This is a genomic window from Pseudomonas sp. NFACC13-1, from assembly GCF_900104425.1.
Classification (GTDB): domain Bacteria; phylum Pseudomonadota; class Gammaproteobacteria; order Pseudomonadales; family Pseudomonadaceae; genus Aquipseudomonas; species Aquipseudomonas fluorescens_AA.
Genome location: NZ_FMXV01000003.1, coordinates 1 through 57,671, shown reverse-complemented (window position 1 = coordinate 57,671; position 57,671 = coordinate 1). Strand labels below are relative to the sequence as shown.

Here is a 57,671-nt window from a genome sequence, read left to right as displayed (position 1 = left end):
TCGGCCTGGCGGTGGCCGGCCTCCATGGTTTGCACGGCATTGTTGGCGGTTTGCTGGAGCTTGGCGATCAGGGCATGGATCTGCCCGGTGGATTCGCTGGTGCGTTGCGCCAGTTGGCGTACTTCGTCGGCCACCACGGCAAAGCCGCGCCCCATCTCACCGGCACGGGCCGCTTCAATGGCGGCGTTGAGGGCCAGCAGGTTGGTCTGGTCGGCGATGCCTTTGATCACGTCGACCACGCCACCGATCTCGTCGCTGTCCTTGGCCAGCTGAGTCACGGTGTTGCCGGTCTCGCCGACCACCACCGACAGCCGCTCGATGGCTTCGCGGGTTTCCCCGGCGATGTCGCGGCCGCGGCTGGTCAGGCGATTGGCTTCCTGGGTGGCATCGGCGGTGCGCTGCACGTGACTGGCGACTTCCTGGGTCGTTGCCGCCATCTGGTTGACGGCCGTGGCGACCTGTTCGGTTTCCACCCGCTGGCGCTCAAGGCCGCTGGAGCTGTCATGGGCCAACGTGTTGGACTGGCGGGCCTGGTCGTTAAGGTGCTCGGCGGTGTCCTGCAGGCGCGTCAGGCAGGTTTTCAGGCGCGCTTGCTGGCTGAGGATCGACATTTCCAGGCGAGCCTGGACGCCGCGGCTGTCGGTGTACATCCGGGCGATCAGCGGGTCGGAGGTGGTTTGCTCGGCCAGGCGCAGCAGGCGCTTGATCCCGCGTTGTTGCCATTGCAGGCCCATCAGCCCCAAGGGCACCGACAGCAGGGCGGCCAGGGCAAAGCCCCAGTGGGAATTCAGGAAGGCGCCGACGACGAAACTGAGTTGGCTGACCAGGATAAACGGCAGCCAGTCCTGCAGCATCGGCAACCATTTGTCGCTGGCCGGAATCGCGGACTTGCCCTGGTTGATGCGCTGATACAGGGCTTCGGCGCGGGCGATCTGCTCGGCGGAGGGTTTGACCCGCACCGACTCGTAGCCGACCACCTGGTTGCCCTCGAACACGGGCGTGACATAGGCGTTGACCCAGTAATGGTCACCGCTCTTGCAGCGATTCTTGACGATGCCCATCCATGGCAAGCCTTGTTTCAGCGTGCCCCACATGTGCGCGAACACGGCGGATGGCACATCGGGATGGCGCACGAGATTGTGCGGCGAACGAATCAGTTCTTCCTTTGAAAACCCACTGATTTCAACGAACGCGTCGTTGCAATAGGTGATCACGCCCTTGGCGTCGGTGGTAGAAATCAATCGTTGCTGGGCCGGGAAGGTCCTTTCGCGTTGTGTGACGGGTTGGTTGTTACGCATGGTGGTGTAGATCCGCAAGGCTTTGAAAGGTTGTCGGCGCCGTCAGGTTTTAGTTGAAGTTATTTTTGCCTGTCGCTATCACGCCAGCATCGGGTAGGTAAAGAGGGCGAAATGAAGCAGGTTGAGCAGGAAATGCGTGGCAATCGCCGCGCCCAGGCCGCCAAATCGATAAGCGAGACCGTAGCCAACCCCCGCCAGGCCGGACAGCAGCACCCATTGCCAACCCGCGCCCGCATGCACAAGGCCGAACAGCAGCGAAGCCAGGAGCAACGCCAGGTTGTCGCCCTGGCGCAGGTGTTTGAAGCGTCGGCTCAAGCCACCCTGAATGTAGCCACGAAACAGCGCTTCCTCCACCAGCGTGACCAATAAAAGATTATTAAGTACCCACATCCAGGCATGGTCCGGCCATTTCGGCGCCCAGTGGATCATGCCCAGCAGCATGGCCCCGCCGAGGGCCAGCACCGCGCTCAGCGCCAGGCCCAGCGCCGTGGCCTGGACCGACAGGTGCAATGAGCGCCGACCGACGATCCAGGGGCAGGCCAGCAACAGCCAGAAGCCGATCAATGGCTTGTCCTGGTTCAGGTACATGGCGAAGCGTGCCGCATCATCGGTGAGGCGCTGCGCCGGGATGGCCCGGCCGTTGAAGAAACCTGGCATCCAGTGCATCGCCAGGGCCAAGGCCATCACCAGGAACAGGACGTGCCCGAGAAACCGGCCCAATGGCATTTCCCGCTGGCGCACCGCGTAACCGGCAAATAGCAGCAGCGCGACGGAAATACCGGCCGTCCAGGCCAGTTGGCCGTAAGCCAGGGCCAGGCCATAGCCGATGGAAAGAAGGGCCAGGTAAGGCCAGGGCAGAGCGGGCATATAACATCCTTTTAGGCAGTGAAGCTTTGGGCGAACATAGCCGCCGCGTCTACGACGCCGCTATGTCGCGTAAAGAGCACATTTGCGTCCATTCAGATTCATGCGCAGGAGGGACAAGCAGTTGGCTGACGCGGTTGCGTGAGTGCCGGAGGGATTATAGGCGGGCTCATACAAAAACAGCGCCTGTTAAGTGATCGTGGGAGCGAGCTTGCTCGCGATAGGGGCAGATCAGCCAACACTGATGCTGGCTGATCCATCGCTATCGCGAGCAAGCTCGCTCCCACAGGGGATCGGAGTCGAACGCTGCGTCTGTGAACAGACAGAATCTACTGTAGGAGCGAGCTTGCTCGCGATGACGGCGGAACATTCAGCCCAGATGCAGGCTGACCCACCGCTATCGCGAGCAAGCTCGGCTCCCACAGGGGGCGTGCTTAACTTGCAATCAATTGCCGCAACACATAGTGCAGGATCCCACCCGCCTTGAAATACTCCACTTCATTCAAGGTATCGATCCGACACAACACTTCGATTCGCTCTTGGCTGCCATCCTCCCGGGTGATGACCAGGGGCAGGTTCATGCGCGGCGTCAGTTCGACGTCATTGAGCCCCAGGATGTCCAGGGTTTCCTTGCCCGTGAGGTTCAGGCTCTTGCGGTTCTGGTCGAGCTTGAACTGCAACGGCAGCACGCCCATCCCCACCAGGTTGGAGCGATGGATGCGCTCGAAGCTTTCGGCGATCACTGCCTTGACCCCCAGCAGGTTGGTGCCCTTGGCCGCCCAGTCCCGGCTCGAGCCAGTGCCATATTCCTGGCCGGCGATCACCACCAGGGGCGTGCCCGTAGCCTGGTAGAGCATGGCGGCATCGTAGATCGGCATTCGTTCGCCACTGGGGATGTAGATCGTGTTGCCGCCTTCTTCGCCGTCGAGCATTTCGTTGCGGATGCGGATATTGGCGAAGGTGCCGCGCATCATGACTTGATGGTTGCCGCGTCGGGAGCCGTAGGAGTTGAAATCCCGTGGCTCCACGCCCTGTTCGCGCAGGTAGCGACCGGCCGGGCTGTCGGCCTTGATGTTGCCGGCCGGGGATATGTGGTCGGTGGTCACCGAGTCTCCCAGCAGGGCCAGGACCCGGGCGCCCTCGACGTTCCTGACGGCCGGTGGCGGCCCGCCGATGTCGTCGAAGAACGGTGGATGCTGGATGTAGGTCGAGTCATCCTGCCAGACGTAAGTCGCCGCTTGCGGCACTTCGATGGCCTGCCATTGCTCGTCACCGGCAAACACGGCGGCGTATTCCTTATGGAACATGCTGGTGTTGACCTGGGCCACGGCGTCGGCCACTTCCTGGCTGCTGGGCCAGATGTCCCGCAGGTACACCGGCTTGCCATCCCGGTCGTTGCCCAGCGGCTCGCTGCTGATGTCGATGCGCACCGTGCCGGCCAGGGCATAGGCGACCACCAGCGGCGGAGAGGCCAGCCAGTTGGTTTTCACCAGTGGATGCACCCGGCCTTCGAAGTTGCGGTTGCCCGACAACACCGAGGCCACGGTCAGGTCGGCTTTCTGGATGGCTTTTTCGATGGGCTCGGGCAACGGCCCGGAGTTGCCGATACAGGTCGTGCAACCATAGCCCACCAAGTCGAAGCCGAGTTTATCCAGGTACTCGGTCAGGCCGGCGGCCTTATAGTAGTCGGTGACCACCTTGGACCCCGGGGCCAGGGAACTCTTGACCCAAGGCTTGCGGACCAGGCCTTTTTCCACGGCTTTTTTCGCCAGCAGCCCGGCGGCCATCATGACGCTGGGGTTGGAGGTGTTGGTGCACGAGGTGATGGCGGCAATCACCACCGCGCCGTTTTTCAGGCGATGGGTGTGCCCTTCGAATTCGTACTCGGCTTCGCCCACCTGGTCGGCATTGCCCACCGCGACGCCACCGCCGCCTTCACTTTCCAGGCGGCCTTCTTCTTTGCTGGTGGGTTTGACCTGCAACCCCAGGAAGTCGCTGAAAGCCTGGCCGACATTCGGCAGCGAAACCCGGTCCTGAGGGCGCTTGGGCCCGGCGAGACTGGCCTCGACGCTGCCCATGTCCAGCTCCAGGGTGTCGGTGAACACCGGCTCCTGGCCGGGCAGGCGCCACAGGCCCTGGGCCTTGCAATAGGCCTCCACCAGCTTCACGGTTTCGGCCGGACGCCCGGACAGGCGCAGGTAGTCCAGGGTCACCTCGTCCACCGGGAAGAAACCGCAGGTGGCGCCGTATTCCGGGGCCATGTTGGCGATGGTGGCGCGGTCGGCCAGGGGCAGGTCGGCCAGGCCGTCGCCATAGAACTCGACGAATTTGCCCACCACGCCTTTCTTGCGCAGCATCTGCGTGACGGTCAGCACCAGGTCGGTGGCGGTGATGCCTTCGCGCAGCTTGCCGATGAGTTTGAAACCGATGACCTCGGGAATCAGCATCGACACCGGTTGGCCGAGCATGGCCGCTTCCGCCTCGATCCCGCCGACGCCCCAGCCCAGTACGCCGAGGCCGTTGATCATGGTGGTGTGGGAGTCGGTGCCCACCAGGGTATCGGGGAAGGCGTAGGTGCGGCCGTCTTCTTCTTTGGTCCACACGGTGCGGCCCAGGTATTCCAGATTGACCTGGTGGCAGATGCCGGTGCCCGGTGGCACCACGCTGAAGTTGTCGAAGGCGCTCTGGCCCCAGCGCAGGAAGGCGTAGCGTTCGCCGTTGCGCTGCATTTCGATGTCGACGTTCTGCTCGAACGCCTGGCTGCTGGCGAACTTGTCCACCATCACCGAGTGGTCGATCACCAGGTCCACCGGTGACAACGGGTTGATCCGCTGGGGATCGCCGCCGGCCTTTTCCACGGCGGCGCGCATGGCGGCCAGATCGACCACGGCGGGGACGCCGGTGAAATCCTGCATCAGCACCCGTGCCGGGCGGTATTGAATCTCGCGGTCGGAGCGGCGCTCCTTGAGCCACCCGGCCAGGGCCTTGAGGTCGGCGCCGGTGACGGTTTTTTCATCTTCCCAGCGCAACAGGTTTTCCAGCAGCACCTTCAAGGACATGGGCAGCTTGTCCAGGTCACCCAGGCTTCGGGCGGCATCCGGCAGGCTGAAGTAGTGGTAGGTCCTGGCGTCGACTTGCAGTGTTTTAAGGGTTTTCAGGCTATCGAGGGACGGCATTGAAATCACTCCTTTGAGTCCGCACGGCTACGGACGGAGGGGGACGGACAGAGCCTTTAACCTAGCCCTGTTTTGAGCGTATGACTAATAACTGGACTCTATAGCAAGGTTCGCGGTTCCGAACTCCGCTATCATGCGGCGGTTTTCGTGACAGGCTTTGCTACGGAGTTTCAATGAACACGCTTTTTATGCACTGCCGGCCAGGCTTCGAAGGCGAAGTCTGTTCCGAGATCGCCGAACACGCGGCCCGGCTCAACGTGGCCGGCTACGCCAAGGCCAAACCGGCCAGTGCCTGTGCCGAATTTGTCTGTACCGAAGAGGACGGTGCCGAGCGGCTGATGCGCGGGCAGCGTTTTGCCGAGCTGATTTTTCCGCGCCAGTGGGCACGGGGCACGTTCATTGAATTGCCGGAAACCGACCGTATCAGCGTGATCCTGGCCCACATGTCGGCGTTCCCGACCTGCGGCAGCCTGTGGCTGGAGGTGGTCGACACCAACGACGGCAAGGAGCTGTCGAACTTCTGCAAGAAATTCGAAGGCCCGTTGCGCAAAGCGCTGAGCGGGGCCGGCAAGCTGGTGGACGACCCGCACAAGCCGCGCCTGCTGCTGACGTTCAAGAGTGGCCGCGAAGTGTTCCTGGGCCTGGCGGACGCGGATAATTCGGCGATGTGGCCCATGGGCATCCCACGCCTGAAGTTCCCCCGGGAAGCGCCGAGTCGCTCCACACTCAAGCTCGAAGAGGCCTGGCACCATTTCATCCCTCGGGACCAATGGGACGAGCGCTTGCACAGTGACATGACCGGCGTGGACCTCGGTGCCGCGCCAGGCGGCTGGACCTGGCAACTGGTCAACCGTGGGATGCTGGTGACGGCCATCGACAACGGCCCGATGGCCGAAAGCCTGATGGACACCGGCCTGGTGCAGCACCTGATGGCGGACGGTTTCACGTTCAAGCCCAAGCAGCCGGTGGACTGGATGGTCTGCGACATCGTCGAAAAGCCCGCGCGCAACGCGGCGATGCTGGAAGAGTGGATTGGTGAGGGCCATTGCCGCGAGGCCGTGGTCAACCTCAAGCTGCCGATGAAACAGCGTTATGCCGAGGTGAAGCGCCTGCTCGAACGCATCGCCGAAGGTTTCAAGGCCCGGGGCATCAAGGTCGAGATCGGTTGCAAGCAGCTGTACCACGACCGTGAGGAAGTGACGTGTCATCTGCGGCGGTTGGACACGAAAAAGCCGAAGTCCCGCTAGCCCTCGGAATTGATGGAGTTCCCTGTGGGAGCGAGCTTGCTCGCGATGACGTCGCTACATTCAACATGGATGCAAGCTGACCCACCGCTATCGCGAGCAAGCTCGCTCCCACAGGAAGCAGTGTGAAGCCAGGGGTGACCGAGCGCTGACATTGCGCGACAATGCCGGCCAGTTTCAGGAGTAGAACATGAGTGAAATGAACGACACGCCGGTCGATGGCACGCTGGATGCCACCGGCCTCAATTGCCCGGAACCGGTGATGATGCTGCACCAGCACATTCGCGACCTGGCCCCCGGTGGCCTGCTGAAAGTCATCGCCACCGACCCCTCGACCCGCCGCGACATCCCCAAGTTCTGCGTGTTCCTGGACCACGAACTGGTGGCCCAGCAGGAAGAGGCCGGTACCTACCTCTACTGGATCCGCAAGAAACTCGCTTAACCCGTCGAGTGGCTGAGGCGAATCTGCTTGCGCGCGCTACGTGCCAGACGGATCGACAGCATCAGTGCCGCGCAGCTCAAGCCCACGATCAGTCCTTGCCACAATCCGCTCGGGCCGCTGGCCGCGCCGAGCCAGTCGGTCAGGCCCAGGGCGTAACCCACCGGTAGGCCGATGCCCCAATAGGCGAACAGGGTCAGGATCATCGTCACCCGGGTGTCCTGATAGCCGCGCAATGCGCCTGCCGCCGTGACCTGGATCGCATCGGAAAACTGAAACAGCGCCGCGTAGACGATCAGCATCGACGCCACCTCGATCACCACCGGATCGGCGGTATAGATCGCCGCGATAGGCCCGCGCAGGGCGAACATCAGGCTCGCCGACAGGCAAGCGTAGGCCAGGGCCGTGCCCATGCCCACCCCGGCGGCGAAGCGCGCTTCGCGAGGCTGCCGTCGCCCCAGGGCCTGGCCGACCCGCACGGTGACGGCCATGCCCAGGGAGTAGGGGATCATGAACACCAGGGAGCTGAAGTTCAGTGCGATCTGGTGCCCAGCCACCACGGTGGCGCCGAGGCTGCCGATCAGCAGGGCGATCACCGCGAAAATACTCGACTCGGCGAACACCGCGATGCCAATCGGCAAGCCGATGCCCAGCAGGCGCTTGATGACCGCCCATTGCGGCCAGTCGAAACGGCTGAACAACCGGCTCGACTGATAGGCCGGTGCCCACCGTGCCCAACCGGCCATGCCCAGGGCCATGACCCACATCACGATGGCCGTGGCCCAGCCGCAACCGACGCCGCCCATGGCGGGCACGCCCAGGTGCCCATAGATGAAGATGTAATTGAGCGGAATGTTCAGCGCCAGCCCGCACAGCCCCAGCACCATCGCCGGTCGCGTGCGTCCCAGGCCGTCGCTGAAGCAGCGCAGTACGTGATACAGCGCCACGGCCGGCAGGCCCGTGCCGATGCCCCGCAGGTACTCCATGCACGGGCCGATCAATTCGGGATCGACTTTCATGATGTGCAGGATCGGCTCGGCGCTGAACAGCGCCAGCGTGGCGATCAACCCTACCACCAGGGCCAGCCACAGCGCCTGGCGTACCAGCGGCCCGATCTCGTCGAACGTGCCGGCACCGAAGCGCTGGGCCACTTTCGGGGTGGTCGCCAGCAGGGTGCCAGTCATCAACAGGAACACCGGCACCCAGATCGAGTTGCCCAGGGCCACGGCCGCCAGGTCTCGTGGACCGACCCGACCGGCCATCACCGCATCGACGAAGCCCATGGCGGTGGTCGCCAGTTGCGCCACCATGATCGGCAGCGCAAGGGCCAGCAACGTCTTGAATTCCAGGCGTACCCGGGCCGGGCGGGAGAGGGGAGCGGGGGTGTCGATGACAGGATTCACAGGGCAAGCGTCCGAAAGGGTTAAGCGCGAGGCGGCGAATTCTACGCTTTGACGCGGTGGTCAGGAAAAAACCTGTGTTGTGGATTTGTAAGCGTGCACTTAGCGCGTGAGTTTTTGTGGCGAGGGGATTTATCCCCGTTGGGTGCGTAGCACCCCTTGCATTGCGACTGCTTTGCAGTCGAGCGGGGATAAATCCCCTCGCCACAACATCATTCGCTCCTGGTAATGCGTCGGCCTGCTGGAACGCCTACACTGCCCATCCCGCCAAAGGAGCTCTGCCATGCTGATCGTCGCCGACGAAAACATCCCCCTGCTCGATGCGTTTTTCCAAGGATTCGGCGAAATCCGCCGGGTACCGGGCCGGGGGATCGACCGGACGATGGTCGAGCACGCCGATGTATTGCTGGTGCGTTCGGTCAGCCAGGTCAATCGGGCCCTGCTGGAAGGCAGCAAGGTACGCTTCGTCGGCACTTGCACCATCGGCACCGACCACCTGGACCTGGATTATCTTGCCGAGGCGGGGATCCGCTGGGCCAGCGCACCCGGCTGCAATGCCCGTGGCGTGGTGGACTACGTGCTGGGCAGCCTGATGACTCTGGCAGAAATCGAAGGTACGGTGCTGGAACAGCGGACCTTCGGCGTGGTCGGCGCGGGCCAGGTGGGCGGGCGGTTGATTGAGGTGCTCAAGGGGCTGGGCTGGGGCGTGAAAGTCTGCGATCCACCGCGTCAGGCCGCCGAGGGCGGCGACTATGTGAGCCTGGAGCAGATCATCGAGCAGTGCGATGTGATCAGCCTGCACACTCCGTTGACCCGCGACGGCGAGCAACCGACCTGGCACCTGTTCGACGAAGCGCGTTTGAACCAACTCAAGCCCGGGACCTGGCTGATCAATGCGGCTCGAGGGCCGGTGATCGATAACGCCGCGCTGCGCGAGGTGTTGCTGGAGCGCGAAGACCTGCAAGCGGTGCTGGATGTCTGGGAGCAGGAGCCCACCGTGGATGTGGACCTGGCCGATTTGTGCGTGATCGCCACCCCGCACATTGCCGGTTACAGCCTCGATGGTCGCCAGCGTGGCACGGCCCAGATCTACCAGGCCTTGTGCGCGTTCCTGGAACGACCGGTTGAAGTCAGCCTCAGCGACCTGTTGCCCCGGCCCTGGCTGGGTGGCATCACCCTGGATGCCGAAACCGACCCGGCCTGGGCCTTGGCGGCGCTGTGCCGGAGTGTGTACGACCCCCGTCGCGACGACGCGGATTTTCGCCGCAGCCTGGTGGGCACCGTCGATGAGCAACGCCGCGCGTTCGATGCCTTGCGCAAGCATTATCCGCCACGCCGGGAGATCGACAGCTTGAAGGTTCGCATCGAAGGGTCGCCGACGGCTTTGCAACAGATCGTGACGGCGCTGGGTGCCGCGCTGGTTTAGCCACGGCTGTTGTGGCGAGGGAGCTTGCTCCCGCTCGGCTTCTGTAGGAGCTGGCGAAGCCTGCGATCTTTTGATCTTTCGCTTGAGACTCAAGTGTCAGGGGAAAGATCGCAGCCTCGCTTCGCTCGACAGCTCCTACAGCGCAACCCAGCGGGAGCAAGCTCCCTCGCCACAGGTTTGCGTCTGGCAGGCATAAAAAACCCGACATCAAGGTCGGGTCCAATTGAAGACGGGCTGTATCACTTTTGTTCGGCAGGCTTGACCAGTCGTTTTTCCAGCTCGCTGCAGGCTTTCTGGATCATGTCTTCGGTGATCGGTACTTCGCGCCCTTGGGCATCGATGAACGAGCAGCCCAGAGACTGGTCCGGTTGCGTGCGGATTACTTGAATCTTGTCGTCGCTGCTGTGTTGCAAGGACATGGCCTGTCTCCTCATCAGGTTGTGTGCCTATATTAATGTCGCCAGGTGACCGAGCCATGACACTCCGTGTAGGTTCATGGCGACGCCTCCACTCAATCAGAAACACAGTTGCGTTTCCACCCAGACTTTAGACCGATAACATCTAGCCGCTAGCCGTAGTGGTCATATTTAACCTGACTCATTGCGATTCAACTTGGTTCCGCTACGTTTCGGCGTCGCGAGCTGGCCTTTTTCCCGCTGCATTATCGGACGCCTTTGATGCTTTCTTCCCGACATCGCCGTGCCATACGCCTGGCCAGCGGCTTCATCGCCCCTTATCGCAAACAGGTCGTCGGCGCTTTGCTGGCTTTGATTGTCACCGCCGGCATCACCTTGTCCATGGGCCAAGGCATCCGCTTGCTGGTGGACCAGGGCTTCATGACCCGCTCGCCGCACCTGCTCAACCAATCCATCGGCTTGTTCATGGTGTTGGTGGTGGGGTTGGCGATCGGTACGTTTTCGCGTTTTTACCTGGTGTCCTGGATCGGTGAGCGGGTGGTGGCGGATATCCGGCGGCAGGTGTTCAACCATCTGGTGTACTTGCACCCGGGTTTCTACGAAAACAACCGCAGTTCGGAAATCCAGTCACGGTTGACCACTGATACGACCTTGCTGCAATCGGTGATCGGTTCGTCGCTGTCGTTGTTTTTGCGCAATGTCTTGATGGTGGTGGGCGGTATCGTGCTGCTGTTCATCACCAATCCCAAGCTGACCAGTATCGTGGTGATTGCCCTGCCGCTGGTCTTGGTGCCGATCCTGCTCTTCGGGCGTCGAGTGCGCAGCTTGTCGCGCCAGAGCCAGGACCGCGTTGCCGACGTCGGCAGCTATGTCTCCGAAACCCTCGGCCAGATCAAGACCGTGCAGGCCTACAACCATCAGGTCCAGGACGAACAACGTTTTTCCGTGACGGTGGAGCAGGCCTTCGACACCGCTCGCAAGCGCATTGTCCAGCGGGCCTGGTTGATCACCCTGGTGATCGTGCTGGTGCTGGGGGCGGTGGGGGTGATGCTCTGGGTCGGTGGCATGGATGTGATCGCCGGGCGGATTTCCGGTGGCGAGCTGGCGGCGTTCGTGTTCTACAGCCTGATCGTCGGCAGTGCCTTCGGGACCCTGAGCGAAGTGATTGGCGAGCTGCAGCGGGCGGCCGGTGCGGCAGAGCGCATTGCCGAGCTGCTGCGTTCGGAAAACATCATCCAGCCGCCGGCTTCGGGCCTCGTGACCTTGCCGGCGCGAGTTCGCGGCGATTTGCGTCTCGAAGGCGTGCGTTTTTCCTATCCGTCCCGGCCAGACAGTTATGCGGTCGACGGCCTCGACCTGAGTATCAAGGCCGGTGAGACCCTGGCCCTGGTCGGGCCTTCCGGCGCAGGCAAGTCGACGGTCTACGACTTGCTGCTGCGTTTCTATGATCCCGTGCAAGGGCAGATCCTGATCGACGATGTGCCGTTGACTCAACTCGATCCGCTGGACCTGCGCCGGCATTTCGCCCTGGTTTCACAAAGCCCGGCGCTGTTTTTCGGCACAGTTGAAGAGAATATCCGCTATGGCAACCCGGAGGCGACGTCGGAGCAGGTGCGCGAGGCCGCGCAGATCGCCCACGCCCACGACTTCATCGAAAAAATGCCCGACGGCTACCAGACTCACCTGGGCGATGGCGGCCTCGGGTTATCCGGCGGCCAGCGCCAACGCCTGGCCATCGCCCGAGCGTTGCTCGTGGATGCCCCGATCCTGCTGCTGGACGAAGCCACCAGCGCCCTCGATGCGCAAAGCGAACACCTGATCCAGCAAGCCCTGCCCAGCCTGATGAAAAACCGCACGACGTTGGTGATCGCCCATCGCCTGGCCACCGTGAAAAACGCCGATCGGATCGCGGTGATGGACCAGGGCAAGGTGGTTGCCGTGGGCACGCACCAGGAGCTTGTCGCCAGCAATGCGCTGTATGCGCGATTGGCGGCGTTGCAGTTCAATGTGGGGGCGGAGGCGGCAACCGACTGATATCGCGTCCACAGGGGATGTAGTGTTTGATGCAGGCCCTGTGGGAGCGAGCTTGCTCGCGATAGCGGCGAGTCAGCTTGCATTCATGTTGCAGGTGCCGGCGCCATCGCGAGCAAGCTCGCTCCCACAAGAAGAGGGCTTTGTGGGAGTGTTAATCACTGATCATCGAAATACCGCTCATGCCAGTCCACCAGCGGTTGCGGCGAGTTGAGCTTCTGCCCGTAGATCACCGAATAAGACAACACGTTCTGCACGTATTGGCGGGTTTCGTCGAACGGGATGCTCTCGACCCAGACGTCGAAGCTCAAGTGATCGGCCCCACGCAGCCACTGGCGCACGCGACCGGGGCCGGCGTTGTAGGCCGCCGAGGCCAGGACGCGGTTGCCGTTGAACTGGCTATGGACCTGGCTCAGGTAGGCCGCGCCTAACTGGATGTTCTTGTCCGGGTTCAGCACTTGCTGTGGCGAGGCCAGGGGAATGCTGAACTTGCGCGCGGTTTCCTTGGCGGTGCCAGGCATCAGTTGCATCAGGCCGGCGGCGCCGACGCTGGAGCGGGCATCATCCATGAACGCACTTTCCTGGCGGGTAATGGCGAACGCCCAACTTGGATGCAAGCCGCGGATCTTGGCTTCGCGCACCAGGGTCTCGCGGTGGGCCATCGGGAAACGGATGTCCAGGTCGTCCCAGTACTTGGCCTGGCTGATGGTGCGGATGGCCGGGAAATACCATTTCAGGTCGTAAGCCAGTTTCGCCTGGGCGACCATTTCGTCCCGGTTGAAATGACGGCTGACGTGATACCACTCGCGGCGTCCGTCGACAATGTCCCCACGGGCATGAAATTCCAGCGCCCGGCGCACGCCAGGCGTATTGCGCACCTTGTTGATCAGCGCCTGGCTCATCACCAGTGGCTTGTTGACGAGCGAATAGGGCGACTGGGATCGGTCGGCGGCCAGGAAGCCATAGAAGTCCCGCTCACGGGCCAGGTGCTTGTAGAGCGTCAGGGCTTCCGGGTTCTGCGGCTGCGCCAGTTCCAGCGTGCGGGCTTGCCAGTACCGCCAGCGGTTGGTGCTGGCCAGCGACTCGGGCAGGCGGCGGGTCAACTGATAGGCATCGTCCCAGCGAGCGAGGCGCAACAGCAGGCGCAAGCGCCATTCCGAAACCGTGTCGTCGCGCAACTCCGGGTCGTATTTCGTCATCACGTCCAGGGCGCGGCTGTCGAAGCGCTTGGCCAGGGTCAGGCCGATCTCTCGGGCGATCGCGACTTTTTCATCCCGGGAAAAATGCATGGTGCTGGCGTAGCCATCCAGCAGCGCCATGGCTTTTTCCGGGTCCTGGCGGGCCAGGCGACGCAAGCCGAGGCTGACGATATCGGACATCGGCTCATCGGCTGGAACGAAGCGCGAGGGCTGGTTGAGCAACTCTGGCTTTTGCGCCACGTCCACCAGCAAGCTGCCACGGGGAGCGAGGGTGGTCAGGCCGCTGACCAGGCTGTTGGCCAACGGGTAGTTGCGCGCCTGGGCGGCCAGCTTGGCGCGCTCCCAGCGCTTCTGCTCGGTCAACTGGCCCTGGGAGGCCCACAGGCCGAACAACGCATCGCACGCCTGGGGCTGGGACTTGCCGGTGAGCCACAGCTTTTCGGTGTTGGCATAGCCCTCGGCCTTCAGGCCATGGTTGAGTTGGTATTGAGCGTTGAGGCAATCCAGCTCGGTGAAATTGAGCTTGGGGTCGTAATACTTGACGAAGGTCTCCCAGTCGCCGCGCTCGGTCAGCCAACGCAGCCAGCGCAGCTTCATCCAGTTGGCCTGGGGCAGGTCACCGTGCTCGGCGAGGAATTTCTCGATTTCGGCGTTGCTGGCGCTCTTGAGGCGAGCGGTCAATTCGTCGTAGGCCAGGTACGGCTCCAGCGGGTAATCGCGCAGGGCCTGGCTGTAGCGAAAGTAAGGGCCGGAATCACCCTTGGCCAAGGCACGCTTGGCTTCGTCGTAGTATTGGCGCTGAGTGGAGATATCCACCGCCTGAGCGGATTGAACGGCAGTGGCACATACAAAAAGACACGATAAAACACTGAAAAGGCGACTGCGCATGAGACGTCCGGGCAGAAAAAACATGACAAGCCCAAGGGTTAACCCAGGGTAACTGTCTGTAGCTTAGCCTTTTGCCAGCAGCCGGCGAAAGCTTTGCGGGGCCGTCGGTGCAAGTTCGCAACATTTGTTATGCAGAGTGCTTCAGTGGCGAAATTGGCGGACCCTTGAGGCCTCATCTCAGGTAGAATGCGCGCCCGGTTTTTGGAGAAGCTCATGACCCTGCTCAAATTCAGCGATGTGTCCCTTGCGTTCGGCGCTATGCCGTTGTTGGACAAGGTGTCCTGGCAGATCGCCCGTGGTGAGCGGGTGTGCATCATCGGCCGAAACGGCACTGGCAAGTCCAGCATGATGAAGCTGGTCAAGGGCGATCAAAAGCCCGACGACGGCTCGGTCTGGCGTGCGCCAGGCCTGAAAATCGGAGAATTGCCCCAGGAACTGCCGGTGGCCGACGAGCGGACCGTATTCGATGTGGTCGCCGAAGGCCTGGACGGTGTCGGCGCGCTGCTGGCCGAGTATCACCACCTGAGCCAGAACATCGTCACCGATGCCGACCTGGACAAGTTGATGCACGTGCAGCACGACCTCGAAGCCCGTGATGGCTGGCGGTTGCAGCAATTGGTCGACAGCACCCTGAGCCGCCTGCAATTGCCGGCCGACAAGACCCTCGCCGAGTTGTCCGGCGGTTGGCGTCGCCGCGTCCTGCTGGCCCAGGCCCTGGTCTCCGAGCCGGACCTGCTGCTGCTCGACGAACCGACCAACCACTTGGACATCGGCGCCATCGCCTGGCTTGAAGAAGCCCTGAAAGACTTCCAGGGGGCGGTGCTGTTCATCACCCACGACCGTTCCTTCCTGCAGAACCTGGCGACGCGCATCCTTGAATTGGACCGTGGCGGCCTGATCGACTGGAACGGCGACTACGCCAGCTTCCTGGTGCACAAGGAAGCGGCGCTGGCAGCGGAAGAAACCGCTAACGCGCTGTTCGATAAGAAGCTGGCCCAGGAAGAAGTCTGGATTCGCCAGGGCATCAAGGCGCGTCGCACCCGCAACGAAGGCCGTGTGCGCGCACTCAAGGCGTTGCGCGTGGAGCGCAGCGAGCGTCGCGAGCGCACCGGCAAGGCCAACATTCAGTTGGACACCGCTGACAAGTCCGGCAAGCAGGTGATGGTGCTTGAGAACGTGAGTTTCGCGCACCCTGGCGGTCCGTTCCTGATCAAGGACTTTTCCATGGTGCTGCAGCGTGGCGATCGAATCGGCCTGCTGGGCGCCAACGGCACTGGCAAGACCACCCTGCTCAAGCTGATGCTCGGCGGCCTGGTGCCCACCAGCGGCAAGGTGGAAGAGGGCACGAAGATCGACGTCGCCTACTTCGACCAGTTACGTCATCAACTGGACCTGGAAAAGACCGTGATCGACAACGTGGCCGAAGGCCGCGATTTCATCGACATCGATGGCCAGAGCCGCCATGTGCTGAGCTACCTCGGCGATTTCCTGTTCAGCCCCCAGCGTGCCCGTACGCCGGTCAAGGCGTTGTCGGGTGGTGAGCGTGCCCGTCTGTTGCTGGCCAAGTTGTTCAGCAAGCCGGCGAACCTGCTGGTGCTCGACGAGCCCACCAACGACCTGGACGTGGAAACCCTGGAATTGCTGGAAGAGGTGTTGCTGACCTTCAACGGCACCGTTCTGATGGTCAGTCACGACCGGGCATTCCTCGATAACGTGGTCACCAGTACCCTGGTGTTCGAAGGCGAAGGCCTGGTTCGCGAATACGTCGGTGGCTATCAGGACTGGCTGCGCCAGGGCGGCTCGCCGCGTCTGCTGGGGGTCACCGAGAGCAAGTCCGGCAAGGCCGACCTGAACTCGGCCGTGGTCAAGGCCGAGCCTGCGCCGGTTGCCGCGGCAGCCCCGGCCCCAGCGAAGAAAAAGCTCAGCTACAAGCTGCAGCGCGAGCTGGAAGCCTTGCCGGGTGATATCGACGCGAAGGAGCAGCAGATCGCAGCGGTAGAAGCTGAAATGGCCGAGGCCGGGTTCTACCAGCGTCCTGCTGCCGAAACCGCCAAGGTGATTGCGCACCTGGAGCAACTGCAGGCCGAGCTGGATGCATTGGTCGAGCGCTGGGCCGAGCTGGACGCTTGAGCCATTGAGATGGAAATCCCACCCTGTGGGAGCGAGCTTGCTCGCGATAGCGGTAGATCGGCAGCATTGATGCTGACTGTCACACCGCTATCGCGAGCAAGCTCGCTCCCACAGGTTTAGGTTTATGTGCGCTTGACCAGATGCACCGCCAGCACATCGCAAGGCGCGCCATGTAGCACATCGTTGGCGGTCGAGCCCAGCAGCAGCGCCAAGCCGTGACGACCATGGCTGCCGACGACAATCAGGTCGCAACCCTGTTCCTTGGCCAGGTGATGGATCTCCTGGCGCGGCTGGCCGTAGGTCAGGTGACTGAATTCCTTCTTCAGGGCCGGGTATTTCACGATCAGTCGGTCAAGGCGTTCCTTGGCCTGGTCGAATTGCTGCTGCTGCAACTGGGAAAGGTCCATCGGCACGTCGCCGCCGAAGGCCATGGCCATCGGTTCGACGATATGCACCAGTGACAGCTGGGTGTCTCGGCCTTCGCAGAGGGCGAGGGCGCGCTTGACGACCGGATCGCATTCTTCAGTGAGGTCAACGGCGACCAGAACGTGGTTGTAGTACATGGAAGGCACTCCAGAGAATTGCGATACGGTAAGTATGGCTGGTTTCAAGCGCATTGACGCGACCTGGGTCAATGGGCTCATCAGAATCGGGGAGTACGAATATGACGGTCTGGATAGTGCTGTCAATCCTGTTGGTGGTGTTAAGTCCGCTGGCATGGTTGCGTCCGTCCCGTTTACAGAACGGTCGCATGGCCCTGCGCATGGAAGCGCGACGCCTGGGCCTGGCCATGCAACTGGCGCCACAGGAGTGGCCGCACTGGCTCGGCCAACAGCCGCCAAACCCCTGTGCCCAGTACTATCGGCCTCGCCGCGGCAGCCAGCCGGCCTGCTGGAGCTACTGGCAAACTGCGCCGGGCGTCTGGGCCAATCAGTGGCGGGAAGTCTGCCTGGATGAGTCCCTGCTCAATCATTTCGAAAAATTGCCGGCCAACGTCTACAAAATTGAAGCCGACCGGCAAATGATCGCCTTGTATTGGGGCGAGAAAGGCGAAGCCACTGTTTTGCAGGACATTGCCGAAGTCCTAAAGGCGTTGGCCTGATCCGCCGTAGGAGCTGTCGAGCGCAGCGAGGCTGCGATCTTTCCAGGCTCAATTGAATCTTGAGTGAAAGATCAAAAGATCGCAGCCTTCGGCAGCTCCTACGGACATAAAAAAGCCCGACAGTTTCATCGGGCGGGTTGGCCAGGCAGGCCGGTAATCCATCTCGTGTCAGGGCGTGCGTTCGCAGCGCCCTTCATTTCCGCAGCATTCAATCGCATCCCGACAGCGTAGTCGGCTGGATCCGATTTGTCTGGAATTAGGGCGATTTTTCTAATTATTGATTCTATGAATGGCTGCTCATGCGGCGCCGTGTTGTGGATCCGTAGGGTGCGGAAATGACCGTAAAGTCGCGTTCACGCCTATGTTTAGGGCGATTGACAATTGTCGGAAATTCCGTGAAGGTGACGTACCCAAATCAAACGGGCGTATGAATTGAGCGTTTGTATTTTCAGACGGCTCCTACAGACCCCGACTATCGCGTTGACGGGTGTGCCTGGCGGATTGGCGTAGCATCGACGGTAACGTCAGTGTCGAACCAGCGGTCAGCGTCCAACGTGTACTGTTCAGCTTCCATATCGTGGAGATCAGTTGATGATTTACGAAGGTAAAGCCATCACGGTTAAGGCTCTTGAAAGTGGCATCGTCGAACTGAAATTCGACCTCAAGGGTGAGTCCGTCAACAAGTTCAACCGTCTAACCCTGAATGAATTGCGTCAGGCCGTAGACACTATCAAGGCAGATGCTTCGATCAAGGGTGTGATCGTCAGCAGCGGCAAGGACGTGTTCATCGTTGGTGCCGACATCACCGAATTCGTCGACAACTTCAAGCTGCCCGATGCCGAACTGATCGCTGGCAACCTCGAAGCCAACCGTATTTTCAGCGATTTCGAAGACCTCAACGTACCGACCGTCGCGGCCATCAACGGTATCGCCTTGGGTGGCGGCCTGGAAATGTGCCTGGCGGCGGATTACCGCGTCATGGCCACCACGGCCAAGATCGGCCTGCCGGAAGTCAAGCTGGGCATCTACCCGGGCTTTGGCGGCACCGTGCGCCTGCCGCGCCTGATCGGCGCCGACAACGCTATCGAATGGATTGCCGCCGGCAAGGAAAACCGTGCCGAGGACGCGCTGAAAGTCGGTGCCGTGGATGCCGTGGTCGAACCTGGCAAGCTCCAGGAAGCGGCCCTTGAAACCATCAAGCGTGCCATCAGCGGCGAGTTCGACTACAAAGCCAAGCGCCAGCCTAAGCTGGAGAAGCTCAAGCTCAACGCCATCGAACAAATGATGGCCTTCGAAACCGCCAAGGGTTTCGTGGCCGGTCAGGCAGGCCCGAATTACCCGGCGCCGGTCGAAGCGATCAAGACCATCCAGAAAGCCGCGAATTTCGGTCGCGACAAAGCCCTGGAAGTCGAGGCCGCCGGCTTCGTCAAGCTGGCCAAGACCTCGGCCGCACAAAGCCTGATCGGTCTGTTCCTCAATGACCAGGAACTGAAGAAAAAGGCCAAGGCCTACGACGAAATCGCCCGTGACGTGAAGCAGGCCGCCGTGCTCGGCGCCGGTATCATGGGCGGCGGCATCGCCTATCAGTCGGCGTCCAAAGGCACGCCGATCCTGATGAAGGACATCAACGAACACGGGATCGAGCAGGGCCTGGCCGAAGCCGCCAAGCTGCTGGTCGGCCGCGTCGACAAAGGCCGCATGACCGCCGCGAAGATGGCCGAAGTGCTCAACGGCATTCGTCCGACCCTGTCCTATGGCGATTTCGGCCATGTCGACCTGGTGGTCGAGGCGGTTGTCGAGAACCCGAAGGTCAAGCAGGCGGTACTGGCTGAAGTCGAAGACAAGGTCAAAGAGGACACCATCCTCGCCTCGAACACCTCGACCATCTCCATTTCGCTGCTGGCCAAGGCCCTCAAGCGTCCGGAGAACTTCGTCGGCATGCACTTCTTCAACCCGGTGCACATGATGCCGCTGGTGGAAGTGATCCGTGGCGAGAAGTCCAGCGAACTGGCGGTGGCCACCACCGTGGCCTACGCCAAGAAAATGGGCAAGAACCCGATCGTCGTCAACGACTGCCCGGGCTTTTTGGTCAACCGTGTGCTGTTCCCGTACTTCGGCGGTTTCGCCAAGCTGGTCAGCGCCGGTGTGGACTTCGTGCGCATCGACAAGATCATGGAAAAATTCGGCTGGCCGATGGGGCCGGCGTACCTGATGGACGTGGTCGGCATCGACACCGGCCACCACGGTCGCGACGTCATGGCTGAAGGCTTCCCGGACCGCATGAAGGATGACCGTCGTTCGGCCGTCGACGTGCTCTACGAAGCCAAGCGCCTGGGCCAGAAGAATGGCAAGGGCTTCTACGCCTACGAGACCGACAAGCGCGGCAAGCAGAAGAAAGTCGCCGACTCGTCGGTGCTGGAAGTGCTCAAGCCGATCGTCTACGAGCAGCGCGAAGTCACCGACGAGGACATCATCAACTGGATGATGATCCCGCTGTGCCTCGAAACCGTGCGCTGCTTGGAAGACGGCATTGTCGAAACCGCCGCCGAAGCCGACATGGGCCTGGTCTACGGTATCGGTTTCCCTCCATTCCGTGGCGGTGCGCTGCGTTACATCGATTCGATCGGTGTGGCCGAGTTCGTTGCCCTGGCTGACCAGTACGCTGATCTGGGCGCGCTGTACCACCCGACCGCGAAGCTGCGTGAGATGGCCAAGAACGGCCAGCGTTTCTTCGGTTAAGCGCCCAACGACTAGAGCGAGAGAACATTTTATGAGCTTGAATCCTAGAGACGTCGTGATTGTCGACTTCGGTCGTACGCCGATGGGCCGCTCCAAGGGCGGCATGCACCGCAACACCCGCGCCGAAGACATGTCGGCGCACCTGATCAGCAAGCTGCTGGAGCGCAACGTCAAGGTCGACCCCAACGAAGTCGAAGACGTGATCTGGGGCTGTGTGAACCAGACCCTGGAGCAGGGCTGGAACATCGCCCGCATGGCCTCGCTGATGACCCAGATTCCTCACACCGCGGCGGGCCAGACTGTCAGCCGCCTGTGCGGTTCGTCCATGAGCGCACTGCACACCGCCGCCCAGGCGATCATGACCGGCAACGGCGATGTGTTCGTCGTCGGTGGTGTCGAGCACATGGGTCACGTGAGCATGATGCACGGTGTCGATCCGAACCCGCACATGTCGCTGTACGCGGCAAAAGCCTCGGGCATGATGGGCCTGACTGCGGAAATGCTGGGCAAAATGCACGGCATCACCCGCGAGCAGCAGGACGCCTTCGGCGTGCGCTCCCACCAGCTCGCCCACAAGGCGACCGTGGAAGGCAAGTTCAAGGATGAGATCATCCCGATGCAGGGCTACGACGAGAACGGCTTCCTGAAACTGTTCGACTACGACGAAACCATTCGTCCGGAAACTACCCTGGAAAGCCTGGCGACCCTCAAGCCGGCCTTCAATCCGAAGGGCGGCACCGTGACAGCCGGTACTTCATCGCAGATCACCGACGGTGCCTCGTGCATGATCGTGATGTCGGCCCAGCGTGCCCAGGACCTGGGGATCCAGCCGATGGCGGTGATTCGTTCGATGGCAGTGGCGGGTGTGGACCCGGCGATCATGGGCTATGGTCCAGTGCCGGCCACGCAGAAAGCCTTGAAGCGCGCAGGCCTGGGGATTGCCGATATCGACTTCTTCGAGCTCAACGAAGCTTTCGCCGCACAGGCCCTGCCCGTGCTGAAAGATTTGAAAGTGCTCGACAAGATGAACGAGAAGGTTAACCTGCACGGCGGCGCGATCGCCCTGGGTCACCCGTTCGGTTGCTCCGGTGCGCGTATCTCCGGCACGCTGCTCAACGTCATGAAGCAGAATGGCGGCACCTTCGGTGTGTCCACCATGTGCATTGGCCTCGGCCAGGGCATCGCCACTGTCTTCGAACGCGTCTAAGCGTTGCGTCGATGGAAGCCGGGGCCAAGTGCCCCGGTTTTTGTTTTTTCCGGGTTTAGTAGAAAAATTTTGTTTTTATTTTGAAAAGATTTGAGTGAGGGCCAAGACATGCCGATACAACCAGGGCTCTACCAGCATTACAAAGGTCCGCAGTACCGCGTATTCAGCATCGCGCGGCATTCCGAGACCGAAGAAGAAGTGGTGTTCTATCAAGCCCTGTATGGCGATTACGGCTTTTGGGTACGTCCCTTGAGCATGTTCCAGGAGTCCGTCGAGGTTGACGGCGAACAGGTGCCACGCTTTGCTTTGGTGCAGGCCGAGGAGAGCATTTTTTCCAAGCCTTGAGGCCGGTATGCGGGCAACCCTGCGCTTGACCTCACCTTGCAGCCACTATATATAGCGGTGCCGCGTCAGGCGCCAACCGCCTTTCACTTTTTAGAATTCAGGAATTTTCTGATCCATGGGCAAATCGCTGGTCATTGTGGAATCCCCGGCTAAGGCCAAGACCATCAACAAGTATCTGGGCAACCAATACGTGGTGAAGTCGAGTATCGGCCATATCCGAGACCTGCCCACCAGCGGTTCGGCTAGCGCCAGCAAGGAGCCAGCCGCCAAGCGCGGCAAGGCTGCCGCCGGTGAAGCGCCGGCGCTGTCGCCCAAGGACAAGGCGCGCAAGCAGCTGGTCTCGCGCATGGGGGTCGATCCGGAACACGGCTGGAAAGCCAAATACGAGATCCTCCCTGGCAAGGAAAAGGTCATCGAAGAGCTGCGCCGGCTCGCCAAGGATGCCGACACCATCTATCTCGCGACGGACTTGGACCGCGAAGGGGAAGCCATTGCCTGGCACCTGCGCGAAGCCATCGGTGGGGATGACAGCCGCTACAAGCGCGTGGTGTTCAACGAAATTACCAAGAAGGCCATCCAGGAAGCCTTCTCCCAACCGGGCGAGCTGGATATCGATCGGGTCAACGCCCAGCAGGCGCGTCGCTTCCTCGACCGCGTGGTGGGCTACATGGTCTCGCCGCTGCTGTGGGCCAAGATCGCCCGCGGCCTGTCGGCCGGGCGAGTGCAGTCGGTCGCCGTGAAGCTGGTGGTGGAGCGCGAGCGCGAGATCCGCGCGTTCATCCCTGAAGAGTACTGGGAAGTCCACGCCGACCTCGGCACCGCCAAGGGCGCGACCGTGCGCTTCGACGTGGCTCGCGAGAAGGGCGAGGCCTTCAAGCCACTCAACGAAGCCCAGGCCATGGCGGCGCTGGAGAAGCTCAAGGCTTCCAGCTACAGCATCGTCAAGCGCGAAGACAAGCCGACCAGCAGCAAGCCGTCGGCGCCGTTCATCACCTCCACGCTGCAACAGGCCGCGAGCAACCGCCTGGGCTTTGGCGTGAAGAAAACCATGATGATGGCCCAGCGTCTGTACGAAGCCGGCTACATCACCTATATGCGTACCGACTCGACCAACCTGTCGGCCGATGCCGTGGCGATGGCGCGTACTTATATAGAAAGCGAGTTCGGCAAGAAGTACCTGCCGGACACGCCGAACGTCTACAGCAGCAAGGAAGGCGCGCAGGAGGCTCACGAAGCGATTCGTCCGTCCGATGCCAACACCGAGCCAAGCAAGCTGTCGGGCATGGAGCGCGATGCCGAGCGTCTCTACGAGCTGATCTGGCGCCAGTTCCTGGCTTGCCAGATGCTGCCGGCGCAATACCTGTCGACCACCGTCAGCGTCGGTGCCGGTGACTTCGAGTTGCGTGCCAAGGGCCGCATCCTGAAGTTCGACGGCTACACCCGCGTCATGCCGCAAATCACCAAGCCTGGGGACGACGATGTCCTGCCGGACATGGCCCAGGGCGACGTGATGAAGCTGATCAAGCTCGATCCGACCCAGCACTTCACCAAGCCGCCGGCCCGTTACTCCGAAGCCAGCCTGGTCAAGGAAATGGAAAAGCGCGGCATCGGTCGTCCTTCGACCTACGCCGCCATCATTTCCACCATCCAGGACCGCGGTTATGTGGCGCTGCACAACCGTCGTTTCTATTCGGAAAAGATGGGTGACATCGTCACCGAGCGTTTGTCCGAGAGCTTCTCGAACCTGATGGACTACGGCTTCACCGCCGGCATGGAAGAGAACCTCGACGATGTGGCCCAGGGCGAGCGGGACTGGAAAAACGTACTCGACGAGTTCTACGGCGACTTCAAGAAAAAACTTGAAGTGGCGGAGAGCCCGGACAATGGCATGCGGGCCAACCAGCCGGTCATGACCGACATCCCGTGCCTGACCTGCGGACGTCCGATGCAAATCCGTACCGCCTCGACCGGTGTCTTCCTCGGCTGCTCGGGTTACAGCCTGCCGCCCAAGGAACGCTGCAAGGCGACGGTCAACCTGGTGCCGGGCGACGAAATCGCCGCGGACGACGAGGGCGAATCGGAATCCCTGGTGCTGCGTGGCAAGCATCGCTGCCCGATCTGCAGCACGGCGATGGATGCCTACCTGCTGGATGAGAAGCGCAAGCTGCACATCTGCGGTAACAATCCGGACTGTGCCGGCTACGAGATTGAGGAGGGCACTTATCGCATCAAGGGTTACGAAGGCCCGAGCCTGGAGTGCGACAAGTGTGGCAGCGAGATGCAGCTCAAGACCGGCCGTTTCGGCAAGTTCTTCGGCTGCACCAACCCGACCTGCAAAAACACGCGCAAACTGCTCAAGAGCGGTGACGCGGCGCCGCCGAAGATGGACCCGGTGAAAATGCCGGAGCTCAAATGCGAGAAGGTCAACGACACCTATATCTTGCGTGACGGCGCTTCCGGCCTGTTCCTGGCAGCCAGCCAGTTCCCGAAAAACCGCGAGACCCGTGCACCGTTGGTGATGGAAATCCTCCCGCACAAGGATGAGATCGATCCGAAGTACCATTTCCTCTGTGAGGCACCGCAGAAGGATCCGGACGGGCGCCCTGCGGTCATTCGCTACAGCCGCAAGACCAAGGAGCAGTACGTGCAGACCGAAGTCGACGGCAAGCCGACCGGCTGGAAGGCGTACTACGATGGCGGTAAATGGACCGTTGAAGACAAGCGCTGATTGGTTGTCTGGAGTGCGGGGTTGAGGCTCTTGTGGCGAGGGAGCTTGCTCCCGCTGGTGGCGCAGCCGCCCTCTACAATCGCTAAATCCGCATGGACCTGACAAAAAGGCCGCATGACAACCCATAGGTTTTCATGCGGCCTTTTTGTTTTTGGCTTGCAGTGGCCTCGGTTGATCCACGACACTGTCGCACTTGCGTGAAGCTTTCATTTCGTTGGGGAGATGCCGCCATGGCCCACGAACTCTATACCCGCACCAATCAGAAAATCTATTTCGCCGGCCTGTCGCTCGAAGCACTCACCAGGGCCGAGGACGGGCGTACGATGAATTCCCCGGCGCTGCTCCAGGCAGGACGTGAGTCCGCGCTGTTTCATCTGTACGGTGCGTTGTTGGGGTTGTGCCATGAAATCGCTGGTTTCTATCGCCTGCCACAAGCGAATGCCCCGCGAGCCGAGCTGCTGTTGACCCGCGAAGTGCTGGAAACCATCGCGATTCCGGAGTTGGCCGAAATGGTCGAACTGGCGCATAACCCGGAAACCTGGCTTGCGAAGCTATTGGCGGCCCATGCGGCGCTGTTCGAGCCGCCCCGGGCCCCGCGCAAGCCCAAGAGGGACGTGACCCAACCGTTGATCGTGGCGGTCAATCTGGATGAGCAAGACCCGGAGCAGGAGCTGAGCCGGGAGGAACTGGAGAGCTGGCGCCAGAACCTCAAGAGCCTGGCGATACGCTTTCGTGAAGGGTTGAACGAGTGCTGAGTTTCCCCTTGGCCCGTTACGTTCGTTGATAACGCTTGGTCAAGATCCCGAGCGGAGCCTGGCCGATGACTATATAATCCTCGCCTTTGGTGGAGAACAGACTTTTATGCCTACGTCCTTTCTAGAAATTGTCGAACTTCCTGATGGCCGCATCGAGCTGCGCAGGGCCGAGGACGAGGGTTCTCTGGTTACCTTGAACTTCTCCGAAGATGCCAAGGTATTCCTCCAGGGCCAACACGTCGAAGTCGCCAAGGCGATGCTGAGCGTGGGCGTCCAGATGGCAGGTCGCCTGGTTGAAGGCGAATTCAACAAGGAAGAGGGGCCGCGGGTTCTTCACTGATCCCGTCTGTCGGCTTTTTTGAATAGTGTGGCTGGTCGGCTTCTCTACTTTGGAGAAGCCCCGCGTTTGTCTTAGCCCAATCGAATATTCAAGCTTTGTGCGTCCCCGGTGCGGGCGGCGCTGATCAACTGTTGCCGTGCGGCCGTGGTCAATGGGTTGAGCCAGCTGACTACGGTGTGGCTACGGCCCAGGCGCAAGGCCTCGCAAGTCAACTGTTGGGCGCTTTGGGTGCCACGTGGTTGCAGCAACAGGATGCGCTCACGGTTCAGGCCGGCGTCCCGCAGCCAGGCTTGGGTAACGCTGGCCGGTGGAGCGATCAGCGTCAACCAGCGAGCATCCTGGTCCTGGCTGAGTTCTCGCAGGATGGGCGCCAGCAGGTTCAGGCAGTTTCCGGCCGCACCACGTAACGACAGTTCGCTGAAGGCCTCGGGTTCGACGCCCCAGGGCGATTCGATGACCTCTTTCAGGACTGGAACCAGCGGTTGGGCCATGAATGCCTCGAACAGCGGAAGTTGTGTGTGTTGTGGTGTGTGAGGGAACTGCATAAAGCCTCCTTTAGCGGCGAATGACGCCGACACTCAAGCCTTCGATGACCAGGTCCTGATCTTTCAGGTTCACTTCGATGGGGGCGAACTCCGGGTTCTCGGCAATGAGCCAGACCTTGCTGCCATCGCGCTTGAAGCGCTTGACGGTCACCTCGTCGCCGATTCGCGCCACCACGATCTGGCCATTGCGGGCTTCGCGGGTGGTGTGGACGGCCAGGAGGTCACCGTCGAAGATGCCGATGTCCTTCATGCTCATACCGTGTACACGGAGCAGGTAGTCGGCCCGGGGATGAAAGAACGAAGGGTTGATGTTGCAGGACTCCTCGACGTGCTGCTGGGCAAGGATCGGTGCACCCGCCGCGACCCGGCCGATGATCGGCAGGGTGGTTTCGTCGGCCTTGGCTTCGAAGCCGGGGATACGAATGCCACGGGATGCGCCCGGGGTCATTTCGATTGCGCCCTTGCGCGCCAGCGCCTTGAGGTGTTCTTCAGCGGCGTTGGGCGACTTGAAACCCAGTTCCTGGGCGATTTCCGCCCGGGTCGGCGGGTAGCCGTTGTCTTCGAGGCAGCGTTTGATGAAGGCTAGAATCTCTGCTTGGCGTGGCGTCAGCTTTAGCATATTGATCGCTCTGTCTTTTTATACAGTGACTGGGATTATATACAGTGAACGCCGCTTGGCAATCCTCCTTTTTCTACCGGCCGCTGGACGGTCGGTCAGGTTGTTGGATGGGGCGGGGCTACCGCCTGTGAAAAGGTGTGGTTAAATACGTGACCGGGCGTTCGCAAAACGCCCCGGCAGGCTTGACAACCCCTAGGCTGAAACGTATGTTTCAAACAAGTGTTTGTCAGGCGGAGTAACCATGGCCCAGTCGGAAACCGTTGAACGCATTCTCGATGCTGCCGAGCAGTTGTTCGCGGAAAAAGGTTTCGCCGAAACCTCATTGCGTCTGATCACCAGCAAGGCCGGGGTCAACCTGGCGGCGGTGAACTATCACTTCGGCTCGAAAAAGGCCTTGATCCAAGCGGTCTTCTCGCGCTTCCTCGGGCCTTTCTGCCTCAGCCTCGATCGTGAACTGGAGCGGCGCCAGGCCAAGCCTGACATCAAGCCTACCCTGGAAGAGCTGCTGGAAATCCTGGTCGAGCAAGCCCTTGTCGTGCAACCGCGCAGCGGCAACGACCTGTCCATTTTCATGCGCCTGCTGGGCCTGGCCTTCAGCCAGAGCCAGGGCCACCTGCGGCGTTATCTGGAAGACATGTACGGCAAGGTGTTTCGTCGCTACATGCTGTTGGTCAACGAAGCCGCACCGCGCATTCCGCCCATCGAGTTGTTCTGGCGGGTGCACTTCATGCTCGGCGCCGCCGCGTTCAGCATGTCCGGGATCAAGGCGCTGCGGGCCATCGCTGAAACCGATTTTGGCGTGAACACCTCGATCGAGCAGGTGATGCGCTTGATGGTGCCGTTCCTCGCCGCCGGCATGCGTGCCGAGAGTGGCGTCACCGATGAGGCCATGGCGGCCGCGCAACTGCGTCCACGCAGCAAATCGACGCCGGCGCTGGCCAAGGCTTGAGTACACGGGTGGGCGCGGCTGCCCACATCCGCTAAGCTAGCCGCCCATGCCGACTCTCGTTTCGAACCCGTTCCATTCTTTAGTGCATGACCGCGATCTGCCGGGCCCTGGGCCTGGCAGTTTGCTCATGCCTGTGTCGCCGCTCGGGTTCATCGTTATTAAGGAAATGCTATGACTGCTGGCCTGCAAGGCTCGTTGATGGTGGACGTCGCTGGTACCTGGCTGACGGCTGAAGATCGCCACCTGTTGCGCCAGCCAGAGGTAGGCGGCTTGATCATTTTTGCCCGCAATATCGAGCATCCGCGGCAAGTGCGTGAACTGAGCGCGTCGATCCGCGCCATCCGTCCCGACCTTTTACTGGCGGTGGACCAGGAAGGTGGCCGCGTTCAGCGGCTGCGCCAGGGTTTTGTGCGGTTGCCGGCGATGCGGGCGATAGCCGACAACCCGAACGCCGAATACCTGGCCGAGCAGTGCGGCTGGATCATGGCCACCGAAGTGCTGGCGGTCGGTCTCGACTTGAGTTTCGCTCCGGTGCTGGATCTCGACTATCAGCGCAGCGCTGTCGTCGGCAGTCGTTCCTTCGAAGGCGACCCCGAGCGCGCGGCGTTGCTGGCCGGTGCCTTCATCCGTGGCATGAATGCCGCCGGCATGGCAGCCACCGGCAAGCACTTCCCGGGGCATGGCTGGGCCGAGGCCGATTCCCATGTGGCGATTCCGACCGATGAACGCAGCCTCGAACAGATTTGGGCCAACGACCTGGTACCGTTTGCCAGGCTGAGCAAGCAACTGGCCGCCGTGATGCCGGCCCATGTCATCTATCCGCAGGTTGATGCCAATCCAGCCGGGTTTTCCCGTCGTTGGTTGCAGGACATCCTGCGCGGCGAGTTGCAATTCGAGGGCGTGATCTTCAGTGATGACCTGTCGATGGCCGGTGCGCATGTGGTCGGTGATGCCGCCAGTCGTATCGAGGCGGCGTTGACGGCGGGTTGCGACATGGGGCTGGTGTGTAATGATCGCGCCGCCGCGGAGCTGGCCTTGGGCGCCGCTCAACGCCTGAAGGTCAAGCCTTCGGCGCGGATCGCCCGTGTGCGCGGCCAGGCCTGTGCTTCCACGGAATACCGCCAGGACCCTCGCTGGTTGGCGGCGCTCGGCGCGCTGAGGGCTGCCCAGCTGATTGATTAGCGCTGAGCAATGTAGGAAGGCAGTACAGTCAACATCTACGCCCGCTGAACCACCGCTATCGCGAGCAAGCTCGCTCCCACATTGGAAGTGTGGTGGACTCAGGTTGTGTGAACACCGCAACTCCCCTGTGGGAGCCGAGCTTGCTCGCGATGACGGCAGCACAGTCAACATCTACGCCCGCTGAACCACCGCTATCGCGAGCAAGCTCGCTCCCACATTGGAAGTGTGGTGGACCCAGGTTGTGTGAACACCGCAACTCCCCTGTGGGAGCCGAGCTTGCTCGCGATGACGGCAGCACAGTCAACATCCGCGCCCGCTGAACCACCGCTATCGCGAGCAAGCTCGCTCCCACAAGAATTGAAGGGGGTCAGCGCTTTTCCAGTTTGTCCGGCAGCGGCGCGAACAACGCCTCGATGTCGTCGCTCTGCAATTTCCAATCTCCGGCCACGCGTCCGTCCAGCACGCCGGCCGCGAGGTCGGACTTTTCCTTTTGCAGCAGCTGGATCTTCTCTTCCACCGTGCCTCGGGCTATCAGCTTGTAGACGAACACCGGCTTTTCCTGGCCGATGCGGTAGGCACGGTCGGTAGCCTGGTTTTCGGTGGCCGGGTTCCACCACGGGTCGTAGTGAATCACCGTGTCAGCCTCGGTCAGGTTCAGGCCTACGCCACCGGCCTTCAGGCTGATCAGAAAGATCTGACGCTTACCGCTCTGGAATTCCTTGACGGGCGTGCGGCGGTCCCGGGTCTGGCCGGTCAGGATGGCGTAATCGACACCGCGTTTCTTCAGCTCATCTTCAATCAGCGCCAACATGGACGTGAACTGGGAAAACAGCAGCACCCGGCGGCCTTCTTCAAACAGCTCGTCGAGCATTTCCATCAGGCTGTCGAGCTTGCCCGAGGTGCTGCCTCGGGCGGGCAGGGTGGCGTCGTTGATCAGGCGCAGGTCGCAACACACCTGGCGCAGCTTGAGCAGCGCCTCAAGAATGATGATCTGGCTGCGGGCCACGCCTTTGCGTGTGATCTCGTCGCGGACCTTCTTGTCCATCGCCAGGCGCATGGTTTCGTAGACGTCCCGCTGGGCGTCGCTGAGTTCGACCCAATGGATGATCTCGGTCTTGGGCGGCAGCTCTGTCGCCACTTGTTCCTTGGTCCGGCGCAGCAGGAAGGGTTTTATCCGACCATTGAGGTGCTGCAGCCGTACATCGCTGCCGCGCTTTTCGATCGGTACACGGTAATCGCGGTTGAAACTCTTGACGTCCCCGAGCCAGCCCGGCAGCAGGAAGTGAAACAACGACCACAATTCGCCCAGGTGGTTTTCCAGGGGCGTACCGGACAGGCACAGCCGCTGGCGGGCGTTCAGCTCGCGGGCCGCCTGGGCGGCTTTGCTGGTGGGGTTCTTGATGTACTGGGCTTCGTCGAGGATCAGCACGTGCAATGGCTGCGCGGCCAAGCGCTCGACATCCTTGGGTAGCAGGGCATAGGTGGTGAGGACCAGGTCGTAATCGGCCAGTCGTTCGAAATGCTTTTTGCGCCCGGCGCCATACAGGGCCAGTACCTTGAGTTGCGGCGTGAAGTGAGCGGCCTCGTCGAGCCAGTTGGGGATCAGGCTGGTAGGCATCACCACCATGCACGGGCGATCGAGGCGCCCGGCGTTTTTTTCGCTGAGAATGTGCGCCAGGGTCTGTAGGGTCTTGCCCAGGCCCATGTCGTCCGCGAGGATGCCACCGACTTCCAGCTGCCGCAGTGACTGCATCCAGCTCAAGCCTTCGAGTTGATAAGGCCGTAGCGTCGCGTTCAGGCCTTCCGGCGCGGTGGTGGTGTAATCCCTGATGTCCCGCAGGCGCTGGGCCAGGCCGCGAATGTGTTCGCCACCTTCCCAGGTCAGTGGCATGTCCTGCAGCGGGTTCAGGCGCAAGGCGTCCGCGCTGTTGAGGCGCAGTTTGGTGGTGCCGGGTTCTTGCAGGTAGAACTCGCCCAGGGTCGCCAGCACCGGTTTCAGCCGGCCATAGGGCAGGGCCACTTGCTGCGGGCCGAACTCAGAGTTCGGACGGTTGGGCAGGTTGACCAGAATCAGTTCATCGTCCCGGCGCCTGGCCAGGCGTTCCGGGTTGAACAACTCGATGTGCGAGCGCATCAGGTTCAACAGGATCGGCAGCAGGCTCAGGCGCTCGCCGTTGACGATGATCCCCAGTTCCAGGTCGAACCAATCCCGTTCCGGTGTTTCCTCGACCGTGGCGTACCACTCGTCCACGGCCGTCAGGTCGAAGCCGAAGTCCTCGTCGATCTGCAATTCCCAGCCCTGGGTGCGCAGTTTCGGCAGGTCGTTGAGGGTGAACGTCAGCCAGGCACTGTCGTTGACCATTTCGTACAGTTCGCCAGCGCTTTCCGGCAGGGCCTTGCTTTGTCGGGTCGCGACCTTGAAGCCGAGGATTCGCAGCTGTTCGCGGTAGGACTGTTCCACATCGGTGTGGCGTTTTATCCGCAGCGTCTGGGTTTCCTGGCGAATCAGCACGTCGGTGTTGCGCTGGCCGCTGACGTACTCGTCCAGATAGCTGAAGGACAAGGCGGCGCGGTGCTGGATGTAGCGTTGCATCTTGCCGTTGCGTGGCTCGAAGGCGCTGAACTCGATACTGGCCAGCCACAGGCGTGGCACCGGTTGTACGTTGTCCACCAGCACTTGCGGTGGGGCCTTGGGGCTGCGGTTGTCCAGCACGGCCTGGAGTTTTTCCAGCAATTGCGCGTCTTTTTCGGCGGCCGGGTAGGCCAGGGTTTCCTGGACTTGCAGCAACACCGCCGCGCAGTGCTTGCAGTTGATGCGCACCGGGCAGGAGCACGCGGCTTCGAGCAGAATCAACGCGCCCTTGGCTGACTCTTTAAGGCGAATGGTCTGACGGTAGACGTTGCCGCCAGAGCCTTCGCAACTGGCGGTGATGGTGCTGTCGCCGGCTTCGACGATCCTGACGCGGTTTTCCAGCGCATAACGGCGCCCGCGCTCCAGGCTCTGTTCCTTGAATCGATTGACCCAGGAAGGTGCCAGGGGTTTGCTCAGGGGCGATGGCATAGGCGCGCCGATCAGTCCGGAATGACTTCAGGTGCCTGCCGTGGCGCGGGCGCGGTCAGCGAGGTGATCTTGATCAGCAGGCCGAGGTGACCGTTATCGAGGAAATTCAGTTGACCATTCTTGGTATGGCTCTGCTGTTTGAGGCGCTCGCTGGCGGTGACCAGGCCATTGGCGTCGATCTGGTTGATCCAGAAGTCGGCATCCACGTCGGTGAAGCGGCCCAGTTTCAGTTCCAGGGTGCCCTCGATGGGGAACTGCCCAAACTGTTCGGCACCGTCGCTGATGGCGACTTTACGGCCCTGTTCACCGAGCGTCTGCTGCCAGGCCTTGTGCATCAATACCGTGTATTGGCCGCTGGCGCTGAGTTTCTCGACGATGTTGCCCAGGGCCGGCGTGCGCTGGCTGTCCGCGCCCAGGCGTTGCGCGCCGGCGTCCCAGTCTTCCGGTGCGGCACGGCTGACAATCACCGGCTCGGCATTCTGGCGGACCAGAATCATTTCAACCTGATACAGGTCATCGGCAAACGCCAGGGGAGCGACCAGGGTCAACAGCAAGGTCAGTGAGCGGAACAGGCGCATGGGGCGTCCTTCAAGCAGTGGTCGGAGTGAGACGCTCGAACAGCGCCTCTACGGTGTTGAAACGCTCTTCCGCGCGTTCCATGGGCACCATGAATTTGAACATCGTGGCCCCTTCGAACTTGTAGCGTTTGGGCTGGCCTTGGATCAACTTGATCAGCACCAGCGGGTCGACCGGAGTCTGGGCTTCGAACTCGATCCGGCCGCCGTTGGGGCCGCCATCGACTTTCTTGATGCCCAGTTGCTCGGCCTTGAGCTTGAGCAGCGTGGTGCGCACCAGGTTCTTGGTCGGTTCCGGCAGCAGGCCGAAGCGGTCGATCATCTCCACCTGCAGGTCCTTGAGGCCTTCCTCGTCGCTGGCCGAGGCGATGCGTTTGTAGAGAATCAGCCGTGCGTGGACGTCCGGCAGGTAGTCTTCCGGGATCAACGCCGGCACGCGCAGATTGATTTCCGGCCCGCCGCCCAGGGGTTGATCGAGGTTTGGCTGTTCGCCCTTGCGGATCGACTTGACCGCGCGTTCGAGCATTTCCATGTACAGGGTGAAGCCGACGGCCTGGATCTGGCCACTCTGGCCGTCGCCGAGCAATTCGCCGGCGCCACGGATTTCCAGGTCGTTGGTGGCCAGCACGAAGCCGGCGCCGAGGTCCTGGGTGTTAGCGATGGCTTCCAGGCGCTTTTCCGCATCCGGGGTGATCTGCTGGCGCGGTGGCGTCAACAGGTAGGCATAGGCCTGGTGGTGGCTACGACCGACCCGGCCGCGCAACTGGTGCAGCTGGGCCAGGCCGAATTTGTCGGCACGCTCGATGATGATGGTATTGGCGCTCGGCACGTCGATGCCGGTCTCGATGATGGTCGAGGCGATCAGCACGTTGAAGCGCTTGTGGTAGAAGTCGCTCATCACCTGTTCGAGTTCACGTTCGCGCATTTGTCCGTGGCCGATGCCGATGCGCGCTTCCGGCACCAGTTCGGCCAGGTCGGCGGCGCATTTCTCGATGGTCTTCACGTCGTTGTGCAGGTAATAGACCTGGCCACCACGCAGCAGCTCACGCAGCAGGGCTTCCTTGACGGTGCTTTTGTTCTGCTCCATGACAAAGGTGCGCACCGACAGGCGCCGGGCCGGCGGCGTGGCGATGATCGACAGGTCGCGCATGCCCGACACCGCCATGTTCAGCGTGCGGGGGATCGGCGTGGCGGTCAGGGTCAGGATGTCGACTTCGCTGCGCAGGGCCTTGAGTTGTTCCTTCTGGCGCACGCCGAAACGGTGTTCTTCGTCGATGATCACCAGCCCCAGGTTCTTGATCTTCACGTCGTCCTGCAGCAGCTTGTGCGTGCCGATGACGATGTCGATCTTGCCCTCGGCCAGTTCGGCCACGGCGGCGTTCACTTCCTTGGTGGATTTGAAACGGCTCATCACTTCCACGGTCACCGGCCAGTCGGCGAAGCGGTCGCGGAAACTGTTGTAGTGCTGCTGGGCGAGCAGGGTGGTCGGGACCAGGATCGCCACCTGCTTGCCGCCGTGCACGGCAATGAACGCGGCGCGCATCGCCACTTCGGTCTTGCCGAAGCCCACGTCGCCGCACACCAGTCGGTCCATGGGCTTGGGCGCGAGCATGTCGGCGCGCACGGCTTCGATGGTGGTTTGCTGATCGACGGTTTCTTCGAACGGGAAACCGGCGCTGAAGGTTTCGTAGTCGGCTTTCGGATCGGCGAAGGCGTAGCCCTCGCGGGCGGCGCGACGGGCGTAAATGTCCAGCAGTTCGGCGGCCACGTCGCGCACCTGTTCGGCCGCCTTTCGCTTGGCTTTCTGCCAGGTTTCCGAGCCCAGGCGATGCAGTGGAGCGAGGGCGTCGTCGCTGCCGGTATAGCGAGCGATCAGGTGCAGGTTCGCCACCGGCACGTAGAGCTTGGCGCCCTCGGCGTATTCCAGGGTCAGGAACTCGGCGGCCTGGTTGTCGATTTCCAGTGTCGCCAGGCCCAGGTAGCGGCCCACGCCGTGGTCGATGTGCACGACCGGTGCGCCTTCGCGCAGCTCGGTGAGGTTCTTGATGACGGCGTCGTTGGCGGCGTCGGCGCGTTTCTCGCGACGGCGGCGCTGCATGACGCGCTGGCCGAACAAAGGACTTTCCGCCACCAGTGCCAGGGCCGGGTCATCCAGGACCAGGCCGTCGTTCAACGGCGCGATGGTGATCGCCAGGCGATCCTTGCCGGCGACGAAGTCCGGCCAGCTGTCCACCGTCTTCGGCCGCAGCTTCAGGCGTTCGAGCAGTTCCAGCAGCACTTCGCGACGCCCCGCGGATTCAGCGGTGAACAGGACGCGACCAGGGAATGCGTCGAGAAAGCCAGCCAGTGCCGCCAATGGCTGCGTGGCCTTGGCTTCGATGGCCAGGTCCGGCAATGCTCTGGCCGGGAAGCGCTCACGGCCAACGCCGGTTTCCACGTCCTGCTGACTCGCCACCACCCGTGGCCAACTCTTGAGGCGGGCAAAGCAGTCTTCCACCGGCAGGAACAGCTCGGCCGGTGGCAATAAAGGACGGGCAGGATCGACGCGACGCTCTTCGTAGCGGTTGCGCACGTCGTTCCAGAAGTTTTCCGCCGCCTGCTCGATGCCCGGCAGGGAAAACACCTGGGTGTCCTGGGGCAGGTAATCGAACAGGGTGGAGGTTTCTTCGAAAAACAGCGGCAGGTAGTACTCGATACCGGCGGGGGTGATCCCGCTGCTCAGGTCCTGGAAGATCGGGCAGCGGCGGAAATCCACATCGAAGCGCTCGCGAAAGCGCGCCTTGAAACGGGTCACGGCGTCTTTCTGCAGCGGGAATTCCTTGGCCGGTAACAGGCGGATCGACTGCACTTTGTCGATGGAGCGCTGGTTTTCCGGGTCGAAGGTGCGCAGGGTCTCGATTTCGTCATCGAACAGGTCGATGCGATACGGCAGTTTGCTGCCCATCGGGAACAGGTCGATCAAGGCGCCACGCACCGCGAACTCGCCGTGCTCGTACACCGTGTCGACACAGCGATAGCCACTGGCCTCGAGGCGGATGCGCATTTGCTCGACGTCGAGCTTCTGGCCGATGTCCAGCACCAGGCTGCTGCCGAGCAGGAATTGGGTCGGGGCCAGGCGATGTAGGGCCGTGGTGATCGGCACTACCAAAACGCCATGACTGAGCTCCGGCAGCCGATAAAGGCTGGCGATTCGCTGGGAAATGATGTCCTGGTGCGGTGAAAACAGATCGTAGGGCAGGGTTTCCCAGTCCGGGAAATGCAAGACCGGCAAATCCGGAGCGAAAAAACTCAGCTCCTGTTCCAACCGTTCAGCGCTTTGGCTGTCGGCGGTCAGCAGCAGGGTAAAACGCTTTGCAGCGCTGGCAGCCTCGGCGATGGCCAGGCTCAGGGCGGCACCGGGCAGGTTGCCCCAGTGCTGTTTACCTGCCGCGGCAGGGAGAAGCGGAAGACGCAGAACGGGCACGGAAGATTGAGCTCCAGCATTGCGACAAAGTCGACAATTGTAGCGGGGGAAGGGGGCTGCTGTCAGTCGCAGACTACCCTGGCCGGCAGGAAAACCACGGCGCGACGGGCGCGCATTGCTCCGCCGAGGACTCGGCGGCATAATGTAGCCCCTTTTTTCAGCCCCTACATGTGGAAGGTTACCGTGACTCAGAAGCCCGACCAGTGTCTTGGTGAATGGATTGATCGTGAAGCGCTCGCCGAAGCGATGATCCCTCTCATCGGTCAGCTCTACCGCAATAACAACGTGGTGAGCTCGATCTATGGCCGCAGCCTGATCAACCAGTCTGTCATCGCGATCCTCAAAGCCCACCGCTTTGCTCGCCACCGTTCTTCCGACGACAGCGAACTCTCCGTCCACGAAACATTCCCTCTGCTCAAGGCCATGAGCGAGCTCAAGCTCGGCGCGGCGTCGGTAGACCTGGGCAAGCTGGCGTTCAAATTCCGCAACGAAGGCAATGGCCGTAGCGCCGAGCAGTTCGTGCGTGAAGAGATGGCTGATGTGGTTGGCCAGCAGAACGTTTCGGCTCGCAAAGGCACTGACGTGGTCCTGTACGGTTTCGGCCGTATCGGCCGTCTGCTGGCGCGCATCCTGATCGAAAAAACCGGTGGTGGCGACGGCCTGCGCCTGCGGGCCATCGTGGTGCGCAAGGGCGCCGAGAACGACCTGACCAAGCGTGCCAGCCTGCTGCGCCGTGACTCGGTCCATGGTTCGTTCAACGGCACCATCACCATCGACGAAGAAAACAACACCATCACCGCCAACGGCAACCTGATCCAGGTGATCTACGCGAAGAACCCGACCGAGGTGGACTACACCCAGTACGGTATCAAGGATGCGCTGCTGGTGGACAACACCGGTGTATGGCGTGACGCCGACGGCCTGGGCCAGCACCTGGCCTGCCCGGGTGTCGACCGCGTTGTCCTGACCGCACCAGGCAAGGGCAAGCTGAAGAACATCGTTCACGGCATCAACCACGGCGACATCACCGCTGACGACAAGATCGTCTCCGCCGCCTCTTGCACCACCAACGCCATCGTGCCGGTGCTCAAGGCCGTGAACGACAAGTTCGGCATCGTCAACGGTCACGTCGAAACGGTTCACTCGTACACCAACGACCAGAACCTGATCGACAACTTCCACAAGGGCGATCGCCGTGGCCGCAGCGCCGCGCTGAACATGGTCATCACCGAGACCGGTGCCGCCACCGCCGCCGCCAAGGCCCTGCCTGAACTGGCCGGCAAGCTGACCGGCAACGCGATCCGTGTGCCGACGCCGAACGTGTCGATGGCCATTCTCAACCTGAACCTCGAGAAAGCCGCCACCCGTGAAGAGATGAACGAGTACCTGCGCTACATGGCGCTGCACTCCGATCTGCACAAGCAGATCGACTTCGTCAATTCCCAGGAAGTGGTGTCCACCGACTTCGTGGGCTCGCGCCACGCCGGTGTCGTGGATGCCGAGGCCACCATCAGCCAGGATAACCGCGTTGTCCTGTACGTCTGGTACGACAACGAGTTCGGTTACAGCTGCCAGGTGGTTCGCGTGATGGAAGACATGGCCGGGGTAAACCCGCCAGCGTTCCCGCGCTAAGCCTTAGCCGCTTGTGAAAACGCCCCGACTTGTCGGGGCGTTTTTTTGTCCGGGTTTTGGGGGGGCTGGGCTGGCCTCATCGTCGGATCGCCGCCCGGAGCAAGCTCGCTCCGGGCGGCGATCCGACGATGGCGATCTGTCAAGCGCCACCCGCTACAGAGGCCTGCGCAGTCCGCAGTTCATGCCGATTGCCCTTGAACAACACCAGGGTCGCAATCAGCCCCAGCACCGCCGCCCCACTGAGCCATATCCCCGGTGCAGCCTTGTTGTCGAGCACATGGATCAGGTAGGTACAGGCCGCCGGGGTAAATCCACCGAAGGTCGCTGTCGCCAGGCTATAGGCCAGGGAGAAACCGGTGGTGCGCACTTCAACCGGCATGATTTCCGTCAAGGCCACCACCATGGCACCGTTGTAGGATCCATACAGGAACGACAACCACAGCTCGACGATCAGCAAATGGCTGAAACTGGGATTCGCCACCAGCCAGGCCAGCGCCGGATAGGCGGTCAGGATCGCCAGGATCGTCGCACCGAGGAGCAGGGGTTTGCGTCCGATCTTGTCGGAAAACGCCCCCATCACAGGCAGCCAGAAGAAATTCGACAAGCCGATGCACACCGTGACCAGCAGCGCATCGAGGTCCGACAGGTTCAACTCGGCCTTGCCGAAGGTCGGTGTGTAGGCGGTGATCAGGTAGAACGACACGGTGGTCATCACCACCAGTGCCATGCCGGCCAAGACAATGCCGAAGTTCTGACCGATGGAGCGGACAATTTCCGACAGGCTGGGGCGGTGTTTTCTTGCTTGGAATTCAGGTGTTTCTTCCAGCGAACGACGAATCATGAAGATGGCCGGGACAATCATGCACCCCACCAGGAACGGTACGCGCCAGCCCCAGTCGCCCATCTCCTGGGGGCTCAGCCAGTGATTGAGGCCAACCCCCAGCAAGCCGGCAAACACCACTGCCGCCTGTTGGCTGGCGGATTGCCAACTGACAAAGAAACCCTTGCGCCCCGGCGTGGAGATTTCCGCCAGGTAGACCGACACACCACCCAGCTCCACGCCTGCGGAGAAGCCTTGCAGCAATCGGCCCAACAGCACCAGCAAGGGGGCCGTCACGCCGAGGGTCGCATAGCCTGGCACGCAGGCGATCAGTAGGGTGCCCATGGCCATCAGCGCCAAGGTGATGATCAAGCCTTTGCGACGGCCATGGCGGTCGATGTAGGCACCAAGAAATATCGCCCCCAGGGGACGCATCAGGAACCCGGCACCGAACGTGGCCAGGGACAGCATCAGCGAGGCGAACGCACTGTCGGCGGGGAAGAACGTCTTGGCGATGGCCGTGGCGTAGAAGCCGTAGACCATGAAGTCGAACATCTCCAGGAAGTTGCCGCTGACAACGCGAAAAATCGCCTTGCCGTTGCTCGTGGTGGAAGACATTTTGGGTACTCACTCTGGCAGATCTTGTATGAAGGCGCTGCACGCTGTGGGGGCGGCCTGTGGGAGCAAAGCTTGCTCGCGATGAACGATAGGCAGCCTTGTAGCTGGACCGTGTCGCATGCATCGCGAGCAAGCTTTGCTCCCACAGGTCTGATCCCACAGGTTCGCGCACGCACGCGCTGAAGCTCATAATGGCGGGCGCGGTTTTGAGGGGAGATGAAGATTTGTTAACTGGACGATGGTGGACATTTGTGATCTTGGCCGGTGTTCTGTCCGGCTGCGGTAATGGCGACACCCTCGAGCGCTTCGCCGGTCCGACCATGGGCAGCCATTATTCCATTCAGTACGTCAGGCATTCCGCCGGGCCCGCTCCGAAAACGGTGCAGGCCGAGGTGGAAAACATCCTTGCCGAAGTGGATCGGCAATTCTCGACCTATCGCGGCGATTCGGACGTTGAGCGCTTCAATGCATTGCCGGCCAACAGTTGCCAGGTCATGCCTGGGCCGGTCCTGGCGTTGATCCGCGTGGGCGAGCAGTTGTCGGTTCAAAGCGATGGCGCCTTCGATCTGACCGTGGAGCCGCTGCTGAACCTGTGGGGCTTCGGGCCCCAGTCCCGGGATGAGAAAGTGCCAACTGCAGAAACCTTGACCTTGGTGCGCCAGCGCGTCGGTCATGGTCATTTGCGTATTGAGGGCGACCGGTTGTGCAAGGACGCCGCGGTGGAAGTCGATTTCAACAGTATCGCCGCCGGTTATGCCGTCGACCGCATCGCCGCCAGGCTCCAGGCCCTGGGCATCGACAGTTACCTGGCCGAAGCCACCGGGGAACTCAAGGCCGTCGGGCGCAAACCCGATGGTTCGGCCTGGCGCATCGCCCTGGAAGAGCCCCGGGATGACCGGCAAGTGGCGGAGCGTGTCATCGAGGTCAACGGCTACGGGGTTTCCACCTCGGGTGACTACCGTCATTACTTCGAACAGGGCGGTCAGCGTTATTCCCACACCTTTGATGCACGCACTGGTGCGCCGGTCCTACATAACCTGGCGTCAGTCACGGTGATTCATCCTTCGGCGCTGATGGCCGATGGACTATCGACGCTGTTGCTGATTCTCGGTCCTGAACGGGGTTGGGACTATGCCCAGAAACAGGGCGTCGGGGTATTTTTCGTATTGCGGGACAATGACCGTTTCGTCGTTCGCACCAATGAAGCATTTGAACGGATGACGGGCGGAAAACCTCAATGATGACAGCGCCCTGAAAGGTCACCTGTGGCGAAATAGCGCAGGCAAAGGGGGCGTTCTCAATTAGTTTCCCCACCGCGCCGGGTCTGCTGTTGTGCAGGGCAAGGCGCGAGAAGCGTGGTTTGGTCATTCCAAATAAGCTTCGAGCAACGCAGCCCTGCACAACAGCAGGCCCGGCCCTCCGGGTTGCGCCTTAAAGCGGGCCATGCTGCGTTGCAGGCCTTGGAAAGGGAACACCATTCCCAGCGGCCTGCGCCTTGCCTGGCCCGCTTTAAGGCACAACGCGGTGGGGAAACTAATTGAGAACGCCCCCTAGCCTACGACGCGACCAAGGGGTAATGTGCGCGGCGTTGACGCTTCTATAGACTGTGGCCGGGCTCGTGAACCGGCCCCAAATTGTTCCTTCATGCCGCAGGCCGGCATGATTTAGCCGTCGATGCCTAGTGAGGCGTCGCGGCCTGTTCTGAGGAGTACGCATGGCTGTCTACAACTACGACGTGGTGGTACTGGGCTCCGGCCCGGCGGGGGAAGGCGCGGCAATGAACGCGGCCAAGGCAGGGCGCAAGGTGGCGATGGTCGACAGCCGTCGGCAGGTCGGCGGCAACTGCACCCACCTGGGTACCATCCCGTCCAAGGCCTTGCGTCACTCGGTCCGGCAGATCATGCAGTTCAACACCAACCCGATGTTCCGGGCCATCGGCGAGCCGCGTTGGTTCTCCTTCCCGGACGTGCTCAAGAGCGCCGAGAAGGTGATCTCCAAGCAAGTGGCCTCGCGCACCGGCTACTACGCCCGCAACCGCGTGGACGTGTTCTTCGGCACGGGCAGCTTTGCCGACGAGCAGACGGTCGAAGTGGTGTGCGGCAATGGCGTGGTCGAGAAGCTGGTGGCCAAGCACATCATCATCGCCACCGGTTCGCGCCCGTACCGCCCGGCCGACATCGATTTCAACCATGCACGGATCTACGATAGCGACACGATCCTGAGCCTGGGCCACACCCCGCGTAAGCTCATCGTCTACGGTGCCGGCGTGATCGGTTGCGAATACGCCTCGATCTTCAGCGGCCTGGGTGTGCTGGTGGAACTGGTGGATAACCGCGGCCAGTTGCTGAGCTTCCTGGACTCGGAAATTTCCCAGGCCCTGAGCTATCACTTCAGCAACAACAACATCACTGTGCGCCACAACGAAGAATACGAGCGTGTCGAAGGCGTCGACAACGGCGTGATCCTGCACCTCAAGTCCGGCAAGAAGATCAAGGCCGATGCCTTGCTCTGGTGCAACGGTCGTACCGGCAACACCGACACCCTGGGCCTGGAAAACATCGGCGTGAAGGTCAACAGCCGCGGCCAGATCGAAGTCGACGAGAACTACCGCACCTGCGTGCCGAACATCTATGGTGCCGGTGACGTGATCGGTTGGCCGAGCCTGGCCAGTGCCGCCCACGACCAGGGCCGTTCGGCCGCCGGCAGCATTGTCGACAACGGCAGCTGGCGCTTCGTCAACGACGTGCCGACCGGCATCTACACCATTCCGGAGATCAGCTCGATCGGCAAGAACGAGCAGGAGTTGACCCAGGCCAAGGTGCCGTACGAAGTCGGCAAGGCATTCTTCAAGAGCATGGCGCGCGCTCAGATCGCCGGCGAGCCGCAAGGCATGCTGAAGATCCTGTTCCATCGCGAGACCCTGGAAGTGCTGGGCGTGCACTGCTTCGGCTACCAGGCGTCGGAGATCGTGCACATCGGCCAGGCGATCATGAACCAGCCGGGCGAATTGAACACGCTGAAGTACTTCGTCAACACCACGTTCAACTACCCGACCATGGCCGAAGCCTATCGGGTAGCGGCCTACGACGGGCTCAACCGGCTTTTTTGAGCGGCTCCGGCCGGTGGCCTGAGCCGGCCGGGGAGACCGATTTCAGCCCTTCCCGAGGGTGGCGGTGGCCAAACCGGGAAAGTCTGTAATCAGGCTGTCAGCGCCAAAGTCGGCGAGCCTGCGCATCAGCGCGGGCTCGTTGACGGTCCACACCGACACATGCAGGCCCTGGCGTTGGGCCTTGATCAGGCGCTCCGGCGTGCACAGGGTCCAGTTCAGCGCCAGAATCTCGCAGCCGTAGCTCTGGGCGACCTTCAATGGGTCGAGCCAGGCGTATTCGGCCACCAGTCCGCGGGAGATGTCCGGGGTCAGGTCCAGGGCCGCCTTGAGCACTTCCCGGGAACTGGACGTGATGGTGATCTTGTCCAGCAGCCCGAAACGCTGGGCCATTTCGCGGATGCCCAGCACCGTGGCCGCGGCGCGGGTGCGCGAGGCACTCTTGACCTCCAGTTGCCAGTGCTCGAAATCACACTTCTCGAACAGCTCCTCCAGGCGTGGGATCGGGCACGGCTTGATCCAGCCCGGGCCGCCCTTGCGCGCATCGTAGGTCACCAGCTCGGCGGCGGAGTGTTCCACCACCTTGCCGCGGCGGTCCGTGGTGCGCTTGAGGGTCGGGTCGTGGATGACCATCAACTCGCCGTCCATCGAAAGATGCAGGTCCAGCTCGCAACGGCGTACGCCGTGCTTGAGGCACTCCTGAAAACCGGTCAGGGTGTTTTCCGGCGCTTCGCCCTTGGCGCCGCGGTGGCCATAAATGAGGGTCACGGTTCTTCCTTATTGATACCTGATTCGTTCAGTTCCCGGGCCAGGCGCCGTTCTTGCGCCTGTTTCTGCAGAATGTAGCGGGCCAGCAACTGGCGCTGGGCGTCGGTCGGGCGCTCGAACTCGGTGCCCACGTCGTAGCCGTCGCCCTTGGGGTCACAGTGGGTGACCCGCGCCCGCAGCAGCAAGCCGAGGGCCTGGGGCATCAGCACCAGCTTGATCGACAAGTGGGCGCCGACGGCGATTGGCGTGGGGTATTGGAAGTCGACGCCGCCTTCGGAAATGATCACCGGCTGCGGGTCGCCGATTTCGCCGAGCACGGTCAGGGCGATGACCTGGCTGAGCAGGTCGATGCGTTTGTTCATCGCCTTGAGGTACGCCGCGACGCTGCGTTCGCGCTCGCTGATCTGGCGCAGCAGGTGCTGGGACTCGAATTCGCTCAGGTGCAGTTCACTGAGCAGGTTGAACAGTGGAGAAGCATCCTGCAACACTTCCTGGCCAGCAGCTTCAGGAATGGAGAGGGGCCGAATTTCCAGTGCGATCGTGTCCTCGATACGGTAGTATTCGCGGCGATCTTCTTCATCTAATGTCGACATGGCGAACCCATGGTAGCGGCGGTGGTCTGAGTGTAAAGCTGGTTTGTGACCCCCGCCACAAGGACGTTCCTTTTCCCTCCGAACAAGCCCCGACATGTTCAGACCTCTCTTCGTATTTATCGGCACGCGTTATACCCGTGCAAAGCGTCGCAATCATTTCGTATCGTTCATTTCCCTGACATCCATCATCGGACTGGCCCTTGGCGTGGTCGTGATGATCGTCGTGCTCTCGGTGATGAATGGCTTCGACCATGAGATGCGCACCCGCGTGCTGGGCATGGTGCCCCACGCGACCCTCGAAACCGGCGAAGCCATCAGCGACTGGCCGAGCCTGGCCGCCAAGGTCAAGCAGAACCCGCAGGTGCTGGCCGTGGCGCCATTTATCCAGATGCAGGGGTTGCTGACCAACGACGGCAAGGTGTCCAAGGTGTTGCTCAATGGCATCGACCCCGGGCTCGAGCGGCAGGTGTCGATCATCGATAACTTCATGCAGCAGGGCAAACTCGACGACCTGGCGCCCGGCGGCTTCGGCATCGTCATCGGCGACAAGGCCGCGGCCAAGCTCGGCGTGGCCATCGGCGACAAGCTGACCTTCGTCGCCCCGGAGGTCACCGTGACCCCGGGCGGCATGTTCCCGCGCATGAAGCGCTTTACCGTGGTCGGCATCTTCCATGTCGGCGCCGGCGAGCTGGACGGTTACCTGGGAGTCACCAACCTCCAGGACCTGGCCCGCCTGCATCGCTGGAAACCGGATCAGGTCCAGGGCCTGCGCTTGAAGTTCGATGACCTGTTCCAGGCCCCGCGTGTGGCCTGGACCATCGCCCAGCAGCTTGGCGAAGACCGCTACTACGCCCGGGACTGGACCCGCACCCACGGCAACCTGTACCAGGCGATCCGCATGGAAAAAGCCATGATCGGCCTGCTGCTGTTGCTGATTGTCGCCGTGGCGGCGTTCAACATCATTTCCACGCTGGTGATGGTGGTGAACGACAAGAAGGGCGACATCGCGATCTTGCGCACCCTCGGTGCCACGCCAGGGCAGATCATGCGGATCTTCATGGTCCAGGGCACGGTCATCGGCGTGATCGGTACGTTCGTGGGGGCCCTGGTCGGGATGTTCGCCGCACTGAATGTCAGCGCCGCGATCGCCGCCCTCGAAGGCCTGATCGGGCACAAGTTTCTCAACGCCGACGTGTACTTCATCGACTACCTGCCATCGCAGTTGCAGTCCGATGACGTGTTGATGGTCTGCGCCGCCGCGTTGGTCCTGAGTTTCCTCGCCACCCTGTATCCTGCCTGGCGTGCCGCGCGCACCCAGCCTGCGGAGGCGTTACGTTATGAGTGAGTCGGGCATGAGTGAAAAAGCGATCTTGAGCTGCCGCAACCTGGGTAAATCCTACGAGGAAGGCCCGGAGTCGGTGGTGGTGTTGTCGGGCCTGCAACTGGAACTGCACCCGGGTGAGCGCGTGGCGATTGTCGGCACCTCCGGGTCCGGCAAAAGTACCTTGCTCAATCTGCTGGGCGGCCTGGATACGCCGACCGCCGGCAGCGTCTGGCTGGCCGGCGAAGAACTGTCGGCGCTGAACGAGAAGGCCCGTGGCCTGCTGCGCAACCGTTCCCTGGGTTTCGTCTACCAGTTCCACCATCTGCTGCCCGAGTTCACCGCGCTGGAAAACGTCTGCATGCCGCTGTTGATCGGCCGCACGGCGATTCCCGAGGCCCGTCAGCGCGCCACGGCGTTGCTGGAGCGGGTAGGGCTGGGGCATCGCCTGGAACACAAGCCGGCCGAACTGTCCGGTGGCGAGCGCCAGCGCGTGGCGATCGCACGGGCCCTGGTCAACAAGCCGGGTCTGGTGATGCTCGATGAGCCGACCGGCAACCTCGACTCCCACACCGCCCAAGGCATCCAGGACTTGATGCTGGAGCTCAGCACCTCGATGCGCACGGCGTTCCTGGTGGTGACCCACGACATGAACCTGGCCCGGCAGATGGACCGCGTCCTGCACTTGCAGGAAGGTTGCCTGACGCCCATCTGACCGACCGAAACCCGACACTTGGAAACAGTGCCGGGTCTTTTATTTTCATACGGTGCCCCGCGAATGTTCAGACCGTTATCGATCTTTATCGGCACGCGCTATACCCGCGCCAAGCGCCGCAATCGCTTTGTTTCGTTCATCTCCATGACCTCGATGATCGGCCTCGCCCTGGGTGTGCTGGCGATGATCGTGGTGCTGTCGGTGATGAACGGCTTCCAGCGCGAAATGAGCTCACGCATCCTCGGCATGGTGCCCCACGCCACGATCGTCGGTGTGAATCCAATCGACGACTGGCAGCCGGTGGCCGCCGCGGCGCTGAAGAATCCTGAAGTGACCGCCGCCGTGCCGTTTACCGAGATGGAAGGCATGCTAAGCCATAAAGGTTCGATGCAGCCGATCCAGATCAGCGGCATCGATCCGGCCCAGGAAGGCAAGGTGTCCATCGTTGCCCAGCATATCGTCCAGGGCCGTCTCGATGACTTGAAGCCGGGCGAATACGGTGTGGTCATCGGCGAGATCACGGCCCGGCGTTTCCGTTTGAATGTCGGTGACAAACTGACGTTGATCGTGCCGGAAGTCAGCACCGCGCCGGGGGGCATCACGCCGCGGATGCAGCGCTTGAACGTCGTGGGTGTGTTCAAGGTCGGCGCCGAGCTGGATGGCTCCATGGCGCTGATCCACCTGGCCGACGCCGCGCAGATGCAGCATTGGCAGCCGAACCAGGTGCAAAGCGTGCGCCTGGCGGTGAAAGACTTGTACGCCGCGCCGAAGGTCTCCGGTGACATCGCCACTGGCCTTGGCGCGGCTTACAAGGCTGACGACTGGACTCATACCCAGGGCAGCCTGTTCAGCGCCATGAAAATGGAAAAAACCATGATTGGCCTGCTGTTGCTGATGATCGTCGCGGTGGCGGCGTTCAACATCATCGCCACGCTGATCATGGTGGTGAACGACAAGGGCGCGGACATCGCGATCCTGCGTACCATCGGCGCCACGCCGCGGCAGATCATGGCGATCTTCATGGTCCAGGGCACGGTGATTGGTGTCGTCGGCACGCTGATCGGTGGCGTGCTGGGGGTGATTGCGGCGTTGAACGTCAGTGCGCTGGTGGGCTGGCTGGAACGGGTCAGCGGCCAGCACATCTTCAGTTCCGATGTGTATTTCGTCAGCAACCTGCCGTCGGAGCTTCAACGTGGCGACGTAGTGCTGATCTGCTCGGCCGGGTTCATCCTGAGCTTCCTCGCCACCGTCTACCCGGCATGGCGCGCGGCGAAGATCGAACCGGCGCAGGCGTTGCGGTATTCCTGATAGCTCCGGGATGGCCACGAGCCCCTTGTGGCGAGGGGATTTATCCCCGCTGGGCTGCGAAGCAGCCCTAAACCCTGATAGCTCGGTACATCAGGCTGATTGAATTGACTGTCTTGGGGCCGCTTCGCGGCCCAGCGGGGATAAATTCCCTCGCCACAGGGTTTTGTGTCAGGGCTGGCTTGCCTTCGGCAATTCGATCAGGAACCGCGTCCAGCCATCGGCCGATTCACAACGGATCTGCCCACCATGGGCACGGATGATCGAGCGGGTGATGGCCAGTCCAAGCCCCGCGTGTTCGCTGCTGCCTTCCTGGCGGGCCGGGTCGGCGCGGTAGAAACGGTCGAACAGGCGCGGCAGCGAGTCCGCCGGGATCCCCTCGCCACTGTTCTCCACGCTGACCCTCACGCCTTGAGTCCCATCGACCATTCGCACCCGCACTTCACCGTCGACGGGGGTGAAGCGCAGGGCGTTGTCCAGCAGGTTGGAGAGCGCCCGGCGCATCATGTTGCGGTCTCCCTCGATGCGGCCGTCGCCCTCGCGTCTCAAACGGACCTTGGCGTCTTCGGCCAGGGGTGCGAAAAATTCCAGCAGCACGTCCACTTCCTCGCCCAACTGCAGCGGTTCGCGATTGAGCGCCAGCAGGCCATGGTCGGCCTTGGCCAGGTACAGCATGTCGTTGACCAGTAGCGCCATCCATTGCAGTTCTTCGAGATTGCTGTGCAACGCCTCGCGGTAATCCTCCAGGGAGCGTTCGCGGGTGAGGGTGACCTGGGTGTGGGTCAGCAGGTTCGACAGCGGCGTGCGCAATTCATGGGCGATGTCGGCAGAGAACGCCGAGAGCCGCTGAAACGCATCGTCGAGGCGTCCGAGCATGGCGTTGATGCTGTGGGCCAATTCCGCCAGTTCGGCGGGCATTTGCTCTTCGGGCAGGCGGGCGTTGAGGGAACGGGCCGAGACGTTGCCGGCGATGGCGCCCATGCGTCGCAGCGGCCGCAAGGCCCGTCGGGCGGCCCAGGCACCGAGCAGGGCGGTGGCCAGGGCCGAGAGGCCGACGGTCAGCCAGATCAGCCTTTGCATGCGTTGCAGGAAGTGCTGGTGATGGGTGATGTCCAGCAACAGGGTCAGTTGCGGTGAATCGGCCCGCTCGGGATACAGCGGCGCATTCAATACCCGGTAATCGTTGTCGGCATCGCTGAGGGTCGACAGGCCGGGCCGCTCCGGCAATTGAGCCGGAATCCGGATCGAACTGTCGTACCAACGCACGCCATCGCTGCCCTTGATGCGTAGCGCCAGGTCGCCCTGACGGCTCAGCTCATCTTCCAACCGGCGCTGGGTCTGTTCGGCGTCAAGGTCTTGCAGGGCTCGGCGCAGGCCGATCAGCTTGCCTTCGAGCAGTTGCTGGTCCAGCTCGATGAAGTGTGCCTCGCTGCCACGGCTGAACAGCACGCCGGCAAACAACGACACCACGGCCGTACAGGCGGCGAATAACAGCGCCAGGCGGCTGCTCAATGACCACCGGCCCCTCACAGGCTGCGCTCTTCAAGCACATAGCCCATGCCCCGCACGGTGTGGATGAGCTTATTGGTGAACTCATCGTCGATCTTGATGCGCAGGCGCCGGATGGCGACTTCGATGACGTTGGTGTCGCTGTCGAAGTTCATGTCCCAGACCTGGGACGCGATCAGCGATTTGGGCAGCACTTCACCCTGGCGGCGCAGGAGCATTTCCAGCAAGGCGAACTCCTTGGCGGTGAGGTCGATGCGCCGGCCGCTGCGTTCGACGCGACGGCGGATCAGGTCCAGGCGCAAGTCGGCCAGTTGCAGGCTGGTTTCCTGTTGCGTCGAACTGCCCCGGCGCAACAGGCTGCGCACCCGCGCCAGCAACTCGGAAAAAGCAAAGGGCTTGACCAGGTAATCATCGGCGCCCAGCTCCAGCCCGTGGACCCGATCCTGTACCGCGTCCCGCGCGGTGAGGAACAGCACCGGGGTATCCAGGCCAGCCCCGCGGACGGCTTGCAGGATCTGCCAGCCATCGCGGCCGGGCAACATCACGTCGAGGATCAGCAAGGCGTATTCGCCGCTCAAGGCCAGTTGCTGGCCAGTGATGCCGTCGGCCACCAGGTCGGCGTTGAACCCGGCTTCGCCCAGGCCTTGGCGCAGGTATTGGCCGGTTTTGGTTTGGTCTTCGACGATCAGCAGTTTCATGGGCGGCTCAAGGCAGGGTTGGGACGAGGGCGTTATACCGTGGCAGGCGGGTTCGTGGCGCAACCTGACAAAGTTGTAATCGAGCTGTCAGCCGACTGGCAGGCCGGCGGCGATAGAGTTTCCCACACGCTGAATCCGATTGGAGTATGGACATGTTGATGGGAACCCGCTTGATCCTGGCCGCTTGCTCGTTGGCCCTCAGTGCGCCGCTGTGGGCGTCGCCGGGTCATTTCGATTTTGGCCAGCCCGCGCCAGCGGCCAAGGCCAGTCGTAGCATTGACGTGGTGATGGGCGACATGACGTTCGAGCCCGGAGCCCTTGATATCAAGGCCGGCGAGACGGTTCGGTTCATGCTGATCAATAAAGGCCAGTTGCTCCACGAATTCAACCTGGGTAGCGCGGCCATGCACGCCGACCATCAACAGGAAATGCTCAAGATGCAGCAGAGCGGCCAGTTGATGCCAACCGCGATGAAGCCGGGGATGGATCATGCCGCCATGGGCCATGACCAGGCGAGCATGCGCCACGATGACCCCAACAGCGTGTTGGTGGAGCCGGGCAAGACCGCGGAGCTGACCTGGACCTTCAGCAAGGCCACGCGCCTGGAGTTTGCCTGCAATGTTCCCGGCCACTACCAGGCCGGGATGAAGGGCGACCTGACAGTCAGTCAGTAAGCACTCAAAGGCTGCGGCAAAGGCTGATAGAATCCGCTGATTCTTCAGTCAGGTTTCCGTCATGCATCCCGCAGCCGAACATTCGCCGCTGGGCAAATCCAGCGAATACATCGCCACCTATACGCCGTCACTGCTGTTCCCGATCCCGCGCACCGCGAAATGGGCGGAACTGGGCCTGACGGCCGAGACCCTGCCGTACAAGGGTGTGGATTTCTGGAACTGTTTCGAGCTGTCGTGGCTGCTGCCGTCCGGCAAACCGGTGGTGGCCATCGCTGAGTTCGCGATCCCGGCGGATTCGCCGAATATCATCGAATCCAAATCCTTCAAGCTGTACCTCAACTCCTTGAACCAGACCCCGTTCGCCGACACCGCGAGCCTGGAAGCCACCCTGCGCCAGGACCTGTCGGCCGCAGCCGGCAAGGCGGTGGGTGTGCGCATCCGCAGCCTCAAGGACGTGGAGCGTGAAGGCATCGTAGCGCTGCCCGGTACCTGCATCGACGATCTGGACATCAGCGTCGACTCCTACGCGCATCCGCGCCCGGAGCTGCTGCGCTGCGATGCTTCACGCATCGTCGAGCAAAGCCTGCACAGCCACCTGCTCAAATCCAACTGCCCGGTGACCAGCCAGCCAGACTGGGGCAGCGTGGCGGTGGAATATCGCGGCGCTGCCCTGGACCCGGCCAGCCTGCTGGCCTACATCGTCAGCTTCCGCCAGCATTCCGATTTCCATGAGCAATGCGTGGAACGAATCTTTCTCGACCTGCAGCGCTTGCTCAAACCGGAGAAATTGACGGTGTATGCGCGGTATGTACGGCGTGGTGGGCTGGATATCAACCCATATCGCAGTACCGAAGACGTTCAACTGCCGAACCACCGCCTGGTCCGTCAGTAAACTTTTCTTGTGGAAGTAAGCTCTTGTGGGAGCGAGCTTGCTCGCGATGAGGGCAGCACATCCAACATTGAGGTTGGCTGACACACCGCTATCGCGAGCAAGCTCGCTCCCACAGGGGATGCAGTGCAGGCACGTGAAACTAAAAAGCCCTGCTAGATAGCAGGGCTTTTTGCATGCGAAGGGTTCAGATCCCCATGTTGCCCAAGGCTTGCACGATGTTGCGCAAGGTCCCGGCCAGCGTGGGGTGCTCCAGCTCGAAGCGTTCGACAGCCAGGTTCACATTGTCAGCGAGGTTGGTGTCCTGTGTTTGGGTTTCCAGTTCAAGCTCAAATTCGATCTGTTCCATCAGCGCCTGCAGGTCGGCGCGTTCGGCTTCGGACAGGGGTGGATTCTGGTCCAATTGCTCGCGCAGTGTGTTGAGCTGGTCTTGCAATTCGCGGGCAGGCATTGGCGTACTCCCTTTATTGATAGGCACAGCCATGGACCGCGACGCTGCGTCAAAAGTCCATGGCCTGCCTTAAGAGTAATCCACACTCACGCGCCCTGCATGATCCCGGTCAGGGCTTCTCGCCTTTAATACGGCGCAGGCAGATATCGGCCAGGCAAGTGTCGAGTTCGCCCAAGTGATCGATCACTGAATGCACCCCGAGGCCGAACAATTGCACGGTGGCCTTGGCGCGTTTGGTTTCCCGCGCCTGTTGACTCAATGCCTGCCACTCGGCGGGCGCCAGGCCACACAAAGAGCCGCAGGATGCCAGTCCGATCGTCCATAAACCTGCGTTGAGTCCCGACTGCAACAACCGTGGTTCGCCGCTGACCAACACGCAGCCGTCCAACTGCTGGACGTTCAGCGCCATCAGCGCTTGCCAGCAGGCATGCGGCGCTGGCCATGGATAATTTGTTGCAGGAAGTTGCGGCGCTTTGATGGACGTGGGCAATGACGCCGCCAGGCTATGGCTGATGGCAGGAGGCAATTCGTCGAGCCAGGCGCAGGGAATATTCAGCTGTTGCAAGCGTTGCAGGCTTTCCAGGGCGCCGGGTGTCGGCTGGGCGTGATCCGCTGGCGCTGCCCCTGGCTGACGAACGCGCGCCCCGAAATCCACCAGGCATCCGCTGAGGCCAAACAGTACGGCGGTCAGGCTGGGGGCGGGGAGAGGCAGGGCTTCGGCGCGGGGCATGGGAACGTCCTTGAAATAACCAGCAGCCTAATGGGCTCCGATGACAGTCCGGTGACAGTGAGGTGAACGGTGCCAGTCGCGGAAAAGTCCTACAGCCTGGATGTTTTTCGGTGCTGCCTATCCACGCGTTCCGTCTTATACTAGCCAGCTTACCGCCTGGGCTCGGCGCCCTTGCCTGAATAATCCAAGGAGTTCTTCCCTATGCGCTGGAGCCATCGTCTAGCTCAGCTGTGTCTTTCCGCTTGTGTCCTGCTGGTTCCGTACGCCACTCAGGCCGCGACGGAAGAAGATCCTTGGGAAAGCATCAACCGTCCAATCTTCACCTTCAACGACACCCTCGACACCTATGCGCTCAAGCCACTGGCCCAGGGTTATCAATACGTGACGCCGCAGTTCCTCGAAGACGGCATCCACAACATGTTTCGTAACATCGGCGACGTCGGCAACCTGGCCAACAACGTGCTGCAGGCCAAGCCGGCCGCCGCCGGGGTCGACACCGCCCGGTTGATCTTCAACACCACCTTCGGCCTGCTGGGCTTCTTTGACGTGGGCACCCAGATGGGCTTGCAGCGCAGCGATGAAGATTTCGGCCAGACCCTTGGCTACTGGGGCCTGGGCAGTGGTCCGTATGTGATGCTGCCGTTGCTGGGGCCAAGCACCCTGCGTGACGCGCCGGCCAAGCTGGTCGATGACTACACCGCGCCTTATCGTTATATCGATAACGTCTCGGTGCGTAACTCCATTCACGGCCTGAACATCGTCGATACCCGCGCCAGCCTGTTGTCGGCCGAGAAGATGGTGAGTGGCGACAAATACGTCTTTATCCGCAATGCCTACCTGCAGAACCGCGAATTCAAAGTCAAGGATGGCCAGGTCGAAGACGATTTTTGATTTCGACCCGTAAAAGCACCGAAGGCGGCCCAAAAGGCCGCCTTCGGTGCTTTGGCGTCGTGTTTGAGCGGGTTTGATCCTTCCATTGAGTTACGCTTCGCTCGGTTCTTATAACTCTCTGTGCTTTGACAAATAAAGACCGCAAGCGGCTATCTGCATGAGCTTGAAACGCCCCGCGGATGGGAGTACCGTCTGCGCCTTAGAAGGGCACCTCTGATGTAAGGGCGTGTAGGGCAAAGGCCTGAAACCGGTACGACAGAGAGGCTAGAAAGCGAATCCAGTAGTGCGTGCCAGGCCAGATCGCCCAGCCCGCTACGCCAACCTAATTCTGGCGCCGTTTGCCCACATGCCAAAAACCAGTGCCACGCTGCTGATAATCGATGATGACGAAGTGGTGCGAGCCAGTCTCGCAGCCTACTTGGAAGACAGTGGTTTCAGCGTCCTGCAGGCCAGCAATGGTCAACAGGGTCTTCAGGTATTCGAGCAAGACAAGCCCGACCTGGTCATCTGCGACCTGCGCATGCCGCAGATGGGCGGACTCGAACTCATTCGCCAGGTGACCGAGATTTCCTCGCAGACCCCGGTGATCGTGGTGTCGGGCGCGGGCGTGATGAACGATGCGGTCGAGGCATTGCGCCTGGGCGCGGCGGATTACCTGATCAAGCCCCTTGAAGACCTTGCGGTGCTCGAGCACTCGGTGCGCCGGGCCTTGGACCGTTCGCGCCTGTTGGTGGAAAACCAGCGCTACCGCGAGAAGCTGGAAACCGCCAACCGCGAGCTGGAAGCCAGCCTGAACCTGTTGCAGGAAGACCAGAACGCCGGGCGCCAGGTGCAGATGAACATGCTGCCGGTCAGCCCCTGGACCGTCGACGATTTCCGTTTTGCCCACCAGATCATCCCGTCGTTGTACCTGTCGGGCGATTTCGTGGACTATTTCCGCGTCGATGAGCGGCGAGTGGCGTTCTACCTGGCGGACGTTTCCGGTCATGGCGCGTCATCGGCCTTCGTGACGGTGCTGTTGAAGTTCATGACCACGCGGCTGCTGTTCGAATCCAAGCGTAATGGCACGCTGCCGGAGTTCAAGCCGTCGGAAGTCCTTGGGCATATCAACCGAGGCCTGATCAGTTGTAAGCTGGGCAAACACGTCACGATGGTCGGTGGAGTCATCGACGAGGAGACGGGTTTGTTGACCTATAGCATCGGCGGTCACCTGCCGTTGCCTGTGTTGTATACGCCAGACAGTGTTCGTTACCTGGAAGGGCGTGGTTTGCCGGTGGGCCTGTTCAACGAGGCCACCTACGAAGACCACGTGCTGGAATTGCCACCGACATTCAGCCTGACGTTGATGTCTGATGGCATTTTGGACCTTTTGACAGAACCTACACTCAAAGAGAAAGAAGCGGCCTTGCCTGAACGGGTAAGCGCAGCGGGCGGTAGCCTGGAAGGCTTGCGTCAAGTGTTTGGATTAGCCACGCTCGGGGAGATGCCGGATGATATCGCCCTGTTAGTGTTGAGCAGGAACCTTTGATGAGTACCGGTAGAATCCAGTTCGCCGAGCAGGACGGCACCTTCGTCCTGAAGTTTGTCGGTGAAGTGCGCCTGACCCTGTGTTCGGCGCTGGATGCGACTATTGAGCGGATCTTCACCGCGCTGAACTTCAGCGCCATCGTGATCGACCTGACCGAAACCCGCAGCATCGACAGCACCACATTGGGCCTGTTGGCCAAGCTGTCGATCCTGTCGCGGCAAAAGGTCGGCCTGCTGCCGACCGTCGTCACCACCCACAACGACATCACCCGTCTGCTGCAATCGATGGGCTTCGACCAGGTGTTCAACATCGTGGGCGACCCTGTGCCGTGTCCGGAGTGCCTGGACGACCTGCCTGACCAGGATCAGTCCGAAGAGGAAGTGCGGATCAAGGTGCTTGAAGCCCACAAGATCCTCATGGGGCTCAACGATTCCAATCGTGAAGCGTTCCATGATCTGGTGAATGCGCTGGAGCGGCCTTGAGCCTTGGGCTTCGTGTAGGCTGCACCGGCTTTATCGCGAGCAAGCTCGCTCCCACAGGTTTTTTGGCGTTCTGACATCCCTTGTGAAAGCGAGCTTGCTCGCGATGGCGTTTGCCGACCCGCCACATCCCTTAAGCCAAGCCGCATAAAAAAGGGCGAACCCAACCAGGTTCGCCCGTTTTGCATGCCGGCTGAATCAGCTCAAAGCTTGGCTTGCAGCAACGCCTCCAGCTTCTCCTGGTCCCGGGCGAACTGACGGATACCTTCGGCCAGTTTCTCGGTCGCCATGGCGTCCTCGTTGGACAACCAGCGGAACTGCGCTTCGTCGAGGATCAAGCGTGCCTCCCCGGCTTGCCCTGGCGCCAGCTTGCGCTCCAGCTTGCCTTCGTCGGCGGCGAGTTTTTCCAGCAGGTCCGGGCTGACGGTCAAGCGGTCGCACCCGGCCAGTTGCTCGATCTGGTTGAGGTTGCGGAAGCTCGCGCCCATGACCACGGTCTTGTAGTCATTGGCCTTGTAGTAGTTGTAGATGCGCGTCACCGACTGCACGCCCGGATCATCCGCGCCGGTGTAGTCGTTGCCATTGGCTTTCTTGTACCAGTCGTAGATACGGCCCACGAACGGCGAAATCAGGAACACCCCGGCATCGGCGCAGGCCGCGGCCTGGGCGAAGGAGAACAGCAGCGTCAGGTTGCACTGGATGCCTTCACGCTCCAGCTGTTCGGCTGCACGAATGCCTTCCCAGGTGGAGGCAATCTTGATCAACACCCGATCCCGGCCAATACCGGCCTTTTCGTACAGATCGACCAGACGATGCGCACGCTTCAACATGGCCTCGGTATCGAACGACAGGCGCGCGTCCACTTCAGTGGAAATACGCCCAGGGATCACTTTCAGGATTTCTTGCCCGACCGCTACGGCGAAACGGTCGCTGGCCAGGCCCACATCGCCCTTGCAGTCCGCCACGCAGGCGTTCAGTTGCTCGGCATAGCCCTGAATGGCCGACGCCTTGAGCAGCAGGGAAGGGTTGGTGGTGGCGTCCACGGGTTTGACGCGGGCGATGGCCTCGAAGTCGCCGGTATCGGCCACGACGGTGGTGAACTGTTTGAGTTGTTCCAGCTTGGAAGTCATGAGCGTGCTCTGTCCTATGGGTCCGTTGACATTACCCGAGGGCCGGCAGCCACTCAAGGGCGTGAAGAGGTATCGATGGCCCCAGCGGCAACAACCTGAAAACGGCTGTTTGAAAGGCCGGGGCGGTATCGGTAGATACGATGCCAAAACAGCGCGCAGGTTCAAAGCAAGTGACGGTTAACGCCCTTCCAGCAGTTGCCCCGCCTGATCCAGCAACGCCAACGGATCCTTGGTTTTGTGAATGTCCACCGACAACAACTGCCGAAACCGCCGCGCCCCCGGAAACCCGGTGCCCAGCCCCAACACGTGACGGGTGATGTGATGCATCGCCCCGCCAGCGGCCAGGTGATCGGCGATGTAAGGCCGCAACTGCGCCAGCGCCTCGGCCCGGGTGATGATCGGCGCGGTGCTGCCAAACAACTGCTGATCCACTTCGGCCAGCAGATACGGGTTGTGATAGGCCTCGCGCCCCAGCATCACACCGTCGAACGTCTGCAAATGCTCGTGGCAGGCCTCCAGCGTCTTGATTCCACCGTTGAGCACAATCTCCAACTCCGGAAAATCCGCCTTCAACCGCGCGGCTACGTCATAACGCAGCGGTGGGATGTCGCGATTCTCCTTCGGCGACAACCCCTCCAGAATCGCAATCCGCGCATGCACGGTAAAGCTCGTGCAACCGGCCTCGCGCACCGTCCCGACAAACTCACACAACTGCTCGTAACTGTCCCGCCCATTGATCCCGATGCGATGCTTGACCGTTACCGGAATCGACACCGCATCACGCATCGCCTTCACACAATCGGCCACCAACCCCGGATGCCCCATCAGGCACGCGCCGATCATATTGTTTTGCACCCGGTCGCTGGGGCAGCCGACGTTGAGGTTTACCTCGTCGTAGCCGTGCTCCTGGGCCATACGGGCGCAGGCGGCCAGATCGGCAGGTACACTGCCACCCAGTTGCAGGGCCAGGGGGTGTTCGGATGGGTGATGGCGCAGGAAGCGTTCGTGGTCACCGTTGAGCAGCGCGCCGGTGGTGACCATTTCGGTGTAGAGCAGGGCGTGTTTGGAGAGGATGCGTAGGAAGAAGCGGCAGTGGGCGTCGGTCCAGTCCATCATCGGGGCGACGGAGAAGCGGCGGGAGAGTGACTGGGGGGCGGCAGTGGTTAAGGACATTGAGGAATCTGAATGGGTAGGGCAGAGGCGGGGAGTTTATCAGGAATGGGATCGGGTAAGGCTGACGGGCTTGATCGGAAAGAGCACTGAATCTCCCGGCGGGGCTAGAGATTCCCGGTTCAGTCGGGAATCTCGGAGCGCCGGTTGATATGTTGGGATTGCAGGTCGTCGCAGGGTCTCAAAAAACGGGAGTGTCAGATTTTTTGTGTGCGGGCCGGTGACGGCCTGCCGTTAAGCAGGCCTTCATTTACCACGTCGGCCTGATGAACCGGTCCCCGTACAGGATCGCGAACTGATTCATGGCACTTTTCCAGTCGTGGGCCGCACTGCCCCAGTTTGCCGTGATATTGCGCAAGCCGAGCCAGATTAATTTGGTGGCAGCATCATCGGTTGGGAAGTGTCCCCTCGTTTTGATGATCTTTCGCAGTTGAGCGTTGATGCTCTCGATTGCGTTGGTCGTGTAAATCACTTTCCGGATGGCGGGTGGGAAGACAAAAAACGGGATAACTCGATCCCAGGC

General features: G+C 61.6%; 47 protein-coding genes (1 of these 47 running past the window's edge). 25 read left to right on the top strand and 22 right to left on the bottom strand.

Annotation, left to right across the window (positions count from 1 at the left end; all coding sequences use genetic code 11):
- From BLQ55_RS04950 to acnA, 3 genes are all read right to left on the bottom strand, one after another.
- Positions 1-1,298: the 5' portion of a methyl-accepting chemotaxis protein gene (locus BLQ55_RS04950; RefSeq protein ID WP_092252708.1), read on the bottom strand. The gene continues 268 nt to the left of window position 1, outside the view; 1,298 of the gene's 1,566 nt are visible here — the first part of the coding sequence; its start codon is at positions 1,296-1,298; its stop codon lies beyond the left edge, outside the window.
- Between the two features lie 78 nt (positions 1,299-1,376).
- Complete coding sequence (locus BLQ55_RS04945) at positions 1,377-2,165, bottom strand: CPBP family intramembrane glutamic endopeptidase (protein ID WP_092252706.1); 789 nt, start codon at positions 2,163-2,165, stop codon at positions 1,377-1,379.
- 431 nt (positions 2,166-2,596) lie between these two features.
- Entirely contained in the window at positions 2,597-5,338 is a 2,742-nt protein-coding gene (gene acnA, locus BLQ55_RS04940) for an aconitate hydratase AcnA (protein WP_092252704.1), read from the bottom strand.
- Between the two features lie 173 nt (positions 5,339-5,511).
- Between acnA and rlmM the strand changes: the two genes are divergently transcribed.
- Both rlmM and tusA read left to right on the top strand, forming a co-directional pair.
- Positions 5,512-6,585 (top strand): 23S rRNA (cytidine(2498)-2'-O)-methyltransferase RlmM, encoded by a 1,074-nt coding sequence (gene rlmM / locus BLQ55_RS04935; protein ID WP_092197369.1) that lies wholly within the window; start codon positions 5,512-5,514, stop codon positions 6,583-6,585.
- A gap of 187 nt (positions 6,586-6,772) precedes the next feature.
- Positions 6,773-7,024, top strand: coding sequence for a sulfurtransferase TusA (tusA, locus tag BLQ55_RS04930; RefSeq protein WP_003183455.1), 252 nt, complete (start codon positions 6,773-6,775; stop codon positions 7,022-7,024).
- Here tusA and BLQ55_RS04925 read toward each other — a convergent pair.
- The gene (locus BLQ55_RS04925; RefSeq protein WP_092197367.1) at positions 7,021-8,424 is read right to left on the bottom strand and encodes an MATE family efflux transporter; all 1,404 of its coding nucleotides are present in this window, start codon (positions 8,422-8,424) and stop codon (positions 7,021-7,023) included. The genes tusA and BLQ55_RS04925 overlap by 4 nt on opposite strands.
- Before the next feature lie 280 nt (positions 8,425-8,704).
- Here BLQ55_RS04925 and pdxB point away from each other — a divergent pair, with 280 nt between their 5' ends.
- The gene (gene pdxB, locus BLQ55_RS04920; protein WP_092252702.1) at positions 8,705-9,847 is read left to right on the top strand and encodes a 4-phosphoerythronate dehydrogenase PdxB; all 1,143 of its coding nucleotides are present in this window, start codon (positions 8,705-8,707) and stop codon (positions 9,845-9,847) included.
- Between the two features lie 239 nt (positions 9,848-10,086).
- Here pdxB and BLQ55_RS04915 read toward each other — a convergent pair whose 3' ends face one another.
- Positions 10,087-10,266: a PA1571 family protein gene (locus BLQ55_RS04915; protein ID WP_003199629.1), complete on the bottom strand. Its 180-nt coding sequence runs from the start codon at positions 10,264-10,266 to the stop codon at positions 10,087-10,089.
- Between the two features lie 258 nt (positions 10,267-10,524).
- Here BLQ55_RS04915 and BLQ55_RS04910 point away from each other — a divergent pair, with 258 nt between their 5' ends.
- Entirely contained in the window at positions 10,525-12,297 is a 1,773-nt protein-coding gene (locus BLQ55_RS04910; RefSeq protein WP_092197363.1) for an ABC transporter transmembrane domain-containing protein, read from the top strand.
- Between the two features lie 155 nt (positions 12,298-12,452).
- On the opposite strand, the gene BLQ55_RS04905 is transcribed toward BLQ55_RS04910, so the two are convergent.
- Complete coding sequence (locus tag BLQ55_RS04905; protein WP_092197361.1) at positions 12,453-14,381, bottom strand: transglycosylase SLT domain-containing protein; 1,929 nt, start codon at positions 14,379-14,381, stop codon at positions 12,453-12,455.
- Positions 14,382-14,594: 213 nt separating this feature from the next.
- Between BLQ55_RS04905 and BLQ55_RS04900 the strand changes: the two genes are divergently transcribed.
- Positions 14,595-16,511 (top strand): ATP-binding cassette domain-containing protein, encoded by a 1,917-nt coding sequence (locus tag BLQ55_RS04900; protein ID WP_092197785.1) that lies wholly within the window; start codon positions 14,595-14,597, stop codon positions 16,509-16,511.
- Between the two features lie 122 nt (positions 16,512-16,633).
- Here the strand turns inward: BLQ55_RS04900 and BLQ55_RS04895 are convergent, their stop codons facing one another.
- On the bottom strand, positions 16,634-17,074 hold the full coding sequence (locus tag BLQ55_RS04895; RefSeq protein ID WP_060738415.1) for a universal stress protein: 441 nt from the start codon (positions 17,072-17,074) through the stop codon (positions 16,634-16,636).
- A 101-nt stretch (positions 17,075-17,175) separates the two neighbouring features.
- Here BLQ55_RS04895 and BLQ55_RS04890 point away from each other — a divergent pair, with 101 nt between their 5' ends.
- The 7 genes from BLQ55_RS04890 (at position 17,176) to BLQ55_RS04860 (ending at position 25,727) form a co-directional block, all read left to right on the top strand.
- Entirely contained in the window at positions 17,176-17,613 is a 438-nt protein-coding gene (locus tag BLQ55_RS04890) for a hypothetical protein (RefSeq protein WP_092197359.1), read from the top strand.
- A 591-nt stretch (positions 17,614-18,204) separates the two neighbouring features.
- A complete protein-coding gene (fadB, locus tag BLQ55_RS04885) occupies positions 18,205-20,352 on the top strand; it encodes a fatty acid oxidation complex subunit alpha FadB (RefSeq protein WP_092197357.1) in 2,148 nt (715 codons plus the stop codon).
- Between the two features lie 31 nt (positions 20,353-20,383).
- Entirely contained in the window at positions 20,384-21,559 is a 1,176-nt protein-coding gene (gene fadA / locus BLQ55_RS04880; RefSeq protein ID WP_092197355.1) for an acetyl-CoA C-acyltransferase FadA, read from the top strand.
- 108 nt (positions 21,560-21,667) lie between these two features.
- Positions 21,668-21,904: a DUF1653 domain-containing protein gene (locus BLQ55_RS04875; RefSeq protein ID WP_025212748.1), complete on the top strand. Its 237-nt coding sequence runs from the start codon at positions 21,668-21,670 to the stop codon at positions 21,902-21,904.
- 115 nt (positions 21,905-22,019) lie between these two features.
- Positions 22,020-24,632 carry a type I DNA topoisomerase gene (topA, locus tag BLQ55_RS04870; RefSeq protein ID WP_092252701.1) on the top strand — a complete coding sequence of 871 codons (2,613 nt, stop codon included), beginning with the start codon at positions 22,020-22,022 and terminating at the stop codon, positions 24,630-24,632.
- 230 nt (positions 24,633-24,862) lie between these two features.
- Positions 24,863-25,387 (top strand): DUF6586 family protein, encoded by a 525-nt coding sequence (locus BLQ55_RS04865; protein WP_092252699.1) that lies wholly within the window; start codon positions 24,863-24,865, stop codon positions 25,385-25,387.
- Between the two features lie 106 nt (positions 25,388-25,493).
- The gene (locus BLQ55_RS04860; RefSeq protein WP_003183419.1) at positions 25,494-25,727 is read left to right on the top strand and encodes a hypothetical protein; all 234 of its coding nucleotides are present in this window, start codon (positions 25,494-25,496) and stop codon (positions 25,725-25,727) included.
- 71 nt (positions 25,728-25,798) lie between these two features.
- On the opposite strand, the gene sulA is transcribed toward BLQ55_RS04860, so the two are convergent.
- Together sulA and lexA are read right to left on the bottom strand one after the other, a co-directional pair.
- Positions 25,799-26,272 (bottom strand): SOS-induced cell division inhibitor SulA, encoded by a 474-nt coding sequence (gene sulA, locus BLQ55_RS04855; RefSeq protein ID WP_060738408.1) that lies wholly within the window; start codon positions 26,270-26,272, stop codon positions 25,799-25,801.
- A gap of 10 nt (positions 26,273-26,282) precedes the next feature.
- A complete protein-coding gene (lexA, locus tag BLQ55_RS04850) occupies positions 26,283-26,891 on the bottom strand; it encodes a transcriptional repressor LexA (RefSeq protein ID WP_003199651.1) in 609 nt (202 codons plus the stop codon).
- A 241-nt stretch (positions 26,892-27,132) separates the two neighbouring features.
- Here lexA and BLQ55_RS04845 point away from each other — a divergent pair, with 241 nt between their 5' ends.
- Positions 27,133-27,840 (top strand): TetR/AcrR family transcriptional regulator, encoded by a 708-nt coding sequence (locus BLQ55_RS04845; RefSeq protein ID WP_092197349.1) that lies wholly within the window; start codon positions 27,133-27,135, stop codon positions 27,838-27,840.
- 183 nt (positions 27,841-28,023) lie between these two features.
- On the top strand, positions 28,024-29,022 hold the full coding sequence (nagZ, locus tag BLQ55_RS04840) for a beta-N-acetylhexosaminidase (protein ID WP_176814183.1): 999 nt from the start codon (positions 28,024-28,026) through the stop codon (positions 29,020-29,022).
- Between the two features lie 367 nt (positions 29,023-29,389).
- On the opposite strand, the gene BLQ55_RS04835 is transcribed toward nagZ, so the two are convergent.
- From BLQ55_RS04835 to mfd, 3 genes are read right to left on the bottom strand one after another with little or no spacing between them, the layout of a single operon-like run.
- Entirely contained in the window at positions 29,390-32,083 is a 2,694-nt protein-coding gene (locus BLQ55_RS04835) for a DEAD/DEAH box helicase (protein ID WP_092252695.1), read from the bottom strand.
- Between the two features lie 11 nt (positions 32,084-32,094).
- A complete protein-coding gene (locus BLQ55_RS04830; RefSeq protein WP_092197345.1) occupies positions 32,095-32,661 on the bottom strand; it encodes a CsiV family protein in 567 nt (188 codons plus the stop codon).
- 10 nt (positions 32,662-32,671) lie between these two features.
- Complete coding sequence (gene mfd / locus BLQ55_RS04825; protein WP_092197343.1) at positions 32,672-36,121, bottom strand: transcription-repair coupling factor; 3,450 nt, start codon at positions 36,119-36,121, stop codon at positions 32,672-32,674.
- 168 nt (positions 36,122-36,289) lie between these two features.
- Here mfd and BLQ55_RS04820 point away from each other — a divergent pair, with 168 nt between their 5' ends.
- Complete coding sequence (locus BLQ55_RS04820; protein ID WP_092197341.1) at positions 36,290-37,753, top strand: glyceraldehyde-3-phosphate dehydrogenase; 1,464 nt, start codon at positions 36,290-36,292, stop codon at positions 37,751-37,753.
- Positions 37,754-37,892: 139 nt separating this feature from the next.
- Here the strand turns inward: BLQ55_RS04820 and BLQ55_RS04815 are convergent, their stop codons facing one another.
- A complete protein-coding gene (locus BLQ55_RS04815) occupies positions 37,893-39,191 on the bottom strand; it encodes an MFS transporter (protein ID WP_092252693.1) in 1,299 nt (432 codons plus the stop codon).
- Positions 39,192-39,442: 251 nt separating this feature from the next.
- On the opposite strand from BLQ55_RS04815, the gene BLQ55_RS04810 reads away from it, so the two are divergent.
- Complete coding sequence (locus tag BLQ55_RS04810) at positions 39,443-40,432, top strand: FAD:protein FMN transferase (RefSeq protein ID WP_092252691.1); 990 nt, start codon at positions 39,443-39,445, stop codon at positions 40,430-40,432.
- 473 nt (positions 40,433-40,905) lie between these two features.
- Positions 40,906-42,300, top strand: a complete 1,395-nt coding sequence (sthA, locus tag BLQ55_RS04805) for a Si-specific NAD(P)(+) transhydrogenase (RefSeq protein ID WP_092197335.1) — start codon at positions 40,906-40,908, stop codon at positions 42,298-42,300.
- Positions 42,301-42,342: 42 nt separating this feature from the next.
- On the opposite strand, the gene BLQ55_RS04800 is transcribed toward sthA, so the two are convergent.
- Entirely contained in the window at positions 42,343-43,065 is a 723-nt protein-coding gene (locus tag BLQ55_RS04800) for a glycerophosphodiester phosphodiesterase (protein WP_092197333.1), read from the bottom strand.
- Complete coding sequence (locus BLQ55_RS04795; RefSeq protein WP_092197331.1) at positions 43,062-43,658, bottom strand: PilZ domain-containing protein; 597 nt, start codon at positions 43,656-43,658, stop codon at positions 43,062-43,064. Before BLQ55_RS04795 ends, BLQ55_RS04800 begins: the two co-directional genes overlap by 4 nt.
- 94 nt (positions 43,659-43,752) lie before the next feature.
- Here BLQ55_RS04795 and BLQ55_RS04790 point away from each other — a divergent pair, with 94 nt between their 5' ends.
- From BLQ55_RS04790 to BLQ55_RS04780, 3 genes are all read left to right on the top strand, one after another.
- Positions 43,753-45,003, top strand: coding sequence for a lipoprotein-releasing ABC transporter permease subunit (locus tag BLQ55_RS04790; protein ID WP_092197329.1), 1,251 nt, complete (start codon positions 43,753-43,755; stop codon positions 45,001-45,003).
- A 7-nt stretch (positions 45,004-45,010) separates the two neighbouring features.
- Positions 45,011-45,694, top strand: a complete 684-nt coding sequence (lolD, locus tag BLQ55_RS04785) for a lipoprotein-releasing ABC transporter ATP-binding protein LolD (RefSeq protein WP_162843734.1) — start codon at positions 45,011-45,013, stop codon at positions 45,692-45,694.
- A gap of 63 nt (positions 45,695-45,757) precedes the next feature.
- Positions 45,758-47,002, top strand: coding sequence for a lipoprotein-releasing ABC transporter permease subunit (locus BLQ55_RS04780; RefSeq protein ID WP_092197327.1), 1,245 nt, complete (start codon positions 45,758-45,760; stop codon positions 47,000-47,002).
- 168 nt (positions 47,003-47,170) lie between these two features.
- On the opposite strand, the gene BLQ55_RS04775 is transcribed toward BLQ55_RS04780, so the two are convergent.
- Positions 47,171-48,529 carry a heavy metal sensor histidine kinase gene (locus BLQ55_RS04775; protein WP_092252689.1) on the bottom strand — a complete coding sequence of 453 codons (1,359 nt, stop codon included), beginning with the start codon at positions 48,527-48,529 and terminating at the stop codon, positions 47,171-47,173.
- On the bottom strand, positions 48,526-49,206 hold the full coding sequence (locus BLQ55_RS04770; protein WP_092197323.1) for a heavy metal response regulator transcription factor: 681 nt from the start codon (positions 49,204-49,206) through the stop codon (positions 48,526-48,528). The genes BLQ55_RS04775 and BLQ55_RS04770 overlap by 4 nt, the downstream gene beginning before the upstream one ends.
- A 152-nt stretch (positions 49,207-49,358) precedes the next feature.
- Here BLQ55_RS04770 and BLQ55_RS04765 point away from each other — a divergent pair, with 152 nt between their 5' ends.
- Together BLQ55_RS04765 and queF are read left to right on the top strand one after the other, a co-directional pair.
- Positions 49,359-49,880 carry a copper-resistant cuproprotein CopI gene (locus BLQ55_RS04765; protein WP_092252687.1) on the top strand — a complete coding sequence of 174 codons (522 nt, stop codon included), beginning with the start codon at positions 49,359-49,361 and terminating at the stop codon, positions 49,878-49,880.
- A gap of 61 nt (positions 49,881-49,941) precedes the next feature.
- On the top strand, positions 49,942-50,772 hold the full coding sequence (gene queF, locus BLQ55_RS04760) for an NADPH-dependent 7-cyano-7-deazaguanine reductase QueF (protein ID WP_092197321.1): 831 nt from the start codon (positions 49,942-49,944) through the stop codon (positions 50,770-50,772).
- A gap of 184 nt (positions 50,773-50,956) precedes the next feature.
- Here the strand turns inward: queF and BLQ55_RS04755 are convergent, their stop codons facing one another.
- On the bottom strand, positions 50,957-51,220 hold the full coding sequence (locus BLQ55_RS04755) for a DUF4404 family protein (RefSeq protein ID WP_060738392.1): 264 nt from the start codon (positions 51,218-51,220) through the stop codon (positions 50,957-50,959).
- A gap of 109 nt (positions 51,221-51,329) precedes the next feature.
- Positions 51,330-51,950 carry an HAD superfamily inactivated hydrolase PcrP gene (locus BLQ55_RS04750; protein ID WP_092197319.1) on the bottom strand — a complete coding sequence of 207 codons (621 nt, stop codon included), beginning with the start codon at positions 51,948-51,950 and terminating at the stop codon, positions 51,330-51,332.
- A 201-nt stretch (positions 51,951-52,151) separates the two neighbouring features.
- On the opposite strand from BLQ55_RS04750, the gene BLQ55_RS04745 reads away from it, so the two are divergent.
- The 3 genes from BLQ55_RS04745 (at position 52,152) to rssC (ending at position 54,851) form a co-directional block, all read left to right on the top strand.
- A complete protein-coding gene (locus BLQ55_RS04745) occupies positions 52,152-52,841 on the top strand; it encodes an MlaA family lipoprotein (protein WP_092197317.1) in 690 nt (229 codons plus the stop codon).
- Positions 52,842-53,187: 346 nt separating this feature from the next.
- On the top strand, positions 53,188-54,369 hold the full coding sequence (gene rssB, locus BLQ55_RS04735) for a two-component system response regulator RssB (RefSeq protein WP_053120765.1): 1,182 nt from the start codon (positions 53,188-53,190) through the stop codon (positions 54,367-54,369).
- The gene (gene rssC, locus BLQ55_RS04730) at positions 54,369-54,851 is read left to right on the top strand and encodes an anti-sigma factor antagonist RssC (protein ID WP_025212773.1); all 483 of its coding nucleotides are present in this window, start codon (positions 54,369-54,371) and stop codon (positions 54,849-54,851) included. Before rssB ends, rssC begins: the two co-directional genes overlap by 1 nt.
- Positions 54,852-55,051: 200 nt before the next feature.
- Here rssC and tal read toward each other — a convergent pair whose 3' ends face one another.
- The 3 genes from tal to BLQ55_RS04715 form a co-directional block, all read right to left on the bottom strand.
- Positions 55,052-55,978 carry a transaldolase gene (tal, locus tag BLQ55_RS04725; protein ID WP_092197315.1) on the bottom strand — a complete coding sequence of 309 codons (927 nt, stop codon included), beginning with the start codon at positions 55,976-55,978 and terminating at the stop codon, positions 55,052-55,054.
- A 177-nt stretch (positions 55,979-56,155) separates the two neighbouring features.
- Positions 56,156-57,151 carry a tRNA dihydrouridine(20/20a) synthase DusA gene (dusA, locus tag BLQ55_RS04720; protein WP_092252685.1) on the bottom strand — a complete coding sequence of 332 codons (996 nt, stop codon included), beginning with the start codon at positions 57,149-57,151 and terminating at the stop codon, positions 56,156-56,158.
- 247 nt (positions 57,152-57,398) lie between these two features.
- On the bottom strand, positions 57,399-57,671 hold a 273-nt coding region (locus BLQ55_RS04715; RefSeq protein WP_143011692.1), incomplete at its 5' end, for a transposase.

Bases quoted from the DNA above. Each gene is read 5' to 3' on its own strand.
- BLQ55_RS04945 (WP_092252706.1), bottom strand. From the start codon at position 2,165: ATGCCCGCTCTGCCCTGGCCTTACCTGGCCCTTCTTTCCATCGGCTAT.
- acnA (WP_092252704.1), bottom strand. From the start codon at position 5,338: ATGCCGTCCCTCGATAGCCTGAAAACCCTTAAAACACTGCAAGTCGAC.
- rlmM (WP_092197369.1), top strand. From the start codon at position 5,512: ATGAACACGCTTTTTATGCACTGCCGGCCAGGCTTCGAAGGCGAAGTC.
- tusA (WP_003183455.1), top strand. From the start codon at position 6,773: ATGAGTGAAATGAACGACACGCCGGTCGATGGCACGCTGGATGCCACC.
- pdxB (WP_092252702.1), top strand. From the start codon at position 8,705: ATGCTGATCGTCGCCGACGAAAACATCCCCCTGCTCGATGCGTTTTTC.
- BLQ55_RS04915 (WP_003199629.1), bottom strand. From the start codon at position 10,266: ATGTCCTTGCAACACAGCAGCGACGACAAGATTCAAGTAATCCGCACG.
- BLQ55_RS04910 (WP_092197363.1), top strand. From the start codon at position 10,525: ATGCTTTCTTCCCGACATCGCCGTGCCATACGCCTGGCCAGCGGCTTC.
- BLQ55_RS04905 (WP_092197361.1), bottom strand. From the start codon at position 14,381: ATGCGCAGTCGCCTTTTCAGTGTTTTATCGTGTCTTTTTGTATGTGCC.
- BLQ55_RS04900 (WP_092197785.1), top strand. From the start codon at position 14,595: ATGACCCTGCTCAAATTCAGCGATGTGTCCCTTGCGTTCGGCGCTATG.
- BLQ55_RS04895 (WP_060738415.1), bottom strand. From the start codon at position 17,074: ATGTACTACAACCACGTTCTGGTCGCCGTTGACCTCACTGAAGAATGC.
- BLQ55_RS04890 (WP_092197359.1), top strand. From the start codon at position 17,176: ATGACGGTCTGGATAGTGCTGTCAATCCTGTTGGTGGTGTTAAGTCCG.
- fadB (WP_092197357.1), top strand. From the start codon at position 18,205: ATGATTTACGAAGGTAAAGCCATCACGGTTAAGGCTCTTGAAAGTGGC.
- fadA (WP_092197355.1), top strand. From the start codon at position 20,384: ATGAGCTTGAATCCTAGAGACGTCGTGATTGTCGACTTCGGTCGTACG.
- BLQ55_RS04875 (WP_025212748.1), top strand. From the start codon at position 21,668: ATGCCGATACAACCAGGGCTCTACCAGCATTACAAAGGTCCGCAGTAC.
- topA (WP_092252701.1), top strand. From the start codon at position 22,020: ATGGGCAAATCGCTGGTCATTGTGGAATCCCCGGCTAAGGCCAAGACC.
- BLQ55_RS04865 (WP_092252699.1), top strand. From the start codon at position 24,863: ATGGCCCACGAACTCTATACCCGCACCAATCAGAAAATCTATTTCGCC.
- BLQ55_RS04860 (WP_003183419.1), top strand. From the start codon at position 25,494: ATGCCTACGTCCTTTCTAGAAATTGTCGAACTTCCTGATGGCCGCATC.
- sulA (WP_060738408.1), bottom strand. From the start codon at position 26,272: ATGCAGTTCCCTCACACACCACAACACACACAACTTCCGCTGTTCGAG.
- lexA (WP_003199651.1), bottom strand. From the start codon at position 26,891: ATGCTAAAGCTGACGCCACGCCAAGCAGAGATTCTAGCCTTCATCAAA.
- BLQ55_RS04845 (WP_092197349.1), top strand. From the start codon at position 27,133: ATGGCCCAGTCGGAAACCGTTGAACGCATTCTCGATGCTGCCGAGCAG.
- BLQ55_RS04835 (WP_092252695.1), bottom strand. From the start codon at position 32,083: ATGCCATCGCCCCTGAGCAAACCCCTGGCACCTTCCTGGGTCAATCGA.
- BLQ55_RS04830 (WP_092197345.1), bottom strand. From the start codon at position 32,661: ATGCGCCTGTTCCGCTCACTGACCTTGCTGTTGACCCTGGTCGCTCCC.
- BLQ55_RS04820 (WP_092197341.1), top strand. From the start codon at position 36,290: ATGTGGAAGGTTACCGTGACTCAGAAGCCCGACCAGTGTCTTGGTGAA.
- BLQ55_RS04815 (WP_092252693.1), bottom strand. From the start codon at position 39,191: ATGTCTTCCACCACGAGCAACGGCAAGGCGATTTTTCGCGTTGTCAGC.
- sthA (WP_092197335.1), top strand. From the start codon at position 40,906: ATGGCTGTCTACAACTACGACGTGGTGGTACTGGGCTCCGGCCCGGCG.
- BLQ55_RS04795 (WP_092197331.1), bottom strand. From the start codon at position 43,658: ATGTCGACATTAGATGAAGAAGATCGCCGCGAATACTACCGTATCGAG.
- BLQ55_RS04790 (WP_092197329.1), top strand. From the start codon at position 43,753: ATGTTCAGACCTCTCTTCGTATTTATCGGCACGCGTTATACCCGTGCA.
- lolD (WP_162843734.1), top strand. From the start codon at position 45,011: ATGAGTGAAAAAGCGATCTTGAGCTGCCGCAACCTGGGTAAATCCTAC.
- BLQ55_RS04780 (WP_092197327.1), top strand. From the start codon at position 45,758: ATGTTCAGACCGTTATCGATCTTTATCGGCACGCGCTATACCCGCGCC.
- BLQ55_RS04770 (WP_092197323.1), bottom strand. From the start codon at position 49,206: ATGAAACTGCTGATCGTCGAAGACCAAACCAAAACCGGCCAATACCTG.
- BLQ55_RS04765 (WP_092252687.1), top strand. From the start codon at position 49,359: ATGTTGATGGGAACCCGCTTGATCCTGGCCGCTTGCTCGTTGGCCCTC.
- queF (WP_092197321.1), top strand. From the start codon at position 49,942: ATGCATCCCGCAGCCGAACATTCGCCGCTGGGCAAATCCAGCGAATAC.
- BLQ55_RS04755 (WP_060738392.1), bottom strand. From the start codon at position 51,220: ATGCCTGCCCGCGAATTGCAAGACCAGCTCAACACACTGCGCGAGCAA.
- BLQ55_RS04750 (WP_092197319.1), bottom strand. From the start codon at position 51,950: ATGCCCCGCGCCGAAGCCCTGCCTCTCCCCGCCCCCAGCCTGACCGCC.
- BLQ55_RS04745 (WP_092197317.1), top strand. From the start codon at position 52,152: ATGCGCTGGAGCCATCGTCTAGCTCAGCTGTGTCTTTCCGCTTGTGTC.
- rssB (WP_053120765.1), top strand. From the start codon at position 53,188: ATGCCAAAAACCAGTGCCACGCTGCTGATAATCGATGATGACGAAGTG.
- rssC (WP_025212773.1), top strand. From the start codon at position 54,369: ATGAGTACCGGTAGAATCCAGTTCGCCGAGCAGGACGGCACCTTCGTC.
- tal (WP_092197315.1), bottom strand. From the start codon at position 55,978: ATGACTTCCAAGCTGGAACAACTCAAACAGTTCACCACCGTCGTGGCC.
- dusA (WP_092252685.1), bottom strand. From the start codon at position 57,151: ATGTCCTTAACCACTGCCGCCCCCCAGTCACTCTCCCGCCGCTTCTCC.